Annotated in this window: 47 protein-coding genes (1 of these 47 running past the window's edge); 29 read left to right on the top strand and 18 right to left on the bottom strand. The window is 53.8% G+C overall.

Annotated features, from left to right (window positions below; genetic code table 11):
* The 4 genes in view from IE090_RS15305 to IE090_RS15290 are tightly spaced (at most 14 nt apart) and all read right to left on the bottom strand, a layout consistent with a single transcriptional unit that may run on beyond the window.
* Positions 1-2,248: the 5' portion of a GNAT family N-acetyltransferase gene (locus IE090_RS15305; protein ID WP_229815793.1), read on the bottom strand. The gene continues 125 nt to the left of window position 1, outside the view; 2,248 of the gene's 2,373 nt are visible here — the first part of the coding sequence; its start codon is at positions 2,246-2,248; its stop codon lies beyond the left edge, outside the window.
* A 14-nt stretch (positions 2,249-2,262) separates the two neighbouring features.
* On the bottom strand, positions 2,263-3,435 hold the full coding sequence (locus tag IE090_RS15300; protein ID WP_189389676.1) for an MFS transporter: 1,173 nt from the start codon (positions 3,433-3,435) through the stop codon (positions 2,263-2,265).
* Entirely contained in the window at positions 3,432-4,760 is a 1,329-nt protein-coding gene (locus tag IE090_RS15295; RefSeq protein WP_189389674.1) for a lysine N(6)-hydroxylase/L-ornithine N(5)-oxygenase family protein, read from the bottom strand. Before IE090_RS15295 ends, IE090_RS15300 begins: the two co-directional genes overlap by 4 nt.
* Positions 4,757-6,295, bottom strand: a complete 1,539-nt coding sequence (locus IE090_RS15290; RefSeq protein WP_189389672.1) for a pyridoxal phosphate-dependent decarboxylase family protein — start codon at positions 6,293-6,295, stop codon at positions 4,757-4,759. The genes IE090_RS15295 and IE090_RS15290 overlap by 4 nt, the downstream gene beginning before the upstream one ends.
* On the opposite strand from IE090_RS15290, the gene IE090_RS15285 reads away from it, so the two are divergent.
* From IE090_RS15285 to IE090_RS15260, 6 genes are all read left to right on the top strand, one after another.
* Entirely contained in the window at positions 6,294-6,632 is a 339-nt protein-coding gene (locus IE090_RS15285) for a hypothetical protein (protein ID WP_189389670.1), read from the top strand. The genes IE090_RS15290 and IE090_RS15285 overlap by 2 nt on opposite strands.
* A 7-nt stretch (positions 6,633-6,639) precedes the next feature.
* The gene (locus IE090_RS15280) at positions 6,640-7,221 is read left to right on the top strand and encodes a GNAT family N-acetyltransferase (protein WP_189389668.1); all 582 of its coding nucleotides are present in this window, start codon (positions 6,640-6,642) and stop codon (positions 7,219-7,221) included.
* An 18-nt stretch (positions 7,222-7,239) separates the two neighbouring features.
* The gene (locus tag IE090_RS15275) at positions 7,240-7,974 is read left to right on the top strand and encodes an iron-containing redox enzyme family protein (protein WP_189389666.1); all 735 of its coding nucleotides are present in this window, start codon (positions 7,240-7,242) and stop codon (positions 7,972-7,974) included.
* Position 7,975: 1 nt separating this feature from the next.
* Positions 7,976-9,211, top strand: a complete 1,236-nt coding sequence (locus IE090_RS15270) for an MFS transporter (protein WP_189389664.1) — start codon at positions 7,976-7,978, stop codon at positions 9,209-9,211.
* 343 nt (positions 9,212-9,554) lie between these two features.
* A complete protein-coding gene (locus IE090_RS15265) occupies positions 9,555-10,748 on the top strand; it encodes an aminotransferase class I/II-fold pyridoxal phosphate-dependent enzyme (RefSeq protein ID WP_189389662.1) in 1,194 nt (397 codons plus the stop codon).
* 1 nt (position 10,749) lies between these two features.
* Positions 10,750-11,598, top strand: a complete 849-nt coding sequence (locus tag IE090_RS15260; protein ID WP_189389661.1) for a dienelactone hydrolase family protein — start codon at positions 10,750-10,752, stop codon at positions 11,596-11,598.
* A 16-nt stretch (positions 11,599-11,614) separates the two neighbouring features.
* Here IE090_RS15260 and IE090_RS15255 read toward each other — a convergent pair whose 3' ends face one another.
* Positions 11,615-12,571 carry a GlxA family transcriptional regulator gene (locus IE090_RS15255; RefSeq protein ID WP_189389659.1) on the bottom strand — a complete coding sequence of 319 codons (957 nt, stop codon included), beginning with the start codon at positions 12,569-12,571 and terminating at the stop codon, positions 11,615-11,617.
* A gap of 223 nt (positions 12,572-12,794) precedes the next feature.
* On the opposite strand from IE090_RS15255, the gene IE090_RS15250 reads away from it, so the two are divergent.
* Together IE090_RS15250 and IE090_RS15245 are read left to right on the top strand one after the other, a co-directional pair.
* Complete coding sequence (locus IE090_RS15250; RefSeq protein ID WP_189389657.1) at positions 12,795-14,999, top strand: S8 family serine peptidase; 2,205 nt, start codon at positions 12,795-12,797, stop codon at positions 14,997-14,999.
* Positions 15,000-15,085: 86 nt separating this feature from the next.
* Positions 15,086-15,310 carry a hypothetical protein gene (locus IE090_RS15245; protein WP_189389656.1) on the top strand — a complete coding sequence of 75 codons (225 nt, stop codon included), beginning with the start codon at positions 15,086-15,088 and terminating at the stop codon, positions 15,308-15,310.
* Between the two features lie 30 nt (positions 15,311-15,340).
* Here the strand turns inward: IE090_RS15245 and mrtJ are convergent, their stop codons facing one another.
* The 4 genes from mrtJ to IE090_RS15225 all read right to left on the bottom strand — a co-directional run bounded on the left by mrtJ (position 15,341) and on the right by IE090_RS15225 (position 19,713).
* Positions 15,341-15,814, bottom strand: a complete 474-nt coding sequence (gene mrtJ, locus IE090_RS15240; protein ID WP_189389654.1) for a JDVT-CTERM system glutamic-type intramembrane protease MrtJ — start codon at positions 15,812-15,814, stop codon at positions 15,341-15,343.
* Positions 15,815-15,929: 115 nt separating this feature from the next.
* Positions 15,930-17,363 (bottom strand): ethanolamine permease, encoded by a 1,434-nt coding sequence (gene eat, locus IE090_RS15235; RefSeq protein ID WP_189389652.1) that lies wholly within the window; start codon positions 17,361-17,363, stop codon positions 15,930-15,932.
* A 12-nt stretch (positions 17,364-17,375) separates the two neighbouring features.
* Entirely contained in the window at positions 17,376-18,278 is a 903-nt protein-coding gene (gene eutC / locus IE090_RS15230) for an ethanolamine ammonia-lyase subunit EutC (RefSeq protein WP_229815792.1), read from the bottom strand.
* Positions 18,271-19,713, bottom strand: a complete 1,443-nt coding sequence (locus IE090_RS15225; RefSeq protein ID WP_189389649.1) for an ethanolamine ammonia-lyase subunit EutB — start codon at positions 19,711-19,713, stop codon at positions 18,271-18,273. The genes eutC and IE090_RS15225 overlap by 8 nt, the downstream gene beginning before the upstream one ends.
* A 236-nt stretch (positions 19,714-19,949) precedes the next feature.
* Here IE090_RS15225 and IE090_RS15220 point away from each other — a divergent pair, with 236 nt between their 5' ends.
* The gene (locus IE090_RS15220) at positions 19,950-20,897 is read left to right on the top strand and encodes a helix-turn-helix domain-containing protein (RefSeq protein WP_189389647.1); all 948 of its coding nucleotides are present in this window, start codon (positions 19,950-19,952) and stop codon (positions 20,895-20,897) included.
* Positions 20,898-21,062: 165 nt separating this feature from the next.
* Here the strand turns inward: IE090_RS15220 and IE090_RS15215 are convergent, their stop codons facing one another.
* A complete protein-coding gene (locus tag IE090_RS15215) occupies positions 21,063-21,854 on the bottom strand; it encodes a hypothetical protein (RefSeq protein ID WP_189389645.1) in 792 nt (263 codons plus the stop codon).
* Between the two features lie 32 nt (positions 21,855-21,886).
* Here IE090_RS15215 and IE090_RS15210 point away from each other — a divergent pair, with 32 nt between their 5' ends.
* On the top strand, positions 21,887-23,599 hold the full coding sequence (locus tag IE090_RS15210) for a sulfatase-like hydrolase/transferase (RefSeq protein ID WP_189389643.1): 1,713 nt from the start codon (positions 21,887-21,889) through the stop codon (positions 23,597-23,599).
* On the opposite strand, the gene IE090_RS15205 is transcribed toward IE090_RS15210, so the two are convergent.
* The 5 genes from IE090_RS15205 to IE090_RS15185 form a co-directional block, all read right to left on the bottom strand.
* Complete coding sequence (locus tag IE090_RS15205) at positions 23,579-24,142, bottom strand: TMEM165/GDT1 family protein (protein WP_189389641.1); 564 nt, start codon at positions 24,140-24,142, stop codon at positions 23,579-23,581. The two genes, IE090_RS15210 and IE090_RS15205, sit on opposite strands and share 21 nt — an antisense overlap.
* 251 nt (positions 24,143-24,393) lie before the next feature.
* Positions 24,394-25,371, bottom strand: coding sequence for a cytochrome-c peroxidase (locus IE090_RS15200; RefSeq protein WP_189389640.1), 978 nt, complete (start codon positions 25,369-25,371; stop codon positions 24,394-24,396).
* Positions 25,372-25,765: 394 nt separating this feature from the next.
* A complete protein-coding gene (locus tag IE090_RS15195) occupies positions 25,766-27,454 on the bottom strand; it encodes a methyl-accepting chemotaxis protein (RefSeq protein WP_189389638.1) in 1,689 nt (562 codons plus the stop codon).
* A 151-nt stretch (positions 27,455-27,605) separates the two neighbouring features.
* The gene (locus IE090_RS15190) at positions 27,606-27,863 is read right to left on the bottom strand and encodes a hypothetical protein (RefSeq protein WP_189389637.1); all 258 of its coding nucleotides are present in this window, start codon (positions 27,861-27,863) and stop codon (positions 27,606-27,608) included.
* Position 27,864: 1 nt separating this feature from the next.
* Positions 27,865-29,673 carry a Na/Pi cotransporter family protein gene (locus IE090_RS15185; RefSeq protein WP_189389635.1) on the bottom strand — a complete coding sequence of 603 codons (1,809 nt, stop codon included), beginning with the start codon at positions 29,671-29,673 and terminating at the stop codon, positions 27,865-27,867.
* Positions 29,674-29,805: 132 nt separating this feature from the next.
* On the opposite strand from IE090_RS15185, the gene IE090_RS15180 reads away from it, so the two are divergent.
* The 8 genes from IE090_RS15180 (at position 29,806) to IE090_RS15145 (ending at position 41,079) form a co-directional block, all read left to right on the top strand.
* Complete coding sequence (locus IE090_RS15180) at positions 29,806-30,357, top strand: outer membrane beta-barrel protein (protein WP_189389634.1); 552 nt, start codon at positions 29,806-29,808, stop codon at positions 30,355-30,357.
* A 71-nt stretch (positions 30,358-30,428) separates the two neighbouring features.
* A complete protein-coding gene (locus IE090_RS15175) occupies positions 30,429-31,451 on the top strand; it encodes a cytochrome-c peroxidase (RefSeq protein WP_189389632.1) in 1,023 nt (340 codons plus the stop codon).
* A gap of 5 nt (positions 31,452-31,456) precedes the next feature.
* Positions 31,457-32,797 (top strand): DUF2252 family protein, encoded by a 1,341-nt coding sequence (locus tag IE090_RS15170; protein WP_189389630.1) that lies wholly within the window; start codon positions 31,457-31,459, stop codon positions 32,795-32,797.
* Positions 32,798-32,799: 2 nt separating this feature from the next.
* Positions 32,800-34,704, top strand: a complete 1,905-nt coding sequence (locus IE090_RS15165) for an alkaline phosphatase D family protein (RefSeq protein ID WP_189389628.1) — start codon at positions 32,800-32,802, stop codon at positions 34,702-34,704.
* Positions 34,705-34,839: 135 nt separating this feature from the next.
* Entirely contained in the window at positions 34,840-36,273 is a 1,434-nt protein-coding gene (locus IE090_RS15160; RefSeq protein WP_189389627.1) for a mannose-1-phosphate guanylyltransferase/mannose-6-phosphate isomerase, read from the top strand.
* A 235-nt stretch (positions 36,274-36,508) separates the two neighbouring features.
* Complete coding sequence (locus IE090_RS15155) at positions 36,509-38,257, top strand: type I secretion system permease/ATPase (protein WP_189389625.1); 1,749 nt, start codon at positions 36,509-36,511, stop codon at positions 38,255-38,257.
* The gene (locus tag IE090_RS15150) at positions 38,254-39,699 is read left to right on the top strand and encodes an HlyD family type I secretion periplasmic adaptor subunit (protein WP_189389623.1); all 1,446 of its coding nucleotides are present in this window, start codon (positions 38,254-38,256) and stop codon (positions 39,697-39,699) included. Before IE090_RS15155 ends, IE090_RS15150 begins: the two co-directional genes overlap by 4 nt.
* A 3-nt stretch (positions 39,700-39,702) precedes the next feature.
* Positions 39,703-41,079 carry a TolC family protein gene (locus tag IE090_RS15145; RefSeq protein WP_189389622.1) on the top strand — a complete coding sequence of 459 codons (1,377 nt, stop codon included), beginning with the start codon at positions 39,703-39,705 and terminating at the stop codon, positions 41,077-41,079.
* 62 nt (positions 41,080-41,141) lie between these two features.
* Here IE090_RS15145 and IE090_RS15140 read toward each other — a convergent pair whose 3' ends face one another.
* Together IE090_RS15140 and IE090_RS15135 are read right to left on the bottom strand one after the other, a co-directional pair.
* Positions 41,142-41,414: a DUF6447 family protein gene (locus tag IE090_RS15140; protein ID WP_189389620.1), complete on the bottom strand. Its 273-nt coding sequence runs from the start codon at positions 41,412-41,414 to the stop codon at positions 41,142-41,144.
* 17 nt (positions 41,415-41,431) lie between these two features.
* On the bottom strand, positions 41,432-41,650 hold the full coding sequence (locus IE090_RS15135) for a hypothetical protein (RefSeq protein ID WP_189389618.1): 219 nt from the start codon (positions 41,648-41,650) through the stop codon (positions 41,432-41,434).
* A gap of 268 nt (positions 41,651-41,918) precedes the next feature.
* On the opposite strand from IE090_RS15135, the gene IE090_RS15130 reads away from it, so the two are divergent.
* Together IE090_RS15130 and IE090_RS15125 are read left to right on the top strand one after the other, a co-directional pair.
* Entirely contained in the window at positions 41,919-42,902 is a 984-nt protein-coding gene (locus tag IE090_RS15130; RefSeq protein ID WP_189389616.1) for a GDP-mannose 4,6-dehydratase, read from the top strand.
* 9 nt (positions 42,903-42,911) lie between these two features.
* Entirely contained in the window at positions 42,912-43,895 is a 984-nt protein-coding gene (locus IE090_RS15125; RefSeq protein ID WP_189389614.1) for a GDP-mannose 4,6-dehydratase, read from the top strand.
* 64 nt (positions 43,896-43,959) lie between these two features.
* Here the strand turns inward: IE090_RS15125 and IE090_RS15120 are convergent, their stop codons facing one another.
* On the bottom strand, positions 43,960-45,483 hold the full coding sequence (locus IE090_RS15120) for a glycosyltransferase family 4 protein (protein ID WP_189389612.1): 1,524 nt from the start codon (positions 45,481-45,483) through the stop codon (positions 43,960-43,962).
* 78 nt (positions 45,484-45,561) lie between these two features.
* Between IE090_RS15120 and IE090_RS15115 the strand changes: the two genes are divergently transcribed.
* The 9 genes from IE090_RS15115 (at position 45,562) to IE090_RS17965 (ending at position 57,623) form a co-directional block, all read left to right on the top strand.
* On the top strand, positions 45,562-46,341 hold the full coding sequence (locus IE090_RS15115) for an ABC transporter permease (RefSeq protein ID WP_189389610.1): 780 nt from the start codon (positions 45,562-45,564) through the stop codon (positions 46,339-46,341).
* Positions 46,341-47,552 (top strand): ABC transporter ATP-binding protein, encoded by a 1,212-nt coding sequence (locus tag IE090_RS15110; protein WP_189389608.1) that lies wholly within the window; start codon positions 46,341-46,343, stop codon positions 47,550-47,552. The genes IE090_RS15115 and IE090_RS15110 overlap by 1 nt, the downstream gene beginning before the upstream one ends.
* Positions 47,552-48,895, top strand: a complete 1,344-nt coding sequence (locus IE090_RS15105; protein WP_189389606.1) for a class I SAM-dependent methyltransferase — start codon at positions 47,552-47,554, stop codon at positions 48,893-48,895. The genes IE090_RS15110 and IE090_RS15105 overlap by 1 nt, the downstream gene beginning before the upstream one ends.
* A complete protein-coding gene (locus IE090_RS15100; RefSeq protein WP_189389604.1) occupies positions 48,892-49,923 on the top strand; it encodes a glycosyltransferase family 4 protein in 1,032 nt (343 codons plus the stop codon). Before IE090_RS15105 ends, IE090_RS15100 begins: the two co-directional genes overlap by 4 nt.
* Positions 49,920-52,295, top strand: a complete 2,376-nt coding sequence (locus tag IE090_RS15095; RefSeq protein ID WP_189389602.1) for a glycosyltransferase family 4 protein — start codon at positions 49,920-49,922, stop codon at positions 52,293-52,295. The genes IE090_RS15100 and IE090_RS15095 overlap by 4 nt, the downstream gene beginning before the upstream one ends.
* Positions 52,296-52,643: 348 nt before the next feature.
* Positions 52,644-55,748 (top strand): beta strand repeat-containing protein, encoded by a 3,105-nt coding sequence (locus tag IE090_RS15090; protein WP_189389600.1) that lies wholly within the window; start codon positions 52,644-52,646, stop codon positions 55,746-55,748.
* 133 nt (positions 55,749-55,881) lie between these two features.
* Positions 55,882-56,511, top strand: coding sequence for an Lcl C-terminal domain-containing protein (locus IE090_RS15085; RefSeq protein WP_189389598.1), 630 nt, complete (start codon positions 55,882-55,884; stop codon positions 56,509-56,511).
* A gap of 2 nt (positions 56,512-56,513) precedes the next feature.
* Entirely contained in the window at positions 56,514-57,314 is an 801-nt protein-coding gene (locus IE090_RS15080) for a SapC family protein (RefSeq protein ID WP_189389596.1), read from the top strand.
* A gap of 180 nt (positions 57,315-57,494) precedes the next feature.
* Positions 57,495-57,623 (top strand): hypothetical protein, encoded by a 129-nt coding sequence (locus IE090_RS17965; RefSeq protein ID WP_268247126.1) that lies wholly within the window; start codon positions 57,495-57,497, stop codon positions 57,621-57,623.
* Positions 57,624-57,671: the final 48 nt, after the last annotated feature.

Here is a 57,671-nt window from a genome sequence, read left to right as displayed (position 1 = left end):
TTAAGCAAGAGTGGGCAAAGCTGGGCGCAAATAAATCGTATTCCTTAAAGCGCTGCTGCAGCTCTGGGTGATTGGCCTGATAGGCGTGCGCGACTTGTGCCACGGTGCGCCAAAACTGCTGTTCTTCCATTACACCGGCTTGCCACAGTTGCTGGCTTAAATAGCGAAATACGCCATCAAAAACGTCGGTAAAAATTGATAATAATTCTTTGTCCTTCGGCGTTTGCACACGTATGCGCTCAACCGCTTTTGGCAGTGGCTGGGCGCTGTTTAATAAGCACACTTCTTCGCCGATGTCCTTCATCAGAGTACGCACGGGAACGCCGTTTTCCATAATTAAAATCAGGTTTTCGCCGTGTGGCATAAACACCAGTTTGTGGGCGTAGAAGCAGTGCAGTAGGGGCACAAAATAGGCGTTTAAATACGCCGTTAGCCATTGCTCGGGCGTTTTGCCTGATTGTGCGATCCACTCAGCAGCGAGGGAGTGGCCCTGCGCATCCTGGTGCAACAGTGCCGCCATGGTGGTTAGGGTTTGTCCGGGTTGTAATAATGGCTCTGGGCTTTCGCGCCATAAACCGGCCAGGGTCTTTTTAAATGGGTGATCATTTAAACCTGACTGGTTAAAAAACGGCTGCTGATACCCCACGGCACAGATTTCGCGCAGCAGGGTAAAACCACATTGCTGCAATTGTGAATCCTGGCTGAGGGTTTCATATAACCAGTGATTGATGGCGGGCGTGACTTGCATGTATTGCGCCGATAAACCACGCACAAAGCCCATATTAATCACAGATAAGGCGGTTTTAACGTAACTGCGTTGTGGCTGTGAGCGATTATAAAAAGTACGAATTGATTGCTGCGCTTGATGATAATCATCGCCATAGCCCAGCAATACTAAGCGCTCACTGGCCAGCTCAGCGGCGTAAATCGACGCCAACTTGTGCTGCCACTGCCAAGGGTGAGCAGGAATCAACACATAGTCGGCAAAATTTAATCCACGTTCGGCTAAGCGAGCTTCAAAGCGCGCTATGGTTGCGGCGTCGAATTCCTGTGTCAGCCAAGTTTGATAGTCCAAGTCGGGCATATAGGCGAGGGTGGCGACATCGCGGTGGGCGGCTAACCACACCAAGCGCATAACCTTGCCGCTCTCGGGGGCACGGGTGCGTAAATCCGTTTGGTCAAAGCCTAAGCGACCGTTATTGGCAATAAACGCCGGATGCCCCTCGCTCATGGCGGCTTCCAGGGTTTGAAAGTCCGCCGTCGCCAGCTCGCCTGCGCTCAAACCTGGCCGCGCCAATTTAAACGCCCGACCATACAGGGTGTTGGCCAACTCCTCTAAATAGCCATTTAATTGCGCTGGGCGAATACCCAATGCTTGTTGAAACTCTGCCACCCACTGCAGTGCATCCAGTGGTTGTGGCTGATCATTTACCCAGCGCTGAATGGAGCCAGGTTCAATCACCCAATGTTCTAATGCCAAGCAGTGGGCGCGAAAGCGATAGCAGGAGTGATCGCTGCGCAACTCAAAGCGATTGTCGGCCAGTTTTTGTGGCGTTAGCAGACGTTCATGACAGGTTTCGCTGATGCATTTGGCCACTTGCTCGGCATTGGCTTGTGCCCAAATATTTGGCGTTAATGGAGCGCAGGCTTGCTCGGGGGAGTGGCGCACAGCCAGAGCGTGCTCGGGGGCATCGCCATCTAATTGCTGCAGGGCACAGGCTCGATCAAAGTGCTGGCGCTCACACACACCAATGAATGCGGATTTATGCCCTAAATCCACCGGGCCATGATGGCGAAAACCAAACGCGTTATTGAGCCGATGCACCGCATGATTGCGCGCATCGGGTTCGACGATGATGCGCTGATAACCTTGCGTAAATAACGCCGCCATGATGGTGTGAAAAACTTGGCGGCTAAAACCATGAATGGGCTGTTCGCACGGTGCCAGCAACACATGCATGCCAATATCGCCATCGGCAGGCGAATAATGCTCAGCCAGTACCGTGGTGGGATCATACAGCTCTACTACAAAGGCGGGCTGACCTTGATGCAGCCCTAAAAGCAGTTGATTTCCTTGTTGCAGCAGCTGTTGATATTCGTGGGTTAAAGCCTCCAAGCTGATGCCTTGATAACCCCAAAAATGCGCGTAGGGCTGGCTGACCCACTGATGAAACAGTGGTAGGTGTTCGTCCAGATTAAATGGCACCAGTTGTAGATGGCCAATGGGCGAGAGACGTTCAAATTGCATGCTTAACCCCAATATTAAGAATGAGAAGGCTGGCGAGCTTGGCTCGGACGCCACCAGAGCAGCGCCAACGCGCACATAAATAGACCGATGCTGGCGAGCAGAAAGGTGCTGGCAGCGCCCCAGACGCTGACCCAATGGCCGACGCTTAATGAGGCTGCGATGACACCCACATTTTGCATCAGGTGTAATTTGCTAAAGTCTTGGCCATAAAACTCGGGCTCACTGTGGGCAAAGAGCCACAGCTCCAAGCGCACGGTGATTTGAAACAGTGCCCAGGCGTAAATCAGGCGACCAATCAATACCAACGCTGTGTCGGCGCTGGCTTGCAGCCATAAGCCCACCATGCCGTACAGCATGGCCAGCAACAGCACCTGGCCATGGTCATCACTGCCCGGACGCTTGTGGTTGACCCATAACCCCAGCAGCGCTACCCAGCCTGGCAATGCGAAAATCCAACCGCTGACACTGACGGATGCCAGCCAGGAACCGGCGTTTAATTCTTGCCAAAACGGGGTAAAAAATGGCCGAATAAAAAACGCCGAGGCGTAAAACACCATGGCCAATAATCCCAAGCGCAGAACGTGGGGGGTCCAGCCGCGTGGTTTGCTTGGGCCCGCGTGGGCATCCGTGCGCCAGCCCTGGCGCAGGCGCCACATTAAATAGCCACACACCAGCACTTGCAGGGCATCGCTGGCGGCCATCCACAAGTACAAGCTGCGCGGTGAAAACTGCTCCAATAAAAAGCCACCAATAACGGCACCTAAAATACCGCCGAGCTGCATTAATACGGCAAATAGCCCCACCAATCCCAAGTGACTGTCGCGTTCTTCAAGGCGCAAGACGTAAGGGTAAATCAGCAAATAAGACGCTTTTAAACACAGCATCAATTGCGACAGCAGCCAAAACTGCCACAGCGAGGTGGTGAAATAACAAGCAATGCCAAGCAAGCCTGCGAGGGTTTGGGTAATGACCCACAATGGCAGCTCATGAACATGGCGGGCCACTTTGGCCCACAGCGGAAAGGTCAGCATAACAGTGAGGCAGCAGGCCGCCAGGTAGTAACCCACGTGAGCCAGGCTGTCGATGCCAAATGCCTGAGAAAAAAATTGCGAATAAAACGGCAGAATCATGGTGTCGGCGGTCACCGACACTATGGTAAGCAAAATCAAGGCAGTGCGAAGCTTCACGCCGGGCACTCCTGTGGCGCTGTGGTTATCTGCCAATCCGTAGGAATGGCAAAATCCTGAAAGGCGATGCGTTGCTCAATGGGGTAGTGCTCGACGCCGGTAATTTCCCGCACCAGCCAGCTGTTGCGATAGCAGGCCATGCCCAAATCAGGGGTAACAAAACCGTGGGTGTTTAACTCCATGTTTTGTACAAATAGCTCGTTGCCATGCTTATCGATGCTGTAATTGCGCTGCACATCGGGCCGACCCTGTGCGTCCCAGCGAATGCGATCGGCAATGGGCTGTAAAAACTCGGGCCACTGGCGCTCATAGCCGGTGGCTAAAATCAGTTGCTCGGTGCTGAGCTCAAATGGCTGATTGAGCTCGCTGTGCTGGCAGCGAATGCGCAAGTTCTGCTGGCTTTCAAATACTTGCTCAAGGCGGGCGTGGGTTAATAACCGTGTGTTGACGGGTTTTTCCAACCGCAGGCGATACAGCAAATCAAAAATATCGTTGATCAGGCTTTGGTTGATGCCTTTGTAGAGATGCTTTTGCTGTGCAATCAGTTCATCACGTTGCTCTGCTGGCAGAGCATGAAAATAATCCACGTATTCCGGTGAGGTCATTTCCAGTGTGAGCTTGCTGTACTCAAGCGGGAAAAAACGCGGTGAGCGTGTGAGCCAGTGCAGCTCATAACCGTATTGATGAATGTCTTGCAGTAAGTCGTAATAGATTTCCGCCGCGCTTTGTCCTCCACCCACCAGGGTGATGCACTTAGATTTTTGAATAGCGGCTTTGCGGTTTAAATAATCACTGGCGTGACTGCAGCGCTCAGATGCTCGTGTATTGGCGGGCCAATGGGGCTTAGGGCCAGTGCCGAGAATTAATTTGCGGGCTTTGAGTAATTGTACTTCGGTCACCTGGCCGTGCTGTAAACGCTCGCACGTTACCTGGTAGCAGGCTTCTGCTTCTGAGTACTCCACCTGCACCACGCGGGTATTAAACGCCACGTTGTCGAGCTGCTCGATGGCCCAGCGGCAATACTGGTTGTATTCACGGCGCAGCAGGAAAAAGTCTTCACGAATATAAAACGAGTACAGTTTGCCCTGCTGCTTGGCGTAATTCAGAAAGCTCAACGAATGCGTGGGGTCAGCTAAGGTCACCAAATCGGACATAAACGGCGTTTGCAAATGCGCGTCATCCAGCATTAAGCCTGGGTGCCAGTTAAACTCACTGCTTTGCTCAATAAATAGTCCATCGACGCCATTAAGTGGTTGTAATAGGCAGGCCAGGCTTAGGTTAAATGGCCCAAGGCCAATGCCGATGTAGTCGTAAATAGGGCTCATGCGCAGGCCTCCGCGGGTTGTCGCAATGTTTGCAAATAGTGCTCGCCGGCTTGCTCAACGGCGTCAATGGCTTGTTGCACATGGCTTAATTGCGTGTGGGCATTTAAAAAGGTGAACTTCAAAAAGGCTTGCCCACCTACCTGAGTGCCAGCTAGGGCAAAGCGGCCGCTGTCGAATAGCGAGCGGCGAATGTGTCGGTTGCAATCATCTAGCTGCTGCGCGCTGAGCTCGGCGTTGGGTGCAAAGCGAAACACCAGGGTGCTCAACTGCGGCTTATGCAACAGCTCGATTTGCTCACAGTCTTGCTCAATCCAGAGGTGGGCTTGTGCCGTGAGGGTGATGGCTTGATCAAACAATTCGCCAATGGCATCGGCGCCCATCCAGCGCAGTGTTAGCCAGAGTTTTAAGGCATCGAAACGACGCGTGGTTTGCAGGCTTTTATCCACTAGGTTGGGAATGCCAGCCTGAGCATCTGCCAGTGGATTTAAATAGTCGGCATGATAACTGGCGTACTTCAGCCATTGGCGCTCGCGCAAAACAAACGCACTGCAGCTGACGGGCTGAAAAAACGATTTATGAAAATCAATGCTGACCGAATCTGCTAGCTCGATGGCCGCCAGGCGGTCACGGTAGTTAGGCGATACCAATAAGCCACCGCCATAAGCGGCATCGGCATGCAGCCACATGCCCCACTCGCGGCAAATGGGAGCAATCTCAGGTAAGGGGTCAAAACTGCCAAAGTCGGTGGTGCCTTGGGTGGCGACCAGCGCCATCGGCACCAAGCCCTGTTGCTGGCAGTCGCGCAGGGCCTGGCGCAGGGCTTGCGGGCACATACGGTAGGCACTGTCGCACGCCACCGGCATCACGGCGTCATGCCCCAAGCCCAATAAAGCGGCGGCTTTTTTAACGCTAAAGTGACTGACTTCTGAGGCAAAAATGCGCAAGCGTTCAAAGCCCGGTGGCAGCCCCTGGGTTTTGACACAGTGATCAAGCCGGGTTTCGCAAAAATGATCGCGTGCCAGCAGCAGCGCCATTAAGTTTGATTGCGTGCCGCCGCTGGTGAATATTCCATCTGCCCCTGGCTGCCAGCCGATTTTCTCGCAGCTCCAGTCGATTAAGGCCTGCTCAATCAAGGTGGCACCTGCACTTTGGTCCCAAGTATCCACCGAGGTGTTGATGGCGCTGCTGATGACCTCTGCCACCAAGGCTGGGTACACAATAGGGCAGTTCAAATGCGCCATGTAATGCGGATGATGGAAATACACCGCATCGTTTAAGTAAGTGCATTGCAGCTCATCCAGCACGGCGGTTAAGTCGTGCAGTGGGGTGTTTAAGTCCAGCTCGGCCATGATCGACTGCAGCTCTGCAGGGCTGGTGCCGGAGCAAGGGTCTGGTGCTCGGCTCAGCTGCTGGCATACGCGCTCAACCGCTTGGCCGATGGCGTGTTGGTAATGTTCAGTGGCGTGCTCAGAAAATAGAAAGGTTGGCGATGATGTGGGTGAACTGGGTACTGCACGAGGTGGGGACGTCAACATGGCGATGCTCTCAATCGTCAGTCAGCAAGAAGTGCAGGCGATTCTATTGAGAGTGATTCGCATTTCAATTAACAATTTGGTGCAATCTGAGTGTTGGTGCTTTTTTCGTATATCTAGAAATAAAACCATATTTTTTAAATGGTTTTTCTGTGGCGGAATGTTTCTGCCAACGTCAGCCGCATTGTCGGCAAACTACGCACTATTGCTGGGCCGCGAAGCCAGACAGGGCCTGGCGTTGCGCGGAGCTTGGCGCATTTCAGCGCTGATGGTGGCGCGAAACTGGCTTTTTCCATCTCATGCTTTCGTCGAGCATAGGCCCTCATCGTCTGATATGTGAGTCACAGATGGAGCCGCAAGTACACTTCTACGTCATTGAGCACCCCGATCAATTACAGCCCCTGTTTGCATCGCTGAGTCGTTTGCTGGCGCTGAGCGCCACGGACGACGCCATTTTGGGAATTGCCAAACCGCTATCGGCAGAGCAGTCGCAGCGCTGGCAAGCGGATTTGAGCGCCCAGCTGGCAGAGGGCGTGATGAAGGTATTGCTGGCGGTCGATGACCAAGGTGAAGTGTGCTTGTGCTGCATGTTGAAAGGAAGCAGGCAGGACACAACTCGTCATATTTACGATTTGCAGAAAGGGTTTATCCGCCCGGATCTGCGTGGTAGCGGCTTATTGTCACAAGCAATGCTGCATATTGCCAACATTGCCAGAGCGAACGGCGTGGACGTATTAACACTCGACGTCCGCGGCGGCTCGCCGGCCCACCGTCTATGGAAAGCGATTGGCTTCAGAACCTATGGAATATTAAGTGATTATTCACGTTACGCCGGTAAGAGTTACGCCGGTTATTACATGAGTATTACCACCGAAGCCTTATTAGAGCAGTTTGGCCACAAGCAGCAAACTGCAGAAATCGTCGAATAGTATTTGGAGTCATCCGCCATGTTGATGGAAAAAGATCAGTTCAAAAAGGTCATGCGTTCAACGCTCGACAAACACCTGACCTTAGCCAATCCGCTGTTTAAGCATCTATTGAATGAAGAATCACCTAATACCGATTTATTGCAGTTTACTGCCTTGCAGGGCTACCAGCTGACGAAATACTTTTTAACATATATTGAGCATATTTTTTTCTACTGCCCGCTGCCTCGTCACAAAACGATTTTGCTGCACAATCTGTATGAAGAAGAAACAGGCGCGCTATCTCGCACCAAAAACCACGTGGCATTAATGCAGGATTTTATTCGTGCGATTGGTATCAGTGATGAGCAGCGTGATGCGGTTGCGGCGTTGCCGGCAACACAAGAGTTGATTGACTATCGCCTGCAAGCCGTTAAAGACCGTCAGCGCTACCACATTGGTGCCGCAGCGGTATTGGTCGCCAGCGAAGGACAAAACTTAGAAACAGTGGGTGAAGAAGCTCGCCACAATATTCTAGGGAAAGTTTATAACCTCAAGGACGAGGACCTTTTGTTTTTCTCGGTTCATCAAAAAGAAGACGTTGGTCATGTCAAACAAGGCTTGGCTCTATTAGCCGATTTATGCACCACGCCAAAAATGCAGCGTGAAGCGATTGAAGCCATCGATCATACCTGTCAGCTGTTCTACAACATGTACCAAGGTATTTACGAGTACTTCGGGTTACATGAGCTGGAGGCAGCAGAGGAGCCTGCATAACATGCAACTTTCACGCACTCAGTTAGGCTTGGTGATTGCCGTTGGTGTTTTAGTAACATTTTTGGCGTCTGCCATTAAAGGCAGTTACCAGGTTTACTTTGTTGACTTGGTCGAGCAATTCGGTATTGGACGCGGACATTTTGCTCTAACCGGCGCTGTTTTTGGCCTTTCCATCGGCTTGGTGTCACCTTTGGTTGGCTGGGTGTGTGATCGCTTTGGTGCCATTCAAACCATTTTCTCAGGCGCTGTAGTGACAGCCCTGGTATTTGCCTCATTGGCTTATGTTGATTGGTTTCCATTATTTCTGCTGTTGTATGGCCTGTTAGCAGCCTACGCCCTAGCCGCCATGACCTTTGTACCGCTGGGGCTGTTGGTGGATCGTGTCTTCTCACATGAGCACAAAGGCATGGCCTTTGCTGCCATTACTAATGGTACCGCCATTGGTTTTATGGTGCTGTCGCCATTGTGGGTCTGGCTAAATGAGTTTTTATCCTGGACCCATGTATGCTTGTTAATTGCTGCTGTATTTGCTTTTGGCGTGGTGCCAGCGGTGTTAGCCTTGCAGCGTACCTTGCCTGCCATTTTACCGACTCACTCAGACGAAGACGATATACCAACGGATCGCATACGCGATGAACTACTAAAACCTGCCTTTTTGCTGTTGGCCATTTCTTTTGCTGGCTGCGGTGCCTCAATGGCGTATATCGATGTGCATCTGGTACCTATGATGCAACAAGTGCTGGATGGCTCTGAGGCTAAAACAGAGATCATTGCCTCTTCGTTGAGCGTGTTAGGTGCTGCTGAGCTGATTGGTGCTTTCATCGTTGGTTGGCTGTTGCGTTACTTTAAACCAGGGCTGTTTTTGGCCGGTTTATATGGTTTGCGCGCTGCGTCGATGTTTTTGATTGCACAGGTGGATTCCGCTCCTGTGTTCTGGCTGTTTGCCATCTTATTTGGTTTGACTTACATGGGCACGGTAATTATTACCTCGATGCTGTGTTTGAAGTTTTATGGTGAAAAGATCAAAGGCAAAATGTTTGGCCTGCTGTTTACCATTCACCAAATTTCTGTATTTGCCACCATTTGGTCAGGCGGTGTTGCTTTCGATCTGATGGGTAATTATCACGCGGTTACGATCGGTGTCGCGCTATTCTGCTGCTTCTCTGCAGTAACTGGGTTGTTGTTGCATGGTTGGCAGAAGCGTGAAGAACATCGAGCGGATGAGTTATTGGCTTAAGGCACCTCTGATTAATTCTGCACAGCTCTGCGCGAGTGCAGCAGGCTTTCAGAGCAAGGCGGCGATGGCAGGAAATGGCCAGCCCTTTTCAACATCGCCAACGACGTTATGGAGGCCTGCCGCCCGCGCCCTAAGGGGAGAACCAGAGAACTCCAGCTCTGTGTCGCCGGTTCTTGCTGTAGCCTTGCTAGAGCGGCGAACCGGCTTCGTGATCTGAAGCCCTCTGGTGATCCAGAGCGGGCACCGAATTAATCAGAGTTGCCTTGATTTTATTGCTGGTTTGCTTGGGTTCCGACTGACGGATAGCGACCAGGAAATTATCGAAATTCAAAGGAACAATACCATGGATAATACCACGCGGGCGATTCATGCCGATGCGGTGTATTTAGAAGACAGTCATGCAGAAAGCATTGCAATGACGTCGGCATACGATTTTGATTCTGCTGCCGAAGCCCACGCCCGCTTTAGTGGCGAAAAGCCTGGCAATGTTTACAGTCGCTTCACCAATCCGTCGGTTGAAATGTTTGAGAAAAAACTGGCGGCACTGGAAGGTGGTGAAGCGGCTATTGGTCTGGCGTCCGGCATGGCTGCGTATATGGCCATTGCGATGAGTTTTTTAAAGCAGGGCGACCATGTGCTGCTGGCCAGTGGGATTTTTGGTACCACGACGCATTTATTTCGCCAATATTTTGGTCAGTTTGGCATTACCGCGACGTCAGTGCAGGTGGATGATTACGCCGCTTGGCAGCAAGAAATGCGGCCCAATACGCGCTTGATGGTGGTGGAATCTCCAACCAATCCATTGATGGGGGTGGCGGATCTGGCCCGTTTGTCGACGCTGGCCAAACGCAATGATGCCATCTTGGTTATTGATAACACGCTGCTGACGCCGGTATTTCAGCAACCCTTGCAATGGGGCGCTGATCTGGTATTGCACAGCGCAGGTAAATTTCTAGACGGTCAGGGCCGTTGTGTGGGCGGTGCCATTGTTGGGCGTGAAGATTTAATTAAACCCTTGCGTGCGTATTTGCGCAGCTCTGGTATTTGCATGAGTCCATTTAACGCTTGGATACTCAGTAAAGGCATTGAAACCCTGAAGGCTAGAATGAAGCTGCATGAATATAATGCCCGTCATGTTTATTCTTGGCTAAAGCAACAGCCAGATATTGAAGCAGTGTACTCCACCTTGGCAAGTGATCACCCCAATCGAGAAGTGATTCAACGCCAACAAACTGGCCACTCGCCGATCATCAGTTTTCGCTTGCACGGCGATAAAGCTCGGGCTTGGCGCTTTATCGACGGTTTGGAGTTGGTGTCTCGCTGCACCAATATTGGCGATGCCAAAACCATGATTACTCATCCCGCCACCACAACACACGGACGCTATACCGCTGAAGAAAAAGCGCATTATGGCATTACCGATAACCTGGTGCGTATTTGCGTCGGCTTGGAAGAGCCTACCGATATTATTGACGATTTAGAGCAAGCCATGAATGCGGCCAAAGCAGCTGCAGACGATGGTGTCATGGTGTATTGATATGGCTCGGTTATTGATTTTTTGTCTGGCTCTGTCATTGGCGGCGCCTGCATCGGCATCGGTGCAATTGCGCTCAGTCGATTTAAAAACCAGCTTTGTCGCTTTTCCATCGAAAATGGCGAATGGTAATAATATCAGTGTTGCAGCTAATTTAACGGTGCCTGATAGCGATAAGCCGGTGGCAGCGGTGATCATTGTGCATGGGTCGGGCGGCATCGACGAGCGTGGCAGCTTTTATGGCTCGGCTCTCAACCAAGCCGGATTGGCGACGTTGGAGTTGGACATGTGGGCTGCCCGCGGTCTGCAAGGTGGGTTATCTCGCCCTAAGCACGTGCGCGATACCTTGCCGGATATTTATGCGGCTTTGCAGTATTTGCAACAAGACAAACGCATTGATCGCAATAACATTGGTTTAATTGGTTTTTCTTGGGGCGGCGTGGTGGCCATGCTGATGGCAACCGAGCCGCCGTCGCAAGCACAACCGTTAAAAGCTATGGTGGCTAATTATCCGGTGTGTTGGGCTTACAACCAAGTTCCTGGGTATGAATTTACTCAGGTGGTCGATGGTCGACAGCTAATGATCATTGCAGGAGGGCAGGATCTTTACGATGCGCCGCAGGATTGCCGCAAACTGATTGACGCTTTGCCAGCAACGGACCGCCAACGGGTTCGTTTGTTGAGCTTGCCTTTTGCCACGCATGCGTTTGAGTTGCCACGGGCCGCCAGCGAGTTTTATGATCCTTTCGCCTTTCGTGGCGCGGGTGGATACGTACCGATTCGCTACAACCCGCTGGCCGCTTGGCGCGCAAAAACTGCCGCCACCGACTTTTTTCAGCAGCAGCTGCAGTAATGTCTGGTGGTTGCCTTTATCCCTGCCGGCACTCGCCCGGCAAGCCACCAAAGTATTTTTTCCAGGCGGCACGAAAGGTAGAGGGTTGAGAAAAGCCGCTTAAATAAGCCGCCTGTTCGATGGTTTGGCAATCATCGAGCAGGTTTTTGGCTTCTTCCAAGCGAATGCGCGTGATGTACTCCTTCATCGTTACCCCAGTGTATTCTTTAAACAGTCGCTGTAAGTGGCGCTGTGACACTCGAAAGTGTTGGCTCAAAACGGTAGTGCTTAAATGCTGCCGATAATGGTTGGCAATGTAATCCTGTACGGCATGCACCAACGGACTGACGTGGTTGCGGTAACGCACGTGCAATGACAGTTGTGGGTCGTTGGCCATGCGTCGACGATGGACCACCAGTTCACGAGCCACCTCGGTGGCACATTGGCCATTGCTCAGCTGCTCGATGAGCGCCAAGCACAAATCAATACCGGCGGTAACGCCTGCGCTGGTAAATAGATGACCATCTTGCAGATAAATACGATCAGCGATGACCTTGGCACGTGGATATTGCTCCGCCAGTTCGGCCGTCAGGCTGTGGTGGGTGGTGCATTGGCGATGGTCTAACAGCCCGGCGCGGCCAAGCAAGAACGTGCCTGTGCATATGCCCAAAATCAAGGTGTCGTCCGCCGGTGCGGTACGTAGCCAATGCGCACTTTTGACGGCGGCATCGTCGGTATAAACACCGGGCTGATATTTGGATGCACACACCACTACAATGGCGCGCCCAGGTAATTGTGCCGGTGGCGGTTGCAACTGGCTCAACGTCAGACCTTGATAGCAGCTGGCGTTGCTGTCGAAGCTAACAAAGTGCAAATCAAACTGACCACCGCGCTCATTGGATTCATGGAAAGCCTGGCATGGCCCAGCCATGTCCAATAGGTGGGTTTGTTGGTTGATAAGAAAATACACCGGAAAAGCGTTGGTTCGTGGCACCAGGTGTTCCTGCTTGGTGAATCTGCAGGTTATGTAACACGAAAGTCAGGTGCGGGTCGAATCCCGCCAGTGTCTGAACTGCCTGATGGCTGGCTTATACGCTCGCCTTCACCAGGAACAACTAGGCTATTTAGCCTGTGCGAAGACTGATAATAAAGTTGGTTCAGCTGCGGTTCACTCAAGGTGAATAGGCTGCCGGCAAACTCATTGGAGATGAAAACGGATGGCATCCATTTTTAAGAGAATTTTTACCAGTGCATTGCTGCTGGGCTGTGCAGTAGCAGCACAGGCTTCTATTACCAAGCTGGACCCAGCTTTGCAGCGCGCTTGGCAGCAAAGTGATGTCAAAGCGAGCACGGCCAGGGCTGCTCATAAGCAGCCTTATGTCTCAGCCTTGCTGCAGTTAGTTGAAGCGGCAGATGCTAAGGCTGTAGAGCAGCGCTTACAGTCTATGGGTGGGCAAGTGCGCTCGCGCACGGGCAGCGTGATGTCTTTGCAGCTGCCGCGCTCGGCGCTGGCCAAAGTCGCCGCTTTAGCTGAAGTCAAACGCTTAGAAGGTGCGCGCCCTTTGCCACAACGCTTGTTCAAAAGTGTGGCCGCCACTGGCGCCACCAGCTTGCGCACGCAAACGCCACCGCAGTGGCAAGGGCTGACGGGCAAGGGTGTGATTGTCGGTGTGGTCGATGACGGCTTCGATTTTTTACACCCCTCGCTGCGCCATGCCGATGGCAGCACCCGTATTTTGGCTTTATGGGACCAGCTCGACAGTGCCGCAGGCTCACCGCCTTCAGGGTTTAACTACGGCGGCGTGTGTACGGCGAGCATGATTAACCAAGCCATTGCGCAAGCCAAGGCCAATGAAACGGTCACGGCTTGCACTCAGCCGAGTGACGGTGGCCATGGCACGCATGTCGCTAGCATTGCGGCGGGTAACGGCGCCGACACACAAGAGGCCTATCAGCATGTGGGCATGGCCCCCGAGGCTGACCTGGTGCTGGTTAATGGCATCAATACCAGCTTAAACGTCGAAGCAGGTACCGATACTGTCATTGATGGCATCGCCTTTATTCGTGATCAGGCCAAACTGCACGGCAAAAAAGCGGTGGTAAATCTGAGCTTGGGCTCTTATTACGGCGCCCGTGATGGTACCTCGATTTTCGAGCAAGCACTGGACTCCTTTGTTAAAAATGACGGCTTGCTCATTGTGGCAGCGGCGGGCAACGAGGGGGATGCACGTATTCGCATCGGCGGCACTATCGCACCCGGTGGCAGCGATACCATTGAGTTACAAGTCCCTGATGGTTTGACACAAGGCATTTTAGAAGTTTGGTATTCAGGCAATAGCCGCTACAGTGCGACGTTAACAGGCCCGAATGGTTGCGGCACCACGCCAGCATTAGAAGCGCCTGTGTCTGATTCTTTGAGTGAGTGGTTCGAGGAAACAGCCTGTGGCTATATCGATATGTATGCCACAGCCGTCAACTCAGATAACGGCGATCGCCAAATCCGCATCGTTTTAAGCGAAGTTGATAGCCAGCCGCTGGTAACCGGCACATGGCGTTTAACATTGTCGGCACCAGACTCTGGTCGTGGTTTAGCGAGTAGTCAATATAACTTAGTGGTGGCGGAAAATGCTGGAGAAGTTGCCATTGTCGGGCGCGATCCTGCTGACGATATCACGCGAGAGATTTTAACCGACAGCGCCAGCGCCACCCAGGTGATTGGCGTGGCCAGCTATAACACCAACTACGTTTGGGATGGCCAAGACGGTACGTACGATGCGGATTTAGATGGTTACGGTTTTGGAGCGTTGGGTGATATCTCTAATTTCAGCAGTCGTGGCCCACGCCGTAGCTGCAGCGACAGCAGCAAATGCCCGAATGTGATGAAGCCTGAAATCACGGCACCCGGCGCTTACATTATGGCGGCAAAGGCACATGACTATGAGCATCCTTACACCGAAGAGATCTCCAACAGCGGCAACTATGTCACCTTCTTCGGTACCAGCATGGCCACACCGCACGTCGCCGGCGCCATTGCTTTGCTGTGGCAATCTTTCCCGGAAGAAAGTGCTCAGCAAATTCGGGCGCGCTTATTGGGCAATACCAAAACCACGGCACATACGCCGGCGCAGCTGCCCACGTTTAGCTCGGATAACAATCAGCCTGCACAGCCAGATTACACCTGGGGCTATGGCGTTTTGGCGGTGAATCAGGCGGTGAATGCCAGTGAGCCCGATGTGGGGACAGAAGAGCCAGGAACAGAGGAACCCGGCACTGATACCGAGGAGCCAACTCGCTCGGGTGGCGGCGGTGGCGGCGGTTGCAGCCTGGCCTCAGGCTCAACTGCATTAGACCCAACACTGCCACTTTTGCTGATTCTGGCAGCCTTCGCGCTGTTGCGTCCGCGTCGTGAGGGGGTGTTATGAGGGCAATACTATTGATGATGGCATGCGTGTTGGCCGCTTGTAGCACGGCAGGTGGTCAAACTCAGGCCAGTGCGGAGACAGCGCCGATGGCAAATAAAAACAGCTCGGCAGCGAAAGCGGTGCTGCTGCGTTTGCAGCAACCGCCTACCGAGGCGCAGCTGCAGCAGCTGCGGCAATTGGGCGTGAGTACCGGCGGCATAACCGGCGCTATTGTCAGCGCCTCGGTACCGGCGGAGCAATTGCCCGCGGTACAAGCTTTGCCGTTTGTTGAGCGCGTAGAGCTGTCCCACCCTCGGCCCAAGCGTCAGTAACGGGCGTCAAAAAGTGCGCCCACCCAGCGGCTATAAACCGTCAGGTGGGCGCAGCCAAAACCAGCCAGCGTTATACATCACATGCAGCAGGCAAGGACTGAGCAACGAGCCATGGCGCTCTCGTGTCCAACCAAAAATCAACGATGGCAAGATGACGGCCAGCGCCAGCCAGCCAGGCTGCAGAGCCCAGTGCAAGGCGGTGAACAACAGGCTCGTGATCAGGTTGGCGCGGCTGATGCCGAGCCAAAACAGCGCTTTGTTCGCAGGCCAGTGTTGCAACAACTTTCCCTGCAATACCCCACGAAACAGCAACTCTTCAGCCACTGGCCACAGTATCACTAAGTTGAGCCACACTAATGGCGCTTGCTGAATCCACAGGTAAGAGGGGACATTTGGCCAAGCCGGACTTAGCCAGACCATAGCGCCCCACAGCGGCAGTGGCAGTAAAACAGCCAGCCACCAACGAGGGTCTTGCCACCAGTTAAATGCCGTGGGTGTTGTCATTCGCTGTTGCTCAGAATAAACAGAGAATGATTAAAAGATGAGTCAGGTGGTAAAACAAGCGCCAGCGGTTCGCAGGCGCTTGTTGCACGTCATGCTTGAGCAGCATGCAAATCAGTTACACCGTTTGCGTTGCGGGTGTGGTGTCTTGATCCTCGTCGTCGCCTTGGTTGAGGTCGGCTTCCGCCGCTGCCAGCAAAGCAAATTCTTCATCGGCGGATTTAGCCACCAAATGATGCTGGCTGTAGCCAAAGTAATAGGCTGCTCCGATGGCAAATAATACGGCGGTGTACCAGAAGGCACGTGGGTCAAAGGCATACACACCGGTCAATGCTACCAGAGATAACAGCAGGGCAATGCCAGAGGTGATGACGCCGCCTGGCGTTTTGTATGGGCGTTCTAACTCAGGCTGATTGCGACGCAACAAAATATGGCTCAATGCCATCAAGGCATAAGAGACGGTGGCGCCCACCACTGCCATGGCCAGCATTAAATCGCCCTCACCGCTGAGTGAAGCCAGAAAGCCCAATACGCCCGGTACGATTAATGCGCGTGCCGGCACCTTGCGTGCCGAGGTCACAGACAGCGCTTTGGGTAAATAACCGGCGCGCGACAAAGCAAACACCAAGCGGCTGTAGCCGTAAATGATGGAGAAAAATGAGGCAATTAAACCGGCCAGGCCAAGTACGTTAACAAAAGTCGCCAGCTGGCTTGCGCCGACGGCATTCAGCGCATCAACTAATGGCACCGCACTGTCACCCATGGCAGCAGCGCCAGCCGCACCCGGAATTAATACCACGACTAAGGTGGCGGTAAATAACAGAAACACCATGGCGCCAATGATGCCTTTGGGCACATCTTTGGCTGGGTCTTTGGCTTCTTCTGCGGCCAGTGGCACACCTTCGACGGCCAAAAATAACCACATAGCAAACGGCAAGGCAGCCCATACGCCATACCAACCTAAAGGTAAAAATTCACTGCCGCCACTGGCGGCAACATCAAACAAATTGGCGCTATCAAAATGTGGCAGTAGGGCAGCACCGGTAGCGACAATGGCCAATACGGCCAAACCGGAAATTACCATCATGACTTTTAATGCTTCGCCGACACCGGCTAAATGAATGCCGACAAACACCAAATAAAAGGCGGCATATACCCAGGGGCCGTTAACGCCGATTAACGCCTCTACGGCGGAGCCAATAAAAATCACAATGGCGGCTGGCGCCAAGGCATATTCAATTAATACCGCCAGACCGGTTAAAAAACCACCCGCCGGGCCCATGGCTTGGCGAGCAAAACTGTAGCCACCACCCGCGGCGGGAATGGCGGCCGACATTTCTGCCAGCGACAAAACCAGAGTGAAATACATGGTGGCCATCAGCACGGCAGCGATGGCAAAGCCGCCCCAGCCTGCTTGGGCGATGCCAAAGTTCCAACCGGCAAAATCACCGGAAATTACATACGACACACCCAGGCCGGCTAATAAAATCCAGCCGGCGCTGCCGCGCTTTAGTTGCCGTTTGGCAAGATACTCATGATGCGTGTGTGACATAGCTCCGTCCTCTCACAATAAAAAAGTATTGGGGGTGCCCTCGGTGGGCGTGTTGTTGTCGTTATTGTTATCAATGGTCTGGGGGCCGTCGCTATCGCTGGTGTTTTCTAAAGCACCGCTGCGATCTTTTAACGCCACCCCCGAAATTTTCAGCCTGCGCGATTCACGCAATAAATACGCAGCGCGCTCGGCTGCTTGGGCGTAGTTCAGGCCTTCTGGTCGAATGTTGGAAATGCAATTGCGGCGGGCATCATGCAGGCCGCGCTGCGGGGCAAAGGTTAAATACAAGCCCAGACTGTCGGGCGAGCTTAAGCCTGGGCGTTCACCAATCAGCACCAGAGCAATGCGCGCATTGAGCAGCTCGCCAACGTCATCGCCCACCGCCACTCGGCCTTGCTCCACTAACGTGATGGGCGCCAGCGACCAAGGTTCGGCGTCGTTCGCTAGCTGCTGTGTTAGGGCGTCGATAAAGGGCAGCGCATTGTGTGCAATGGCCGTGGCCGACAAGCCATCGGCCACCACGATGGCTAAATCGAAAGGGCGCTCTGGCTGTTGCTGCTCTTGTTGCAGCAGTACGCGTGAGGCCTCGTCCAGCCGGCGGCCTAAATCCGGACGCTGTAAGTAGGTCATGCGATCCACGGCTTGGCTATGCACATGCAGCGGCGGTTCGTTACTCAGCAATGGCTGTTGCTCGCTGAGTTGTTCCAGCTGCTGGGTGAGCGCAGCAAAATCCAGCGGTGTGTGCACGGCATCGCGCGCCTGGGCATGTGCTAGCTGAAAGGCCAGCATTTCGTTGGTGGGTAGGCTGACGCCGCTGCGGCCTAGGCCGATGCGGGCGGCGGTAAACTGCCGCAGACGGCGCCAGGGGTTATCAACTACCCCCTGCCATGCTGGCTGCTCTGGTTGATCAACCATGTTGTGCCTCCTGCTCATCGTGCTCGCTGCCATCTGAGTTGGCGGGCAGCCCTTGCAGTGACTCGGCAAACGCCGGCGGCAGGGCATCGCTCAAGCACGCTGCCGGGGCATTGCTCATGATGTGCATGCGCTCTAACCAGGCTTCGAACTCGGGTGCCGCGCCCAAGCCCAGCACGCGCCGTGCATACAACGCATCGTGAAAGGAGGTGGTTTGATAATTGAGCATGATGTCGTCGGAGCCGGGAATGCCCATCACAAACGAACAGCCCGCCGCGCCGAGCAAGGTCAGTAGGTTATCCATATCGTTTTGGTCGGCTTCGGCGTGATTGGTGTAGCAAACGTCACAGCCCATGGGCAGGCCTAATAACTTGGCGCAGAAATGATCTTCTAAGCCGGCACGAATGATTTCTTTGCCGTCGAATAAATACTCAGGGCCAATAAAACCGACCACTGTGTTCACCAGCAGCGGATTAAACTTGCGCGCCACGGCATAGGCGCGGGCTTCGCAGGTTTGCTGGTCAAGGCCGTGGTGGGCATTGGCCGACAGCGAGCTGCCTTGGCCGGTCTCAAAATACATGACGTTATTGCCCACCGTGCCGCGGCCCAAGGATTGCGCTGCCGCCTCAGCCTCCGCCAGGGTTGCCAAGTTAAAGCCAAAGCTGCTGTTGGTGTCTTCGGTGCCGCCAATCGACTGAAACACCAGGTCAACCGGAGCGCCATGTTCGATGCACTCCAAGGTGTTGGTAACGTGGGTCAATACGCAGGATTGGGTGGGAATGTCATAGCGCTGGATCACCTCATCCATGAGTTTTAATAAGCGCGTGGCCTGGGGCACATTGTCGGTGGCGGGGTTGATTCCAATCACCGCATCGCCACTGCCGTACAGCAAACCGTCGAGAATACTGGCGGCAATGCCGTTCATGTCGTCCGTGGGGTGATTCGGCTGTAAGCGCGTGGAGAGACGCTTAGGCAGGCCAATGGTGTTGCGAAACGCCGAGGTCACATGGCATTTCTGCGCCACCAGAATCAAATCCTGATTGCGCATGATTTTACTGACCGCCGCTGCCATCTCGGGCGTAATGCCGGCTCGCACCTGTTGTAGCAGAGCGGGGCTGGCATGGTCCGACAACAGCCAGTTGCGAAAATCACCCACGGTTAAGTGAGCAATGGGGGCGAACGCCTGAGCATCGTGGTCATCCATGATTAAGCGGGTGATTTCGTCCTTTTCATAGGGAATCAGCGCTTCGCTTAAAAAGGTTTTTAGTGGGACTTCGGCCAGCGTCATTTGTGCCACGGCACGTTCTTCTGCTGAGCGTGCCATCACTCCCGCTAGGCGATCACCGGAGCGTGCCGGAGTAGCGCGGGCCATCAACTCAGCCAAATTTCTGAATTCGTAGGTCTGGCTGCCGAGGGTGTAGCGATAGGGTTTCGTCATTGTTATTCCTGCCTAGCCTCACCGAGGGAATAAAAGTTGCTACCTTGGTGGCATTGCTGAACTCACATTGAGTGAGCGATGAATAACCAGCAGCGAAGGCTGTTCCTATGCCCTATCGGATTTTGGCAAAGTTTAAAAAAATCAATAAAAACAATGGGTTGTGGGTTTTCCATAAGGCTTTAAAGAGACTGGGCTGAGCCAATCGGGTGAGGCTGATACCGGAGGTAGCACTGTAAGTGAGCAATGACGCACCAGTGTTGTGCAGAAGCGAAGCAACCGATGCGGATCTGCACGCACACAATTTACGCAACTGGCAGCAGCAATATGATCAGCTCAGCGATGGCCATTTTTTTGGTCGTATCGACGAGCTGGATCTGGCGCATTTGCAGGTGTTTTCCGAGCACACCAGTCAGGCGCTGCATCAGCATTGCAACGTGTGGCCGGATTCTGTCTGGTTGGGATTTGCTGCCAAACAGCAAAACTGTCGCATCAATGGTATGGAGGTGGCGCCAGACCAAGTCATGGTGCGGCCCGGTCACTGTGATTTTGAACTGGTCACACCCGAGGGCTTCGATATTTTTGGTGTGGTCATCAGCCAGCCGGCGCTGTTGCGCGTGGCAGACAGTCATGGCATCGAGTTAGATGCTCGTGCCTGGTTGCAACCACGCAAGCAATGGCAAACGCAGCGGTTAAATGCCTTGCGCTACATGCTGCAGCGCTGGCTGACACCGATTCACACGGGGGTGGGTGGGCGCTTGCAAGAGGAGTTGCTACTCACCACCGCACTGGAAGTGCTGCAGCAAGCGCCGGTGCAAGAACGTCGGCAAAGCAGTTATGGCCGGCGCAAAGCCGTGGTCGAGCGGGTGCAGGCCTATTTAGAGGCCAATAGCCATGCGCCTGTTACCATTACGGAGCTGTGCCAGCTAACACACGTCAGTCGGCGCACCTTGCAATACAGCTTTGAAAGCATTTTGGGCATTAGCCCGGCGCGGTATTTGCGCGCCACGCGCCTCAATGGCGTACGGCGTGTGTTATCGCAAGCGCAGCCTAGCGACGATATTGTCATTAGCCGCATCGCTGCCGAGTGGGGCTTCTGGCACCCCGGCCAGTTCGCCCACGATTACAAGCAGCTGTTTGGTGAGAATCCGTCGGTGACACTGGCGCAACGCCAAGGGCACCTCTGAATAATTCGGTGTCTGCTTTGGCGCTCTCTTCTGGGGGCGGGCGGCACGCTTCCATAGCGTTGTTGGCGATGTCGAACAAGACTGGCCATTTCCTGCCATCACCGCCTTGTTCTTCTGAAAGCCTGCTGCACTTGCGCAAAGCTGTGCAGAATGAGTCCGGGTGCTTTAAGTGTCGTTCTTGGTGGTTGCTTGGCGTGGTTGGCATAGCTGCTTAATAACGCTGCCCTTGGCCAGCACAACCGCGACTTGAGGCTGTGCGAGTAGCGCCTTGGCCGTTTCTGCTTGCCGCACGGTGCTGAGGTAAACCGGGGCGTAACGAATCAGTGGCTCTATGACCGGAGCTTGAAAGCGACCATGGCTCAATGACACGCCGCTGAATGGAGCCACACTGGCCAACCACTGAAACAAATCAATATGCCAAGATTGGCGCCAATCACCATCTGGGTAAGGCTTCAAGTCGGTGCGGTACAAGGTAGCGATCCCCTGACGTTGCAGGTGGCGTAAGTACCAAGGATGACGTGATTCAACGATAGCAGTTAGCAGCCGCTGGTGTTGCTGTAATACCGTCTTCAGACGCTGACTGGCGCCGCTGATTTGCCAAGGCCAAAGGGAGCCAAGATTCTTGGCGTCCAGCCACAAGGGAATTTCCTGGGGTACTTGGCTGAGCCAATCAGATAACAACAGCGAGTGTTCACCGGCTGCCTGCCAATCGTGGGCAACGATAAAGCGCTGTTGTTGCGGGTCATAGAGAATATCAACCTCCACCCCGCCGGCTCCTTGCTGCCAGCCTGCCAGTGCGCCGCTGCTGCTGTTAGCGGCATGGTCGGTAATGCTGGCACGATGCAGCCATAAGCGCTGGCATTCACCAGCAGCCGATGCGGTACTGGTACACACAACAGCGACCAGAACCGACAACACCGCAGTCATTAATTGACGTAAATCAAATACTCCTGCCACTATACGTGCCTTTTTGCTTTTGGAGCGAGTGCATGCGGGCTACTTGGTTGTCATTCAAATTTGCGTCGCTGTCACAGTCGTCAACCGCTGCGCGGTTAAAAATGCCGCTCTTAATTGTACTCACGACCACTCTGATGTTGTGTGATGACTTTCTGCAGCAACTATACAGCAGTGCCAATCATGCTCAATTAGAAGGCAGCTACGTTGCCGCTATTCTGCTGGTTAATATTTGTTTGTGGTTTAGCGGCCAGCGCTGGTTGGTTTGGTTGCTGGTCGGCATGTTTGCATTGATGCAGCTGTTGCAGCTGAGTCATATCTCCTTCACTGGCGAGCCGCTCACACCTTATGACATCAGCAAACTATTTGCCGAACGCGAGGAAATTGGCGTTGCCACAGTCCATGCTGCGCCACATCATTGGCCAGTACTCGTGGTGTGGGCTTTGCCTTGGGGGCTGACGTTGTGGTTGTTCCAGCGCTACCTACAACCTAGGCCGTGGCCACTGGCTCTGGGCTGTAGCTTGGTGGTGTTGCTGGCTCTGGCCAGTAAGCCAAATCGCGCTACCTATCGCGATATGATTTTTTTTATGCCAGGCCCAACTCGCAGCTCACTGCATAACTCACTGAATGCTTTCAGTTATTGGGCCGTACGCATGGCCTTTCGCCATCAAACGGTGCAGCTACCCGAGTTTCAGCCCTATCGGTTGCAGCAGTTGCCAGTGGCAGATGTCGATAATTTAGTGCTGCTCATTACTGACTCTGTGCGCTATGACCGCTTGCAACTGGCGGGGGGTGAACGGGAGACGACACCTCAGTTACAACTTCTGTTGCAGCGCGGTGAGCTGCAAGCAAGACAGGGCTTGGCCGCATCCGTGGCCACTGGGGCCAGCTTGCCCTTGCTGCTCAACAGCGTGCGAGAGCCCGGTAATCTGGTGGCGTTAGAATCAGGAGTGGCTAACCTATTTGCCCAAGCTCGGCGTGCTGGGTTTAAAACCTTTTGGCTATCGACTCAGGAGTCGAAAATGCTGAACGGTTTGGGAGTAGAGCATGTAGACGTGGTGGTGACTCGAGAAGATGAGCCATTGGATCTGGCGCAGCAGGGCGATCGTCTGGTTCTGGAATGGTTACAAGAATACTCCTTGGCAGAGAAAAACCTGATTGCAGTGCATGTGCGCTCGGCTCATATTCCCTATCAAGCCGCCTATCGGCATGAACGCCAGCGCTATCATCGCTGGCCCGATGATCAAGGTGACAGTGCTCAGCGCGACAGTAATGCCTACGATAACGCCCTGCTCTACCTCGATCAGCTAGCGGCGGATATCTACCGCTGGAGTCAGCAGTTACCGGGCCGCACGGCCTGGGTGATGACATCCGATCATGGCCAGATGTTAGGCGAGCAGGGCCGTTGGGGCCATAACCGTCTGACACCTATGGTCGCCTCAGTCCCGGTGCTGGCCGCCGGCGCCCAAGCTGACTCGCTGCCGGCAGGCCTAATGAGCCACTATCAATTAAGCAAATGGCTACTGCAACGCTTAGGTGCGCAGTTGCACAACCCCAACGAGGTGGCTGGGGTGCATTACTTTCAGTCAGAAAAGCTCTACCAAGATAACTTGTACCGCATGGTCCTATCACAGCCAGATGGTGTGTACTTCTGTCAGCCCAGCTTGATCAGTCGCTATCCAGATGAAACAGCCTGCGAGCAGACCGAAAGAGTTTGGCCTGAGGAACTAAATGCTAGCCTGCAGTAGCACCCAAAGGCCGACGCCAATAAACAGCGCGCTGGCTGCCAAATGCAGGGAGCGCATGGGCAAGCGCTTAAGCAAGTGATCGCCCATGTACACCACCGGCACATTGGCGATCAACATACCCAAGGTGGTACCGAGGGTAACCCACAGCAGATCGCTAAACTGTGCGCCCAGCAGCACGGTGGCAAGCTGGGTTTTATCGCCAATTTCGGCCAGAAAAAACAGCACAGTCGCGACGAGAAACGCACCTAAATGATCAAAGCGGTGGCTGACGTCTTCGTCTTTATCCGGAATCAGCAACCACAAACCGAGCACAATAAAGCTCGCCGCTAACAGCCAGTCAAACCAATGGGAGTTCAGCCAATGTGCCAGCCAGGTACCGAGCCAGGCAGAGGCCGCATGATTCAGCAGGGTTGCCAGCAAAATACCGGCGATAATCGCAGGCTTGTTGCGAAAACGAGCGGCCAACAGCAAAGATAATAACTGGGTTTTATCACCCATTTCGGCCAGGGCGACCGTGGTGGTAGAGGTTAGAAAAGCATCCATAAGAGAATCCAGGCGGGAATGACAACCAAAGGCAAACGCCCACCTCCCGCCAATTGGAGTGGGTATTTGCCTTAGGTCTCGCCGATATGAAGGTGTTCATACTCACTGGCCACAGGCTGTTGCCTGACTATGTTGACCAGTGAACTGACCGGCTATGTGCCAGTGCAGCCGGCTACTCCCCCAAGACGGCAGCGATCATAGCAGTGCTCGCGAGCGCCAGCAAGCGGCCTCTGGCGCTCTGGTTGTTATGATCAGTTCGGGTTGGGGCGGGGCGTTTCCACGGTAGACGGCGGTAAAATCGGCAGTTTAAAGTCCGGCTGCTTACCTGTCAGACTTTTTAGAAACGCTACCATTTGTTCAGTTTCTTCCGCTTTAAACTCATGGCCTAACTGCAACTCTGCCATCAGGTTCACCGCTTCTGCTAGATCCCAGACGGCGCCATCATGGAAGTAAGGGTAGGTCAGCTCCACATTGCGCAGGGTCGGTACTTTAAATTTAAAACGGTCGATTTCGTTACCGGTAACTGCTGAACGGCCAGCGATTTTACTGTCAGTCTCGTAGGCTTTTACTACCCCCATTTTCTGGAATGAGGTGCCGCCCAACGCTGGGCCGTTATGACAAGCAACACACCCAGTGGACTGAAATAACTCATAGCCAGCTTTGGCTTGGGCCGAAATGGCGTTTTTATCGCCACGCAGATAGCGATCAAAAGGCGAGTCCGGCGTGACTAGGGTGCGCTCAAACTCGGCAATGGCATCGGTTACCTGATCGATGTCGATACTGTCCTTACCGTAAACCTCGGCAAATGCTTGGCGATAGCCGGGAATGCTACGCAGCACATCCAAGGCCAAGGTATGGGTAGAGGCCATTTCACCTGGGTTAGCAATAGGCCCACCGGCCTGCTCCTGTAGCGTTTCAGCACGGCCATCCCAGAACTGGGCGATATTAAAGCCGCTGTTGAGCACCGTCGGAGAATTGATCGGCCCTAGTTGCCAGTCGTGACCAATGGATGTCGGCATGTTGTCACTGCCGCCCATGCTCAAATTGTGGCAAGAGTTACAGGAGATAAAGCCAGATTTCGACAAACGCGGATCAAAAAATAGCATTTTACCCAGCTCAACTTTGGCAGGTGTGGGGCTGGTGTAAGGCTCGATGGGTTGAATCAAGCCGCTGGCCTGACTCATGGCCGCCCCCAAGGTCAGAACGGCTGATAGCGCGAACTTCATCATGGTAAAAACCTCTCTCTATGCATGCGGTTGCGCTTTGATGATAGACAGGCAACCCCCTAGCGCCAGGGCTGATGAATAGCCTTTGAGTTAAATCAAGGATACCTCTGAGTAACTAGGTGCCCGCCCTAGATTGCCGCAGGGCTCGGCATCATGTTGCAAGGCAACAGCAAGAAGCGGCGGCATAGGGCTGGAGTTCGCGGGCGAGGCGTGTCTCGTGTCATGGCGTCTGCACTGACAGCGGCACGCTAAGTCATGCGTCGCCTTTGATCGCTCAGGCGCGCAACAAAGGGCTGCGATGCAATCAACTTGGCGCGTGCTTTAGGCAATCTACGCAAGCAGCACAACAGCGAACCAAGGCGCTGTGGTGCTGTTAGCTTGATCATTAGCCGGCGGGCTACACACGGTACTGCGACACCATCAGCTGCATTTCTTGGGCGACGTTCTCCACCGTCTGGGCGCTGGCGTCGGAGCGACTGGTTTCTTCGGCGGTGTCACGGGCAATGGCCACAATACTGTGTACGTTTTCATTGATGGTGGCGGCGACACTGGTTTGCTCTTCGGCGGCGCTGGCGATTTGGGTGGTCATATCGTTGATCACCTGTACCGCGTTAGAGATGGTGTGCAAGGCCTCGTCTACTTTGCGACTTTCTGTGACGCTGGCACTGCTGCTTTCTTGAATGCTACTAATAACGCGTACGGCATCCCCTGCGCCTTGTTGCAGCCGAGTAATCATGGTTTGAATTTCATCTGTGCTGCTTTGGGTTTTGCTGGCCAGCGAACGTACTTCATCGGCGACCACAGCAAAACCTCGCCCAGCTTCGCCGGCGCGAGCAGCTTCGATGGCGGCATTTAACGCCAGTAAGTTGGTTTGCTCGGCAATGCCGCGAATCACATCCAATACGCTGCCGATGTTTTCGGAATCTTGGCCTAGGCTTTCGATGACTTTAACGCCTTCTTGCACTTGGTTTTCCAGTCCATCAATAACGCCGATGGATTGCCGCAATATTGTCAGCGAGTCTTTGACTTGTTCATCGGCGCTGCTGGCGGCATCGGCGGTAGAGCTGGCATGGCCTGCGACTTCATTTGCGGCGGCTGACATTTCGTTCATGGCGGTGGCCGCTTGGTCACTTTCTTGGTGCTGGCGGTCGGCGCCATTACGAGCATTATCGACGGCTTGGCGCAGTTGCGAGGCGGCTTCAACCAAGGTACGACTGGAGGAAGTAACCCCCTGTACTAGGTGCTGTACTTGGTCAGCAAAGCGGTTAAAAGCACCGCCCAGTTGTGCCAGCTCATCGTTGCCATTAGCGGCCATGCGCCGAGTTAAGTCGCCATCGCCACTGGAAATTTCTTCCATGGCTGAGACGGCACGTTTGAGTGGATTAACAATTAAACGCGCCATCCACAGGGCGGCTGTTGTGATAATGCCGAGAATAATGACGACGGTCAGCAAGGTGTTGATCAGAAACCCGCGATTGCGTTGCTGTATCTCCTGTGCGGCAGCCGCCAGCTCCTGCTCGATATCGTCAATATAAAAGCCCGTTCCCACCATCCACTGCAGCTCAGGGACCACTTCGGCATAAGAGAGCTTCAAGCCATTAGGGTTGCCCGTAGCCGGATTCGGGTAAGCATATTGCACATAGCCATCACCAGTGCGAGCGGCATCAATCAGCTCACGAATAAAAAACACACCGTTTTTGTCTTTGGTATTGATTAAGTTTTTACCGATCAAATCTGGCCGGGTGCCATGAATTTTGGCAACGCCATCAAAGTCGTAGCCAAACATATAGCCGGCGTCGTTATCGAAGCGAAAGCGATGCAGAATCTCGATGGCTTGCTCTCGTGCCTCATCCGCACTGAGGTTGCGATCTTGCAAAATCGGTTTAACTGCCGACAGTGCCATTTGCACGTAGTTTTTCAGCTCCGCGGATTTGCGCGCCATGGCCTGCTCGCGCATGGAGTCGATGCTGGCTCGGGTTTCGTCGGCGCTGGAGACCAGTTTTAGGCCAATCATAATGGTGGCTAGCAATATGACGGGTACGATGCCCAGCAGAATAATGCGAGCTTTAATGGTGAGTGATGGCATAGAGGGTCTCCACAACCTAACAATGAGCCCGAGGCGCTCGGGCTGTGCTTTGAGACTAGCAAAAGTTTAGAGAAAGGCAGTCGTTAGCAGCGGTATCGAAAGGTGATGCAGATCAGTTTTGCGGCAACATCAGGGCTTAGCGCTTGCTGTTTCATCCGTTCGAGCCAGCTTTGAGGTCTTGCAGCGCCGCAACCAACTTGCGCCGCTGCTGCTTTAATAAGGCGATTTTATCTCGCAGCTCTTGCTGATCGTCTTGGCGGTCGGCTTGCTCCAGCTTGTGCTGTAGTTGCTGCTGTTTGTGGCGCAGCTTTTTCAACAGGCGTTGCAGTTTTTTGCGTTGCTGCTGGCGTTGTCGCTCGGGTTCATCAAATAAGGTTTGGATGCGACGCATCAGTTTTTTGTACTTCACCTCAACGCTCCTCTTGGCCGTCGCGCGCCAGCTGGCGGTAGTCTTCATCATTGAGCGACCAGTCGGGATCACCTGTTGTCGCCGGTAACGATAAAAACTCAACCGCCATTAACAGCCGTTTACACACATGCAAGCAATAGCTTTTATCCGTCATGAGTGATGTCGCCATGGCCGCGTTGATTTGGCGCTGTTGAATCAGCAGTTCAAGCTGTTGGTCGAAATCGTCATTAAAGCGCTGTAACTGCAAGTGTTGGCGCTGCAGCAGCAGCTGAAGATCGTCGCTATCATGTTTTTCTAGGGCCTGATCTAGCAGCGTTAACGTCGCGGCTATCTGAGTGCGCAAGCTCTGGTAGCTGGCAGTCATGGCCACTGGCCCTTGGTGCAGGTAGTGGGTCAAATTGTCGAGCAAGTGTTTGACGCCTTTGATGGCTTCTAGCAGGTGAAAGCCAGCGCTGCGCACGCGGCGCAGTTGTTCTTCTTGGGCGATGCCAGCATGGCTGCGCGCCTGAATTAAAAACTCGACAATGGCACTGTAAACCGGTTTGAGTCTGTGTTCGTAGGCTTGCTGCAAATGCTGGTGTTGTTGTTCCGCGTCACTGACCTCGGCGGCGTTGATTAGGCTGTGCTGCAAACGAAAATCGCTACTGCGCCAGCCCAACGCGTGAATCATGGTGTCGCGGCAAAAGCGGTACAGACGCAGGGTCTCGCGTTGGCTCACGTGCAGGGCCGAGGCGGGCGAGGCCAACGCCGCCTCGTTCAAATACCGCGGGCGTTTGATATCGGCTTCCTTGGCCACAATCCAGCGTTGTAACAAGCTGGCCAGGCGATGAATCCAAGGTGTCATTAGCACCACGCCCAGCAGGTTAAACAAGGTATGAAACAGAGCCAGCTTGAGGGTATCGCTGTCTGCGGGTAGCCCTAGCCACTGCGCTAACCACTCGGTTAGCGCCAGCAGCCACGGCAGCAGCAATAACGCCAGCAAGCCTGTTACTAGGTTAAACAATAAATGCCCAGCGGCCAGCTGGCGCCCGGCGTTGTTGGCTCCCATGGCACCAATTAAGGCGGTAATTGTAGTGCCGACGTTGGCACCAATCGCCACCGCCAGTGCGGCCTCATAGTCTATCTGGCCGTTGCTCAGTGCCGTCAAAATCAGCACCAGTGTGGCATGGCTGGATTGCATGATAACCGTGGCCAAAATACCAACGGCGACAAATAACAAGCGTGACAGCCATTGCTGGCTGTCGATGCCATCCAGCATCAGCAGGCTTTCATAAGCGCTAAAGCCTTGCTTCATCAGATGAATGCCAAAAAAGATAAAGCCGATGCCGGTTAAAATATGGCCAATATTTTGCCAACGCCTTCGATGTTGAAATTGCAGCGCAATGCCAAACACCAACAACGGCAGGGCATAAGCCGACAGCTTGATCTTGAGGCCAAACACCGCAATGAGCCAAGCGCCCGTGGTGGTGCCTAGGTTAGCGCCAAACACGATGCCAAGGCCGGCGGCTAAGGGGATCAGCCCCGCCGAAATAAACGAAATACTCAGCACCGACACCAATGAGCTGGATTGCATCAAGGTAGTCGTCACTACGCCAACACTGAGTGACTTCCAAATACGATCGGTGCTGCGCTGTAACCATTGCTGTAACACGCCGCCACTGAGCGCTTTAAAGCCCTTCTCCAGCGATAACATGCCAAATAAAAACAGTGCCACGCCGGCGGCGATTTCTTGAAAGGCGCTGCTCTGCCACAGCGCCACGGCGAGCAAGGTCAAAATAAAGGGAAAAGCCCAGCGGTTCAGTGCATCCATACTTATCCAACGGTGGTCAGGTGCTTCCAGTATAGTGATAGGGCGAGCAATAAGGCTGACGTATTAAAGGTATTTGTTAAACGCCATGCTAATCTAGCGTCCTGATGTAAGGCTCGAAGGGTGGAGTGGTGTATGGCGCTATTGAGTAAAACAGGTGTGACCGGGCTGGCGATGACCTTGCTGCTAGCCGCCAGTGCGCAAGCTCAAGACAATTACTGGCTCATGGCTGCTGGCAGTGGTACGGCTTCGATTCGTGCCGATAGCGACGACGGGGCGGTTCGGGTTAAAGGGGATGGTCACAGTCTTTACGCCGGTCATGCTTGGTCCGTTGCCCCGCGCATAGATCTAACCGCCAGCGCTAACTATGCCCGCTTTCAGGATGTTGAAAAGGTCAACGACAGCGTCGTCGGAGCTGAGCTTGGGCTGCGGCTGCAGTTGCCCGCAGACGGTTTACCTAAACCTGTGTATCTCAGCACCAGTGCTGGCTGGCATTACGCCGATGCCCTAGAGCGCCACGGCGCCTCGCTGATGGCTGGTGTTGGTGTGCCAGTGCTGGTATGGCAACGCGCTTCGATTGATCTGCAATACCAGTATCGCTACTACAACTGGCGCGAGCGTGATGGCTATTACCCGCTGCGCAGCAAGCTCAGCCAGTTTATGCTGGGGGCATCGTTGCAGTTTTAGGGGGCTGCTTTAGGGAACTGCCCTCACGCCACCGGACTCTGACCTGCTCCATAATAAATGAGAGAAAGGTCATGATCCTTCGCCGCTTCATTGTTCCTAAACTGGCAGCCGTTATTCAGTCATGGCTAGCGCGCTGCTGCCTTAGCCTTGCCTTTGGTCTGTTTAGCCTTGCCGCGCAAGCGGATTTACGCGCCCAAGCGCAGGCCATCTTTGGCGATGGTTCGCGCCCAGTGGCTGAGCCGGCGGCGGCAGAGGTTGCTTTGGGGCGCAAGCTGTTTTTTGACGCGCGCATCGGGGTGGACGGCACCTCGTGCGCAAGCTGTCACGCCGCCGAGCATGGCGGTGCCGACGGGCGCGCAACAGCCATTGGCGCTTTTGGCCGTCAGGGCTCACGCAATACGCCCACCATTGTCGATATCGTGCCGCAAATCGCCATGCACTGGACCGGCGACCGCCGCTCTCTGGCTCATCAGGCCATTTCCTCTTTAACGGCGCCGCCCGCCTATGCCCATGAAACACAGCAAGCAGCCGTCAATCGCATGACCGAGCTGGCTGACCTTAAGGCCGATTTCGAACGTGTGTACGGTGAGGTTAGTGCCGAAAATTGGGGCCGAGCGTTGACGGCTTATCAGCAGGCGCTAACAACCGAATCGGATTTTGACCGTTTTTTACAAGGTCGTGCCGATCTTGGTGAAGCGGCCAAGCGCGGTCTGCAAAACTTTATGCAGATCGGTTGTGCCGGGTGTCATAGCGGCCCCTTGCTGGGCGGGCAAAGCTACCAAAAGTTTGGCCTAGTGGCAGATTACACCCGCTATACCGGCTCGGCTGAGGATATCGGGCGTCAGCAGCACACCGGCAAAGCCAGCGATTACCGCGTATTTAAAGTGCCGCCATTGAAACATGCCGTGCAAACCGCCCCCTATTTTCATGACGGCTCGGTATCACAACTGAGCGCTGCCATCGACATCATGGCCAAAGTACAGCTGGGCCAGACATTGTCGCCGGCACAGGTCAGCGATATGGTGGCCTTTTTAACCGCGGCCAGTGCGCCCATGCCGGCACTGCTGAGCCCGCCTGAGTTGAATAGGGAGTGATTTAGATGATCGCAGCAGAGCGCATGTCGGCGGTGATGCAGCGCGTCGATGGCGTGGCGCCAGGCAATGGTCTGGGCAAGCACCAAAAGATGGCGACCAGTCCTTTTTATTTACTGCGCGGCAGTGCTGGGCAGTTCTATCAGGATTTAGCCGACGGCGTAATCAGCTTGCCAGAGGCGCTCATGCATTGGCCGCTGACCCTGGTACAGGGTGACTGTCATGTGTCTAACTTTGGCTTTTTTAGTGAAGAAGGCTCCCACGGTGACTGCATCGTGTTTGCCCCCAATGACTTTGACGATGCCTGTTACGGCCATGCCGGTTGGGATCTGCTGCGCTTTGCCACCAGCTTGGTACTGGCAGTGGATCATTGCCAAGGCACCTTGAATGGTGATTATGCAGCGCCCGCCATCGACGCGTCTTTGTGTGCTGATGACGAAGAACTCACGCAGGCGCTGCAAGCATTTTTGGATGCCTACGAGCGCACCTGTCGGCGGCTGGTGAAAGGCAAAATAGACTACGACCATGCGCTTGATCACTTCGGCAAAGGCCATTTGCTGCGTAAAGCCTTCAAAAAAGCACGGCGTCGTGTGTGCGGCGGCAAAGATTTTAATCGCAAAAGCTCGCTGGCTAAGGCCGTCGATTTAGCCACGCTGCGGTTTCAAACACGACCGGAGCGCTTTGAACGGCTGTCCGATGCTGAGTACGCAGAGGCAGTTGATGCCTTTGCCCCCTATGTCGACGACACCGTTATTGATGTAGTGCGTCGCTTGGATGCCGGCACCGGCTCGCATAACCTGCAGCGTTACTACTTGCTGGTGGGCCCCCAAAAGGCGAAGGAGCGCGACTGGCCGCTGTGCCACATTGTGGAAGTCAAACAACAGCGCGCGGCAGCGCCCTTGCATGCGTTTGCCGCCTTGCATCCAGGCAACCGTTTGAATCCGGCGCATTTAACAGCGGTGTGTCAGCGCCGCATGCAGCGCGCTCCAGATTTGATTGTGGATGAGCTCGAATGGCAAGGCGCACACTGGTTGGTGCGTTCGCGTCATCATGCCCGCGTTGGTCTAGACCCAGAAGACATTGCCTGTGGTGAGCGCGCCGTCGCCGGCGGTTTGAGCGAGTACGCCCGCGCTTGTGGCACCTCATTAGCGCTGGCTCATGGCCGCGGCGACCGACGCAGTCAGCAGTTTGAACAGGCAGTGGTGAACAGTATGGCGCTGATACGCGAGCCGCTGATGAATCTGAGTTTGGAATACGCACGGCAGTTGGTCAGCGACTGGCGGTGGCTGGCAGCAAAGGAAACAGCACCGCAGCCAAATCAGGGTGCCAACCGTCTGCCGGAGCTATAACCATGAACGAACTGCCGCTGATTCTTGCTGGCCCTTGGCTGCGCCATACCCATGCCGACGGCACTACCTTAATGCTAGTGACCTCACGGCCGTTAGCCAAAGAGACAGAGGTCAAACTCTGGTCGCAGCAGGCGACTCAGCTGCAAGCCACGGTATTTGGCTCAGATAAGGTGATAACCGAGCAGCTGCCGCTGGGGGAGTTTTGCTTTTTATACCAGTTGCAGGTGCAGCTTGCGCTTACACCGAGCGAGCGCTGGTACTACGACCTATTAGAGCAGGGCCGATCATTGCTAGCGGCAGACTCGACGCTTTGCTATGAGCAGCAACCGGCTCCGAGCCTGTGCTTTCAGCCCCAGCTCGATACCCTGTGGCATGGCTCCTGCCGCAAGCCCCATTATGACGGTGCCGATGCCTTAGTGCGCGCAGATCACAGTGCCCAGCAGCGCTTGCACCACAACGAGCCCTTGCCTGCATTGCTGCTGATGACGGGCGATCAAATCTATGCCGACGATGTCGCTGGCCCCATGCTGGTGGCGCTTCACCAGCTAATTGCGCGTTTAGGCCTGTACGATGAGCACTGGCAAGGGGCCGACGTTGGTAGCTTAACGGCACTGCTCGAACACCCAGAGTGCTACTACCTGCGGCCACATTTATTGCCCGATGATCGCGCCAGCCAAGATTTGGTAGATGCCTTTTTTCAAGGTGCGCGCAAACCGATTTTTACCTCCGCTGGGGCCGATAATCATGTAATCGCGCTGGCGGAAGTCATCGCCATGTACCTGTTGGTGTGGTCCGACGTGCCGTGGCAGCTGGTGGACATCACGCGCCCACCCCAGCAGCTCAGCGCTGAGCAACAGCAGCGTTATCAGCGTGAGCTGCCGTTAATCGAAGCCTTTGCCAGCGGCTTAGGCCGTGTGCGCCGTTTGCTGGCGCATGTGCCCAGCTACATGATGTTTGACGATCATGACGTGACCGATGATTGGAACCTAACCCGAGGTTGGGAGGAGGCCGCCTACGGCCATGAGTTTTCGCGCCGCATTATTGGCAATGCATTAGTGGGGTACTGGTTGTTTCAGGGCTGGGGCAATCAGCCGCAGCAGTATGCCGAGGTGCTGGCCTGTGCGCGACAATGTCTGGGGCAGCGCGGGCCTTACGACCATCAGGCGCTGATCGATCAGCTGTTAGATTACAGCGATTGGCACTTTGTGTTGGCGACCCAGCCCAAGGTGGTGATGCTGGATACCCGCACCCATCGCTGGCGCTCCGAAAGCAGTCCAGGCAAACCCTCAGGCTTAATGGATTGGGAAAGCCTGAGCGAGCTGCAGCAACAGCTGCTCGATCAGCAGCAGGTAATTATGGTGTCGCCGGCGCCGGTGTTTGGCGTCAAGTTGATTGAGGTGATTCAGCGGGTATTTACCTTCTTTGGCCAACCCCTGATGGTGGATGCCGAAAACTGGATGGCGCATCCGGGCGCGGCCAACGTGCTGCTGAATATTTTTCGCCACCCACGCACGCCGCCGCAGTTCATTATTTTATCTGGCGATGTGCACTACTCCTTTGCTTACGATGTCAGCATTAAGCACCGCCGTCACAGCCCGCGCATTTTGCAGATTACCGCCAGCGGCCTGAAAAATACCTTTCCGGCGGCGCTGCTGCGTTGGTTCGATCGCCTCAATCGCTGGCTGTATGCCAGCCGCTCGCCACTCAACTGGCTCACCAAGCGCCGCGCCATGCGCATTCGCCAACGCTACCCGCATCCACGCCAAGGGCGGCGCACCTTATTAAACGGCAGTGGCATGGGTGAGCTGCAATTAGCGGATGACATTGATGACATGCAAGTAAGGGTGTTGCTGAGCGATGGTAGCGATATCGACTTTCCACCGCGCGGTGAGCACGAGCATCGCTAAGCCATAGAAGAATGCCTTGGCCAGCCCTTTACACTTTGCCTGCACTTTGCAGCGGCTGTGCGTCTGGGTTGACCTCGCGCATCGTGATATATTCCCGCGTCGTTTTATATCCTGCTGAAGAGAGGACCTGCACGCATGATCCCCGTCATTCTCGCCGGCGGTTCAGGGACCCGATTATGGCCGCTGAGTCGCGCTGCGTTTCCGAAACAGTTTCTGCCACTGGCTGGCCAGCTCACCATGTTGCAGCAAACCACGGCACGCTTAAATGGCATGGAGATGGCGCAACCCATCGTCGTGTGCAGTGAACAGCATCGTTTTTTGGTGGCCGAGCAACTGCGCCAGCAAGACATTCATGCTCAAATTCTGCTGGAACCGTGTGGCCGCAATACCGCACCTGCCATTGCTTTGGCAGCCTTGCAAGCACGCCAGCGCAGCGAAGAAGACGCGGTATTGCTGGTGCTGGCTGCTGACCATGTGATTGAAAACACCGAGGCCTTCCAACAAGCGGTGACCTCATTGTTACCGGCGGTGCGCGACGGCCAGTTTGGCACCCTAGGCATTGTGCCCACTGAAGCCGCCACCGGTTATGGCTATTTAAAAGCCGGCGCTCGCCAATCTGGCGGCCTGCAAGCGGTAGAGCGTTTCGTTGAAAAGCCGGATGCCGCCACCGCCGAAGCCTATGTCGAAAGCGGCGACTATTTCTGGAACAGCGGCATGTTTATGTTGCGTGCCGACCGCTATTTAGAGGCGCTACGTCAGCATCAACCAGAGATGTACGACGCCTGCGAAAAAGCCATGGCTCACACCTGTGCCGACATGGACTTTGTGCGCGTTGATAGCGACGCCTTTGCGCAAAGCCCGTCGGATTCCATCGACTACGCCGTGATGGAGCCACTGACCGCCGGCGACCACAGCCCCATCGTGGTAGCGCCGCTGGATGCGGGCTGGAGCGATGTCGGCTCTTGGTCGGCGCTGTGGGAGATCAGCCCGAAAGACGAGCACGGCAATGCCTGCTTGGGTGCCGGCGCAGATTGCCACGCCATCATGCAAGACACCAGCAACTCGTTGGTGTTTAGCGAGCGCCGTTTGGTCGCCACCTTAGGTGTGGATAACCTGGTGGTGATCGACACGCCGGATGCCGTGCTGGTGGCAGATAAAGACAAAGTGCAAGACGTTAAGCACATCGTTGGCCACATTCGCGAGCAGGGTCGCGAAGAGCATATCCAGCATCGTGAGGTCTATCGCCCTTGGGGGCGCTACGACTCCATCGACAGCGGTGAGCGCTACCAAGTAAAACGCATTACCGTGAACCCGGGCGCCAAGTTATCGGTGCAAATGCACCACCATCGCGCTGAGCATTGGATTGTGGTCTCGGGTACTGCCAAGGTCACCAACGGTGACGACACCTACTTGGTGACAGAAAATTGCTCTACCTACATTCCGGTGGGTCAGGTGCACGCGTTGGAAAACCCAGGCGTGATCCCGCTGGAAATGATCGAAGTGCAATCGGGCAGTTATTTAGGTGAAGACGACATTGTGCGGCTGGAAGATCGCTATGGTCGCGTCTAACCAGCCAAGTATGGCTGCCTCGGCGCTGTGCGCACCCTGTGGCAAGCGCGTATTGGGGCGGCGTCACATTCGGGTGCGCTGTTTGACACTGATTCGCGGCGGGCCCTAGAATTTTTCGCCCTTCGTCCCCATTGACAACAACAATGTCGTAACAACGTCGTCGTCATCGGGCAGTGTTTGAGAGTTGTAGTCCACGCTGCCGCGACACCACATTACCCCGCAATTGGAAAACTCAATGCGCAAGCTTCCTCAAAAAGACGAACAGGAGCTAACCGAGCTGCAGAAAGCCCTCAAGGCTTGTAAAAGCGGCTTTATGTCAGCTTGGTTCTTGTCGTTGTTTATTAATTTGTTAATGCTGGTTCCTGCCGTTTATATGCTGCAGGTGTATGACCGTGCTTTGGGTAGCCGCAGTGTTGAAACACTGTCGATGTTGACCCTGGTACTGGTGGGTTTGTTTGTCTCTCTGGCGCTGTTGCAAGTCGCGCGCTCAACCATTTTGGTGCGGGTGGGCAACCAACTCGACCAGAGCATGAACCAAAAGCTGTTTGCTTCCATGTTTAAGCAATCGGTGAATGAGCCTGGCAAGCAAAGCGCCCAGCCCATTTCAGATATGACCTCGCTGCGTCAGTTTTTAACCGGCCAGGGTTTGTTCGCCTTCTTCGATGGCCCGTGGCTGCCGATATACATTGCCGTGCTGTTTATGTTCCACTTCTGGTATGGCGTTTTTTCGATTGTGGCGGTTTTGATACTGGTTGCACTCGCTGTTGCGAACGAAAAAGCCACCAAAGACTTACTCGCCGATGCCGGCCAGAAAAACGTGCAATCGACCCAATATGCCACCTCGGCGGTGCGCAACGCCGAAGTGGTCGCGGCCATGGGCATGGAAACTGGCCTGCGTAAAAAATGGCTGGAGCGCCACCTAAGCTTCTTGTCTTCTCAATCCGACGCCAGTGATCGTGCGGCGGTGTTGAGCAACGTCTCCAAAACCCTACGCATGTTGTTCCAGTCGCTGATTTTAGGTTTGGGTGGCTACTTGGCCATCATTCAAGAAATCACCCCAGGCATGCTGATTGCCGGCTCTATTTTGCTGGGCCGTGCTCTCGCACCGCTGGATTTGCTGATCGGCTCGTGGAAAGGCTTTGCCTCCGCGCGCCAAGCTTATGAGCGTTTGAATAAATTGTTTGTCGCTTACCCAACGCAAGAGCCGGGCATGCCATTGCCGCCGCCAGAAGGCCAGCTCAGTGCCGAAAGCCTGTTTGTAATTCCCCCCGGTGCTGCTGCCCCTGCATTGCGTGGTGTGAATTTCGCCATGGATAAAGGCGATATGCTGGCCGTGGTGGGCCCAAGTGCGGCGGGTAAATCGACGCTGGCACGGGCGCTGTTGGGGGTTTGGCCGTTGTCGAACGGCAAGGTGCGTTTAGACGGTGCCGACGTGCATCAGTGGAATAAAGCGGAGCTGGGGCCCTACATTGGCTACCTGCCGCAGGACATCGAGCTGTTTGACGGCACCATCAGCGAAAACATTTGCCGCTTTGGTGAAGTTGATCCACAGAAGGTAGTAGAAGCGGCCAAGTTGGCCGGCGTGCACGAGCTCATTTTGCGTTTACCGCAAGGCTACGACACGCAAATCACCAGTAGCGGTGGTGCCCTGTCTGGCGGTCAACGTCAGCGCATTGGTTTAGCGCGTGCGGTGTACGGTGAGCCCCGGTTGGTGGTGCTGGATGAGCCCAACTCCAATTTGGACGACCAAGGCGAAGCAGCCTTGCTGGAGGCGTTGGAGCGCTTGCGCGAGCAGCAAGTGACGGTGGTGCTGATTTCTCACCGCAAGCCGATTCTGAAACTGGTCAACAAAATGCTGGTGCTGTCGGAAGGCCAAGTCATGATGTTTGACGAACGTGACAACGTCATGCGCGCACTGCAAGAAGGCAAGTTAAATCTAGGTAATGCTGCCAAGCCTGCCTTAGCTGCCGGAGGTGCCAAATGAGCCAGCGTGATCCGCAACAGGAAAAAGACACAGCCATGAACGATCAGGGCAAAAATAGCGAATCTTCCGTCGTAGTGGGCGAAGATGGCGTCGTCCAAGGCGAATACGTGCGTGAAATGCCAGAAGTAGACGTCGCCGACGAACTCAATATCGAAACCGACCATAAAGGCCGCTCCAAGTTTGGCTGGTGGGTGGTCATCGCCACCTTCGTATTTTTTGGTGGCTGGGCGGCTTTGGCCAAATTAGACGGTGCTGCCATTGGCATCGGCCAGGTCGTGACTGACTCACAAAATCGCGTGGTACAGCACTTAGAAGGCGGCGTGATTGCGGAAGTATTAGTGGAAGACGGCGATATCGTCGAGCAAGGCGATTTGCTGCTGCGCTTATCCGATACCCGCGCCCGCTCTGAGCTGGAAATTGTTGAGTCACAACTGCGTGAAATCTGGGGTTCAGAAGCTCGCTTGCTGGCTGAACGTGCCGGCAGCGAAGCAGTGAGCTTTCCGCAAGAGCTGCAAGAGATCGCCGACCAGCCGGGCGTACAGGCCATTATTGAGGGCCAACGCCAAGTATTTGCAGCGCGGCGCGAATCGTACAAATCCAATATCGAGATTTTTCAAAAGCGTATTTCCGCGCTGCAAAAGCAAATCCGTGGCATGACCTCCATGCGCGACAACCTAGTAGGACGGATTCAATCCTATGAAGCGGAAGTCGAAGAATGGCAGGATTTGTACGAGCGCCAACTGGCCGACCGCATTCGCTTAAACGAAATGCGTCGCGAGCTGCTGCGCTTGCAAGGTGAGCGCGATTCATTGGAATCCGACATCGCCAAGGCCGAAGTTGAAATCAGCTCCACGCGTTCAGAAATGACGCTGAAAAAAGAAGAGTACATGGAGCAAGTCGTCACTCAGCTGCGTGAAGCGCAGCAGAAAAAAGCCGACTTAATGGCGCGTCGTATTTCTTTGGCCGATACCTTAGATCGCCTGGATATTCGCGCACCCGCACGAGGCGAAGTGGTGGGCTTTAAAACCCGCACTATTGGCGCTGTGATCAAACCCGGCGACACCATTATGGAAGTGGTGCCCAATGAGCAAGAGTTTGCTATTAAGGCACGCATTCAAGCCAACGACATCGACCGGGTGCACGCCGGCTTAATGGCAGATTTGCGTCTCTCGGCCTTTAACTTCCAAGCGGCGCATATTATTGAAGCCGAAGTATTACGCGTCTCGGCGGATGCCTTTACCGATGAAAAAACCGGCGAGCAATATTACGAAGCGCGCCTGCACGTGACGGAAAAAGGCCTGGCCACCATGAAAGAGCAAGACATGTACTTTGTGCCCGGCATGCCAGCCGAAGTCATGATTAAAACCGGTGAGCGCACCGTACTGCACTACCTGTTAGGGCCAGTGATTCGCATCTCAGAAAAAGCATTCCGGGAGGCATAAGCCATGCAATTTATTCGTCGCCCTGCGACTTGGCTAACTCTGGCAGCGGCGCTTAGTGCGCCGCTGGCTCAGGCCCAAACTCAGGCACAGCCCCAAGAACCTCAGGCACAGCCCCAAGCTCAGGCACAGCCCCAAGAACGAGCACAGCCACAAGCGCAAATGACGTTGCAGCAGGCCTACCAAGCCACTCTAGATTACAACGCCAAGCTGCAAGGCGAGCGTGCCCAAGTGCGGGCTGAGCGCGCCTCCGTGGATGAAGCTTGGGCAGGTGTAAAGCCACAGCTGGACGCTACGGCCAGTTATGGCCGAGCGCGCACCACCCAAGACTTTGCCCAAGGTGAGCTGTTTCAAATCGACACCTACGACCGCTACGACGTGTCGTTAAATCAGGTGCTGTACTCGCACAAAAATTTTACGGCCATCAGTCGTGCAAAACGCGCGGCGGAGCTGGCCGAGGAGCGGGCGTTGGGCACCGAGCATGAAGTTGCAGTAGAAGTTGTGCAAGCCTATGTGGAAATCATCAAAAATCAGCGTTTAAAGGACATACTGACGGCCGAAAAAGATAGCCACCTCTATCGCCTAGAGCAAATGGAAGAGATGCTCGGTCGAGGCCTTACCACTCTGGCACAAGTGCTAGATGCACGTGCGGAAGTTGACCAAATCCGTGCAAAACTGGTGGAAATTCGGAACAATCATAGTATCGCGCTGCAGCAGCTGTCACAGTTAACTGGTCGAGCCGTTGATGCCGTGGCACCGTTAAATGAAAATCGCTGGAAAGATATTCCACAATGGCTGCAGCGTGACTGGCTGAGTGCGGCATTGAGCCACTCAGCGCGGGTGAAAACAGCCGAAGCTGAGGTGGCTTTGGCCGATGCCAGTCACTCTTATGAGTCTGCTAATCATTACCCTGAGCTTTATATTAGCGGCCGCTATAGCGATAACGATACCGCCACCACCAGTTTGCGGGAAGAAGCCAAAATCGAGTTGCAGCTGCGCATTCCGCTGTATTCGGGCGGTGCTACCAGCGCTCGCAGTCGCGCGGCGGCAGAGCGTGAAGCTAAAGCTCTGGCCATGCTGGATTATTCCCGCCGCCAAGTGCGAACCGAAGTGCAGCGCTTAACCAGTCAGCTCGACGGTTTGCATGAGAGTATTGCTGCTTTGTACCAATCGCTGGCATCCAGTCAGGCGGCAGAAAATGCAGCGGAAGAAGGTTTTCGTGCAGGGGTGAGAAGTTTGGGCGAACTACTTGATGCGCAGCAACGACGTTCTCGAGTAGAGCAGGAGTTAGTAAGTTCTATTTATCAATGCAGTGAGATGTACGTAGAACTGTTGCGCCTCACTGGTGAGTTAAACGACGGAGCGCTAGCGGCACTGCAATAGCAGTGGTGAAGTTGTTCAGGTAAATGCCTGGTGCTCTCCCAGGCATTTGTTTTGAATGGCGATTAATGTCTTGTGCCTTTGACCACCACCAAAGCGTGCTTCAGGTTGTCGGCGTAAACAGCTCGCGCGGTGCGAGCAATCGTCAGCTCAGTTTCTAGCTCGGTAATTCGGGCTTCAGTCACACTGAGGTTGTTCAGCTGAACTTTGGCTGCATCGCTGAGTTCATTCAATGGGTAGCTCGTACCGTCAATTACTACCTGCTCTGCTGATTTGGCTTTGCTTTTCGGGCGTGACGCCGAGGTCTTCTTGGCGACTGGCTTCTTGTTTTCTGCCATGATGAATATTCCTGAAGTTAGGCTTGTTGTTTCTTGATTTCAACCTTGAGGCTGCTCAAGTAACGAGACTGTGCAGTTTTGGCCATGGCCAAGCGAGACTCCAGCTTGGCGATGAAGTCGCTGGTGAGAGCTGCTTGCTTTGCCAGGTTTTGTGCTTCGGTAGAGACTGAATCCAGCGAATATTGCTTGCCATCTAAGGTAAAAGTCTCTATGTCGGCCCCGGTTTTTTGATCCATATTTCAGTCCGATGCTCAGGTTGGTCAGATAAATGAGGGCCTAGATTATACAGATTGTTCGATACCTAGCCAGTTTCCACTTGGCATTTGCATAATCCTGAAGCACAGGCTTTGTGACTTTATGGCGCTTGGCATGCCGTCGTGCCAGGGCTGGGCCGGCCTTTAGTCAGCTGTACGCTGAGTTTACTGTTCACTAGAGCTAAATTTGCTATTCTAGCGCGCTTTGACTATGGCCAATGGCCCTTGATGAATTGGATTACAAAGAACTATGACAACGAAAAGCGCCTTAATTACCGGTGTCACCGGCCAGGACGGAGCCTACTTGGCTCAACTGTTACTTTCTAAAGGATACCGTGTTGTTGGCCTAGCACCGCGTCGCAGCGCTACCGACACTAGCCTAGCGCGCTTAGAGTGGCTGGGAATTGATAAAGACGTTGAGTTGATTGACGGTGATTTAACCGATTTATCCAGCGTGATTCGCGCTGTTCAGCACGCTGCTCCTGATGAAGTCTACAACCTGGGCGCTCAGTCGTTTGTTAAAACCTCTTGGGATCAGCCTTTGCTTACTGGGCAATCCACGGGCATTGGCGCTGCCAATGTATTAGAAGCCATTCGCATCGTTAAGCCAGAAGCGCGTTTCTATCAAGCCTCCACATCAGAGATGTACGGTCTGATTCAAGAGCCAAAGCAAAGCGAAAGCACGCCGTTTTACCCGCGCTCTCCTTATGCCGTGGCCAAGTTGTACGCCCACTGGATGACGGTCAACTATCGCGAAAGCTTTGATATGTATGCCTGTAGCGGCATCCTGTTTAACCACGAGTCGCCACTGCGAGGCCTTGAATTTGTGACGCGCAAGGTCACCGATGGTGTTGCTCGTATCAAACTGGGTCTGGAAAAAGAACTGCGTTTGGGCAATATCGACGCTAAGCGCGACTGGGGCCACGCCCGTGATTACGTTAAAGCCATGTGGTTGATGTTGCAGCAGGATGAAGCCGACGACTACGTTATCGCTACCGGTCGTACCACGACGGTGCGTGATATGTGTCGTATTGCGTTTGAGGCGGCTGAGTTGAATATGGACGAGCACTTGGTCATTGATCCGGCCTTCTTCCGTCCAGCTGAGGTAGAAATCTTGCTGGGTAATGCTGATAAAGCTAAAGCCAAGTTAGGTTGGGAGGCAGAAACCAGCCTCGAGCAAATGATCGAAGAAATGTACCAGGCGGACTACGACCGCTTAGCTGGCCAACGTTAAGGAACCGTCATGTCGTCACCGGTTATTTTAATCACCGGGGCTTCCGGTTTCGTCGGTCAGTATCTGCTACCAGCGCTGCGACAGCGCTGGCCTCAGGCACAACTCGAGGCTGCATGTTTGGCCTCTGAGTTGCCAGAATCCCTTGCCGATTGCCGTTGGCATCAATTGAATATCCTTGATGCGCAGGCTGTCGCGCGATGTGTCAATGAGCTTAAACCAGACCTCACCATTCATCTGGCCGCTCAGGCCAATGTTGGGCTGAGTTTTAGTCAGGCCGATCTTACTTGGCAGGTGAATCTGCAGGGCAGTCTGAATGTTTTTAACGCGTTGGCAACTTTGCCTGCCGCTGCCTTGTTGTATGTCAGCTCCTCCGATGTTTATGGCGGTAGCTTTCGTCTGGGGCGGCCGTTAACTGAGCAGGATGTGCTGCAGCCCTTGAATCCGTATGCCGCCAGTAAAGCGGCGGCAGATTTGGCAGCGGGCACATTGGCAGCCACTTCTGGCGTGCGCGTGGCGCGTGCGCGTCCGTTTAATCACAGCGGGCCAGGTCAGGCGCTGGGCTTTGTTTTGCCCGACTTTGCGGCGCAAATTGCGCAAATAGAAGCCGGGCAGTTAGCGGGGCTGAAAATAGGCAACTTACAGGCGGCGCGTGATTTTATGCATGTGCGTGATGTTGTGGCTGCCTATGTCGCCCTGGCGACAGAGTTGTTGACGCCTGATTCAGCATTGCAAAGTGGTGAGGCAATTAATATTGCCAGTGGCTCGGCGACCCCGGTACAGCAGGTATTAGATACTTTGCTGCAGCAGGCAAAGGTAGAGGTCGTGGTGGAAACCGACCCCACTCGTCTACGGGCCAGCGATATTCCTCTGGCGGCCGGTGATGCGACGCGATTGCGTGAGTTGACCGGTTGGCAACCTACTCTGGATTTGCAGCACATTGTTAACGATGTACTGCAGGATTGGCGTCAGCGAGCGACACTAAATAACGGCTAGCCGCCTTGAGTGCGAGGCCTAGGCTCAGCACTGGGCGAACTTTCGGGATTTCCTACGGCTGGCTTTATTTGGCCAGCTTTTCCACTTTGTCCATCAATTGCTGAGTGGCTTGCTGCCAGTTCAGCCAGTTGAAATCTTCTGGTACGCGCAGCGCATCGGGAATACCGTTATCTTCAAAGTTGGCGACCATCTGTGCCAGTGCTTGCTCGTCTTCTACTGGGAAATACGCTACGCGCTCGCCACCCACTTCGCGGTGAATCGGGATGTCGCTGGCCATCACCGGCAGGCCGTGGCCTAAGCTTTCGATAATCGGTAGTCCAAAGCCTTCCGCGTAAGATGGGAAAATCAACATATGGGCGTTTTCATAGCAGTATTGCAGCTCGGCATCGCTGAGGTTTTGCCAATGGAACAGGCGCTTGCCGTTTTCAGGATGGCGGCGAATGCGGGTTAGCAGTTTTTCGACTTTCCAGCCGGGTTTGCCAACAAACGCCAGGTTCACCTCGCGGCCTTGTTGCCACAATTGCTCAAAGGCGTTGAGTACCGTCTTGTGATTTTTGCGCGGCTCGATGGTGGAGACGATCAAATAGGTTGGGCGCTCCATTAGGTGTTGAGTAATGGCTCCACGAACTTCTTCGTCACTCTCTGTGTATTTGAAGTCAGTGCCAAGCCAGAAGTAGTCGAACTGCTCTGGTGTGAAGGCGTCAGACTTTTGTTGCTGTAGAAACTGCTGTACATCTTGGCGCACGGTGTCTGAGATGGCGACGAAGCCATCCACCATGCCGACGGAATCTTTAAACCAGCTGTTAAAGACTTTCACTAGGTGAGCGTCACAGAACTGCGGGTGAGTGATAGGAATCAGGTCATAGATCACCGCTACCACCTTGGCACCGTTATCGCGAATCGATTCAACGCTGGGCCAGATGTTGTTATGCCAGCTGGAGTCCAGTAGTAGCAAAATATCACCATCATTGACGACGCTGAACGAGTCATTCCCCGTGTGTTCTTTCTCCACACTGCTGTCTTCAGCGGGCTCGACACTCTGGTCGCTTGTATCGGCGCTATGGCTATGTACTTTTGTTGCAATGGCATCGCTTTGCGGGCGTGTGAGCAACGAGCGCACTGCTTTTACCGGAGCAACCACGCTGTTGTACACCAACCAGTTCAGGCCAAAGCGCTGTCTTGGAGCAAAAATAAAGTTGCGTGCGGCATCAGTATTGCCTGCTAACCCTAATAGAAAAGCCTGCGAGCCGCTGTAAACACCATACAAGTACGCCAGTACTTTGCGTTTAAGGCTTTCGGGGGCGGCGGCGTACGCTTGCAAACCATTGTCTTGTTCTTTTTGTGTGTCCGGCTCTTCGTCTTCTTGTTCAGCGGATTCGTATACCGGTGCTTTGGCTTTCGGGTACAGCTGATCTTCGGTGATAGATAAGAAGCGCCCGTGGCTGATGACAACGGGTTGGGCTTTATAGCCATGCTCCGGTGCAATGGTCTGGAGATGACGAACGGCCTGTCTGACTACGCGTTGAATGCCAGTGTTCAGCTCTACGTGCTCAATTAGCGAGCTGCAGTCAATGTACAGGGTTCTCATCGGGTGTCCTTTTCAAGGCAGGGGGGTGTGTTAGAATCCGCTGCCATTTTATAGCCCGTTTGGGAAGACGCAACCGCCATGAACCGCTCTCTGCTGCTGCAGTTTACCCGCCAAGACTTAATCGACCGCCATGCCGGCTCCAGCTTAGGAGCTTTGTGGACGTTGCTGCTGCCGTTGTCGCAGATTTTGATCTTCAGCCTGGTGTTCTCCAAAGTCATGGGGATGAAGCTGCAAGCCATGGGGATGGGGCCGGCCAGCGAGTACAGCTATAGCATTTACTTAATCGCTGGTTTGCTGCCTTGGCTGGCGTTTGCCAACACGGTTAATCGCTGTGTGGGTGTTTACCAAGAAAAAGCCAGCCTGATCAGTAAGGTGCAGTTGTCTCTGCTACGTTTGCCGCTCTATATCCCGCTGACAGAAAGTATTTTGTACCTGATTGGTATGGGATTTTTTGCCGCGTTTTTGCTAGTTATCGACTTTCCTTTTAATTGGACATGGTTGTGGCTACCGCTGCTGATGGCCATGGTCATGTTGCTGGCATTTACTTTAGGGCTGGCTGGTGCCGTGCTTAACGTATTTATTCGCGATACTCGAGAAGTAATCGGGCTGATTGTGCAAATTGCATTTTGGGCCACACCCATTGTGTATGTCGCCGATATGATCGACTCATCTTGGCACTGGCTGTTTGAGGGCAACCCCATGTTTCACTTGATCAGCGCCATTCGCTTGGTGTTGATTGAAGGACAGGCTCCGCCACTTATGCCGCTGTTGATTATTGCGCTCGGTAGCTTGGTGCTGTTGGCGTTGACACGCTATGTGGGCAAACGCCTTGAGCGCGATATTCGGGATTTTATTTGATGATTCGAGTCACAGAGTTACATAAAGGTTTTCGGCTGTATCAGAAACCGTCTGACCGTTTGCGAGAAATCATATTACGACGGCCTTATCACCGCCGCTTTGAGGCGTTAAAAGGTATTTCCTTTACCGTACCTGCTGGTCAAACCTTGGGTGTCATTGGCCAAAACGGTGCTGGCAAGTCGACCTTGCTGAAAATTCTCAGTGGTGTGTTGCTGCCGGATCAGGGCCAAGTTGATATGCAGGGGCGGGTGACGGGCTTGCTCGAATTGGGTACTGGTTTTGATGGCGCTTTGACTGGGCGGGCCAATATTCTTAACAATGGCTTGTTAATTGGCATGAGCGCCGAAGAAATTCGTCAGCATGAAGACAGCATTATTGAGTTTGCCGAGCTGGGGCGTTTTATTGATGAACCTTTGCGCACCTACTCTTCGGGTATGATGATGCGCTTGGGGTTTGCCATTGCCATTCATGCGAATCCGGCGTGCTTTTTGGTAGATGAGGCGTTGTCTGTCGGTGATGGCCATTTTCAGCAAAAGTGCATGAAGCGAATCCGTGAGTTTCGCGACCAGGGAGGCTCAATTATTTTTGTCTCCCACGATCTGAACGCCATCAAGCAAATTTGTGACCGAGCCATCGTGCTGGATGACGGCCATGTGGCATTTGACGGCGATACCGAAGGTGCAGTCAATACTTATAATCGCATTATGGCGCGCCTAGATGGTGACCCGGAGGCTGTGGCGGAGCAAGGTCAGCGCCATGAGTTTGGTAGCCGAGAAGCGGAAATTATAGATGCTCGCATTTTGGGTGAGCACGGTGTGGCCAAAAGCGTGGCGACAGGCGAACCTGTGCGTATCCAGGTCACGCTACAAGGCCACCAGCCAACGCAGTCTTTGTCCCTAGGCTTTATGATACGCGACCGCTTTGGTCAAGACATTTTCGGCACCAATAGTCATTATCTGGAGCATGATTTCGAACTGGCACCCGGCCAGCAACAGGTGTTGGAATTTGCGCTGCCCATGAACTTAGCCGCTGGAAAATACACCGTAACGCTGGCACTGCACAGCGAGCAGCATCATTTAGAGCACTGCTATCACTGGGTGGACAACCATATCCGCTTTGAAGTGGCCGGCTCACGCGTGCCTGCGTTTGCTGGTGTGGCAGCATTAACAACTACAATTAGCACCATCAGTACCGAAGGGAACGCAACATAATGACGACACAAGAGCTGCTGGATAAGCTGCTACTGGAATCACAAAAATTAAACCTCAATATTCTTGAGCGTGACCAGCCAAGTCCGGTGGCATTGGATGCCGAGCTGACCAGCGAGCTCAAACTGCCCATGCGTGATCGCTACGCCTTGGAAGAGCTGTTCAAATACGATGACGAAGAGTTTATCCGCAATGCATTTCGCGCAATTTTGCACCGTGAGCCAGATGTTAGTGGCCTGGAGTCTTGGACGCTAGAACTGCGTGCTTGTCAGGACAAAATCAAAATCATCGAAGCCTTATTGGCTACAGAAGAAGGTGCCCAGCACCAAATAGAAATTGACGGGCTAGAAGACTTTCGGCCAGCTCCTGCGAAGTTTTGGCAGCGCTTGCTGCCAAAGTTAGCAGTTAAGCTGGAGAGCAAACGCTATCGCCAGCAATACGAGCAATATGAACAACGCTCGCGTGCCATTCGTGCCGATGAAATCAATTTGGCCCTAAGCACCATTAGCGGCGTGCGCGATGCACTCATGACCATGCTGGATCAGATCAGCACTCATGGCTGGGGCAGCATCGCTCGCCTTCGCTCGCTGGAGCAGCGTGTGCGGGTGCTGGAGTCGCAGTCAATACCAGCGGCCAAACAAGCTAATGGAGCCCCAGCCGCCAGCGACGCCGAAATGGATGCTTTCTACTTAGCATTTGAAAATAAATACCGCGGCAGCTGGCATGAACTAAGAGCGCACTTGCATCATTATTTGCCCCTGTTGCCGGCCATCACACCGGAGGAGCAGGCCCGTGCGGTGGATTTGGGCTGTGGTCGCGGTGAGTGGCTGGAGTTGTTGCGTGAGCATCATTACTTGGTAGAGGGTGTCGACGCCAATCCCTTGATGCGCAATCACTGTGCCGACCTGGGCCTTCATGTTCATGAAGATGATTTGCTCGACTGGCTGCAGCAGCAAGAGGATAACACTTTTACTGTAGTCAGTGCCTTCCATTTGGTCGAGCACCTGCCCTTCGATGTATTGCTGAGAGTCGTTAGCGAGGCCTATCGTATTTTGCGCCCGCAAGGCGTGCTGATCTTAGAAACGCCGAACCCTGAAAATCTACTGGTGGCTAGCCACACTTTCTATCATGACCCAACACATCGCAACCCGGTCACACCAACCCTGTTGCAGTTTACAGCTGAATACCAAGGCTTTGATGAGGTTGAGCTGCATCGCTTTAATCCTTACCCCCAAGAAGCGCTATTGCCGGGTGATGATGACGCCAGCGCACGTATTAATGGCCACTTTTGTGGGCCGCAAGATTATGCCGTGGTTGCGCGCAAAGGTCAGGCAGTAACAGCGTGAAGGTTCTGATTGCAGCGAACCAGGTACCTTTTATTGCGGGTGGGGCAGACATTCTCACCCAGGGCTTGGTCACTGCCTGCCAGCAAGCTGGGCATCAAGTCGAGCTGCTGCGCCTGCCGTTTCAGTTTGCACCGCCTGCCAGTATTGATCATGCGATGAATTATTGTGCCGGGCTGGATCTTACTCAGCCCAATGGTCAGTCGGTGGATCGGCTGATTTCGCTGCAGTTTCCTTTGTACGGCTGCCAGCACCCGGATCATCGCGTGTGGCTGATGCATCAACATCGGGGGGCCTACGACTTGCTCAGTGAGCAGGCCAGCGCTGAGGAGCATGGTTTGGCAGAGCGCATTCAGCGCTTTGACCAGCAAGCGCTGACTCAGGTGCGAGCACGTTACACCATTGCCGCCAACGTCAGCCGCCGCTTGCAGCACTACAACGGCATCGATTCACAGCCCTTGTATCATCCACCGGCGCTGGAATCTCACTTTTATCGTGCCGATGCCTTGGATTATGTGTTTTTCCCCAGTCGCGTCGAAACACTCAAGCGCCAATGGCTATTAATAGAAGCGGCACAGTATCTACGCTCACCGTTGCGTATTTTAATTGCAGGCGATGGCGGCCAGCTGCCGGCGTGTCGCGAGCAAATTGAGCGCTTAGGGGTGGGGGAGCGCATTGAACTGATGGGGCGTATTAGCGATGAGCTGAAAATCGCCACCTATGCCCACGCCTTAGGCGTTTTTTATGGCCCACAAGATGAAGACTTGGGGTACATCACCTTGGAGGCCATGTTGGCGAGCAAGCCGGTAGTCACCTGCACGGATTCCGGTGGCCCGCTGGAGTTTGTAGAGCACCAGCATACAGGCTTGGTAGTGGAGCCTAAACCACAAGCCGTTGCAGCGGCATTGGACGAGCTGTGGTATGACCGTGCTCGTGCCCAACGAATGGGGAGAGCGGGTTTGGAGCGTTACCGTTCGTTGCAGTTGAGTTGGAATAGCGTCGTCAATACCCTATTGCAGGATCTGGCATGAGTTTAAGCATTGCCCTTGTCGCACCCAGTCCGGTGCCTTACACCCCAGGTGGCGCAGAAAATTTATGGCATGGCCTGCAGCAGGCTATTCAAGAGTACACATCACATCGGGTAGAAATGATTAAGCTGCCCAGTGCAGAAAAAACCTTCAGTCAATTATTGGCCAGCTATCGCGCCTTTAGTGAGCTGGATTTAACGCATTTTGATGTGGTCATCAGTGGCAAATACCCGGCCTGGATGGTCGATCACCCACATCATGTGTGCTACATGCTGCACAAGTTACGCGGTTTATACGACACCTACGGGCGCACCGACCTGCCGACAGAGCTACCGCCATTGCCGGCATTGTTGCAACCCTTGCATGCCCTGCTGGCCGCTCAGCCGCAACGTAGCTTGCTTGAGCCACTGTTTGATTTGTGCGAACAGGGTTTGCAGCGCTACCCACACTTATTTGCATTTCCTGGGCCGCTTACCCGCGCTGTTATTCATAAACTCGATGCCATCGCTCAGCGCCCAGGAGCGATAAAACATTACGCTGCCATCTCAGGTACGGTCGCCAGTCGCGAGGGGTATTTCCCGTCGGGTGCGAATGTGCGTGTGATCCACCCGCCGGTCAGTGGCAAGCAGCCCAAGCCGGGGCGGGGGCGGTACGTGTTTACCGCCAGTCGTATTGATGAACCCAAACGCTTAGATTTATTAGTGCAGGCGTATCAGCAAGTACCGGGTAATGTGCCATTTAAAATTGCTGGCACGGGCCCACAGCTGCAGCGCTTGCAGCAACAAACGAAGAATGACCCACGTATTCAATGGCTGGGGCACATTAATGAGGTTGAGTTACAGCGTTGTTACAGCGAGGCTTTGTTTGTTCCTTTTGTGCCTGATGATGAGGACTACGGCTTAATTACCCTGGAGGCAATGCATGCTGGCAAAGCGGTATTAACCACCCGCGATGCTGGAGGTGTCACCGAGCTGGTAGAGGACGGCGTTAATGGTCGTATCTGCGAGCCAATGCCGCAGGCATTGGCTGAGGTTATGGACAGTTGGTTGCAGCGGCCACAGTTATGTCGTCAGCTGGGGCGTGTGAGTAAGCAACGCGCTCAACACATCAATTGGCCCGGAGCGGTGCAACAGTTACTTCATTGCAGTGAGCTGATGCTTGCGCCTCCCTCGGTTCGGGCGGATAAAACACCGCATATTGTTGTTGCTGCCACTTTGCCGGCTTGGCCTGTGCAGGGCGGTGGGCAATCGCGTTTGTATCATTTATATCGTGAAGTCGCGCGGCATTGCCCGGTCACCTTGGTGGCATTGGGCGAAGACAGTCGTGATGAATGGTTAGCACCTGGCTTTCGGCAAATTGTGCGGCCCTATAGCGACAGTCAGCACCGCATCAGCGGCGGTGTGTATAACGCCACGGGTGCAGAAATCAGCGACGTTTTGGCACACATAACTGCCACCAGTAATTTAAATTACATGCATGCACTGCAACGTTGTTGCGCCGCGGCCTCTTTGGTGGTGGTCAGTCACCCTTATTTGCATCGTGCGGTGCGAGCTGTGTGGCAGGGGCCTTTGGTGTATGAAGCGCAAGACGTCGAATACGATGTAAAAACGCCAGCACTGAACAAAACCCCGCAAAGCCGCCATTTATTGCAGCGCATCTACGAGCTAGAAAAACATTGCCTACAAGACAGCCGCGCCGTGTTGGTCTGTGCCGATACCGATGCCCAGCGTTTGCAACAACTTTACTCAACGCCCGTCGCCACCTTGGTGGTGCCCAATGGCACCGACTGCAGTGCGTTACCGTTTGTTGATTTGCAACAGCGCTATCAGCGTTTGCGGCAACTGGGCATAAAAAACGATGTGGTGTTGTTTATGGGGAGCCGTCACCCACCTAATGTGGAAGCCGCCCAGCAAATCATGTTGATGGCCGAGCAATTGCCAAAATTCGAATTTTGGCTGATGGGCAGTGTCTGCTCTCACCCAAGTTTTTTGTCAGTACCAAGTAATGTTCGCTTGCTCGGTATGGTTGATGAAGGCGTGCGCCGACAAGTATTAGCCACCGCGACCCTAGCATTAAACCCAATGCTCAGCGGCTCCGGCACTAACTTAAAAATGCTCGATTACACCGCCTCTGGTTTAAATGTGATCAGCACTCCGTTTGGCCTGCGCGGGTTAAATTTTGCCGATTCACAAGATTTAATCATTGCTGACATTGATGATTTTTCGCGCAAAATTGCCGATTTTTTGCACTGGCCAATATCGCAGCGCCAGCGTTTGGCCCAGAGCGCAAGGGCCTCTACAGAAAATCTTTACGATTGGTCGGTCTGTGCTCAGCCCTTTGTGCAATGCCTCACAGAGCTTGAGCTGGCGCAGTAAACGGCGCAGTTTTGCAGTTGACGTACACCGCCGCTGGTGGCATTGTCGTTGCCGATTCTGGGTGAGGTGACTTTGTTGTCATCTATGTTCATCCGCAGGGAGTGTCTCCTGATGAGCACAGTCCCCGGTAACCCCTCGCCGGCAGAGCCCGGGGAGTAAGGCTGTTGTGGAGTATGGATTTCTTTACAACCCTTATTGCTTGTGCCTAGAATTCGCTGCGTTGCAGTAGGAACCCTGCACCTACCGTCGGGGTTTTGGGCAGATCATCATGCATGAAGTGGTTTGGTTCGAAACCTCAGCGTGTAATAAATTGATCAATTTATTAGCAAAGCTAATGGAGAAAGACAGATGGCTTTAAGTCAGTTCAGTTTGAACGAACAACACATCATTCGCGCTTTCCTGCTTCAGGAAGGTCGTTTGCCAACTCAAGCAGAATTGAATTCTGCGTTTGAAAAGACCAGCGCATCTGCTGGCTTGGAAAACACTGGTATCACTATTCCAACGACCCAAGAGCAAAGTAACAGCCAGTTCGCTTTGGCTATGTATGCAGCTGTGGGTGTTGATAACCCAGACAGCCAAGGTCTGCAGTTCTGGAGCTCTCAAGTTCAGGAAAACCGTGCAGAAGCGCTGATCAACTTCCAGTTCGCTGCTAAAGACAGCATCGACAGCACCTTTGCTGACGAGCTGGCAGACATCGATGCATCATTGACGCCAACCAATACCGAGTTTGCTGATGACACTGATGGTGGCACTGATCCTGGTACCGGTACTCCAGATGCGGTAACCACCGACTACGTCTTCAATACCACTGCTGCAAACCCATATGATGACGGTGCAGCAGGTGAAGAGTCTGACGATCCTATGAGCGGTCGTGAAGATCTGTGGATTGATACTGACGGTGATGGAGAGCCTGACGCCCTGATTGATCCAGATCAAGTTGCTCAGACTCAAAAAGAGTCTAACTCTCACTACATCTTTAACCTGGGTAAAGATGCCATTGACCTGAACGTGCCTGTGACGACCGCAGACTACACCTTTAAGCTGTACAACCAGCTGGGTGAAGATCAGGTTTACGAAGCGTACTTCTTGTCTCCATTGTTCGAGCCTGCAGGTGCTGTGGCCGATGGTTCGCGCGTTACTATTAATGTATACGACCACTTTGCGACTGCCAACGACGAAGACCTGACGCTGGAAAACTCTCGTACTGACGTTATTGCTTTTCGTTTGAACGGTGAGCGTTACGCAATTGTACGTGATCAGAACACTGCTGACGGTCAAGCAGATGGCACCACTTCAGTGGTTGTTGCTGAGCTGGGCACTGCGACTACTTACGACGCATTGCTGGCTGCGATTCAAACGGGTCTGAGTCAGTTGAACCTGGGTGTGACTGCTGAGCTGTCTAACACTACCGGCAGCACTGACCAGCGCGACTCAAATAACCAATCAACCGGTGAAGACGTTATCTACCGCCCAATCGTGCTGACTGCAGCCACTGGCGAACTGGATAACCCACTGGCTTCTGGTACCACTCCAGGTAACCAGTCTGGTAACGGTTATAACGCGTTCTACGGTTCTGCGGTCATTGAAGGCCAAGGTGGCGTTATCAGCACCAACATCGAATTGATGAATGCTGGCTACGGCTCTCTGGGTGGCTCTTTGAACATTGCTGGTCAGTCTGGTTCTGACCGTGGTGTTGACGTGTTCAACATCGAAGTTAAGAAAGGCAACTGGAACCTGGGTTCTGCGTTGGCTGATATTTCTTCAAGCCCTCTGCGCGATCCAGGCGACGAGCTGAAAGTTATCAACGTGACTGGCGATGCGCCTTACTTCACTGTTGCAAACCTGGACGACGTACGTGAGTTCAATGCTTCAGCGTTCACTGGTAACGTCACCTTGTCTGATGTTGACGTAACTGCTGACGTTGTTGCACGTGACCTGAACCTGACCGACCAAGGTAACAACCACACAGGTGACAACCTAGAAGTGGACTACACCTTCGGTTCAGGTAACGACACTTTGAACATCGAAATTGACAATGCGCTGGTTGAGCGTGAAGACACCTCTACCGACATAAACATGGGCAACGGTACCAACGTTCTGAGCTTCTTGGGCGAAGCTGACGCAGAAGCGGTAGACAACGGCTCTGTGTCTCAGAACCTGTCTGCTGGTACTGGCCGTGACGTGTTCACTATCCGTGAAACCTCTTTGGTAACGGCAGAAACCAACAGCGGCAACGACACCATCTACTTCGAAGTGGCTGGCAGTGGTGATGTCGGTCAATTCGAAATCGGTACTGGCTTGGCTGGTGGCGCTGGTGCAGAAGATGACTTCTATGCGCCATTCGCAGCCTTCGGTGCGACAGTTACGGTTTCTTTCGCAGGCTTCACTGCGACGGTTGCTCTGCCAACTAACGCTGGCTTCCTGTCAAACCAGTTCTACATCAACCAAGCTGTGAAAGAAGCGATCCAAAGCGACCGCGTTCTGGCTGACTTGTTGACTGTGGCTGACGGTGAAAACGGTCGCTTGAACATCACCTCTAAGGTTGATGGCGTCAACAACATGACCATCACTATGTTCCAGCCTGAGCTGATTGATGCAGGTACTCCAACAGCCACTCAAGCGCTGGTAACCAGCTCTCAGTTGGCGATTTTGGAAGACACACTGGGTGACTCTACGCTGGATCTGGCGGGTGTTGATGCAGCTCTGGGTGGCGGTGCAGGCGCACAGACCCTGGACGTGCTGACCACTGCTGACTCCACTGGTGGTGCATCGGTTGCGACCGTAGAGAACAATTCTACTGTGGTAATGGGCGGCAGCGATGACTTGGTTGTGTTGAACTCGGATGTTGATTCTGCGCAAACCATCGTCTTCTCTGGTACCTTCACCAAGCAAAACATCGTTAACTTCAGCGATGATGACTCAGGTCTTGTTGGAACCATCGGTGATCACGTACTCGACTTCACTGCGTACCTGACTGAAACCACCAGCCCAAGCGGTTCAACTGCGTCTAGCACGCGTGTTGCGACCAGCCTGGAAACTGGCAATACCTTCACTGCGTTTGGCGGTGTTGACGGTGATGGCAACGCTACAGACGGTTCTAACGTGGTGAGCATGGTGGACTTTGCTGCTGTGAGCACTGCAGCAGATGCGCTGGCGTTCTGGACTGACGGCACCAACACCTTTGCAGACATGGGCGGCCTGAGCGACTCTCAGCTGAACCAAGTGCTGAACGCATACTTCGACACCACCAACTTGGACGGTGCAACCTCCGACAACGTTATTATGATCGAAGATGCCGCTGGCAACGCCGGTGAGTACTTGGTAATCACTGCGACTACTGGTGCAACTCATACAGTTGCTGCTGACGGTTTCGAGAATGCTGACTTGGTTGGCACCATCGACTTCGGTGTAGACGTAGAAACTGCTGGCTTCGTACTGGCTAACCTGGCATAAGCCTGATTAGCTAGCACTCGTTGCTACAGAAAACCCTTACACCTTCGGGTGTAAGGGTTTTTTCATTTCTGGCCTGAGCTATTGGCAAGATTGTGGCCCTTAGCTATGCTCAGCGCTTTTGATGGAGGCATATATGCGTAACACTCTATGGATGCTTGCCAGCCTGGCTTTGTTGGGTTGTGGTGGCAGCAGCGGCGGCGGTAGTGATGACGACGGCATTCCGCCTTTGCCAGAGCCCTCTGGCGCGTTACAAGAAGGGCGTTATCAACCGTTGGGAGATGATCAGGCGATTTTACTGGACACCTACACCCAGTTGGCCTGGCAACGTTGCCCACAAGGCATGAATTGGAATAAGGCAACGCTTCAGTGTGATGGCGCCGCTAACAGTTACAGCTGGAACGATGCTGTAGCGATTGAGTTGGAAGGCTTTCGTTTGCCGACGGTGGATGAGTTAGCTTCTCTGGTGTATTGCAGCGATAGTCACCAAGCTGCGGCAGATATTGGCACTAATATATTGGGTGCCGGCTGCAGTGAGCAGGCGCAGTCGCCAATGATAAAAAGTGCTCAGTTTCCTGCGATTACTCAGCGTACCTATTGGACGCGCTCAGCCAGCTTAAGCAATAGCGCTAGTAAGCTGGGAATCAACTTTGCCTTTGGTCGTGTCAGTGATTTTAATGCCGTAGACGCCAGTTATCCGGTGTTGTTGGTGCGCGACGCCAGCCAAGAAATCAGTGACGAGGTGAGTCAAGGGCAGGGGTCTTAAGCGTGTCAAACTATCAGATGTTGGATCGTAACCAGCATAAGCAATGTGGTATCGGACCGGCGAACGTATTGTTCGCCGCTCAGCAATCCATGGTGCCGGTCAGCCGCCAAGAATTGCACCAAGTACTACCCGTGATGCCGATGGCATTTTACCCTCTACTGGAGGATGAAACGCCATCACTGGTGGCCTTGCAGTCATTGCAGCCTGGAAATAACTGGTTTGTTTCACCGGATGGCCGCTGGATGGGAGCGTATCGTCCGGCAGCTTACCGAACTCATCCGTTTCGTTTAGCGCGCGATCAACAGAGAGATGGGTTAGTGTTATGCGTTGATGATGAATCACCTGCTTTTCGTCACCACGTGGGGGCAGAAGATAAACCGCTATTTGATGAGTCTGGTGAGCCGTCAGAGTTTACCAAAAACGTGGTGGAGTTCTTGCGGCAAGTGGAATCGGATCGTCAGATGACGCGCGCGTTGGTTTTGCAACTTGAAGAAATGGATCTTCTAGTGCCTTGGAAGTTAATGGCACAAGCGGAATCTGGGCGTAAAGATACGATTTTCCCGGGCCTGTTGCACGTTGATGAATCGGCATTGAGACAGCTGCCCGGTGATAAGTTAGAGTTGCTGTCGAAAAGCGGTGCATTGATGTTGGCTCAGGCCCAGCTGATGTCAGAACATCGACTGGATTCTTTGCAACGTTTGCATCAATTGCATCTGCGTATTCGCGAGCAAGTGAAGAAGACGGACAACCTAGACTTGGATCAACTGTTTGGCGATGATGACGACGGTAACTTATCGTTTTAACGAAAACCGGGCATCGCCCGGTTTTTACTATTACAAAGCCTTTTTCTAGGATAATTTTTAAAATATCTTCTGCGGGTTAATTTCTTTCTATTGTTGAAGTTGTTTGTAAATGGATTTTTTCACGATAATACTCCGATATATTTCCTGAAGATTCTGATGCATAGAAAGGGAATATATTTAATGAGCATTCGGCATTTTACTCAGGAAGAGCAGCACATTATTCGTGCTTTTTTAGTGCTACAACAACGTCTGCCCACGCAGCAGGAGCTGCAAACGGCGAGTGTAGAAAATAGCCTAGGGCACCTCTGAAAAATACCCCAAAATAGGCGATAATCCATCTTCCAGTTAGCAAGGGCA

It is taken from the genome of Bacterioplanes sanyensis (assembly GCF_014652515.1).
GTDB lineage: Bacteria > Pseudomonadota > Gammaproteobacteria > Pseudomonadales > Oceanobacteraceae > Bacterioplanes > Bacterioplanes sanyensis.
The sequence above is the reverse complement of the archived record's forward strand: the minus strand, read 5'-3'. Positions and strand labels throughout refer to the sequence as shown.

Excerpts from the sequence above, each read along its gene's own strand:
- IE090_RS15225 (WP_189389649.1), bottom strand. The coding sequence starts at position 19,713 with ATGACGAAACCCTATCGCTACACCCTCGGCAGCCAGACCTACGAATTC.
- IE090_RS15140 (WP_189389620.1), bottom strand. The coding sequence starts at position 41,414 with ATGGCAGAAAACAAGAAGCCAGTCGCCAAGAAGACCTCGGCGTCACGC.
- IE090_RS15095 (WP_189389602.1), top strand. The coding sequence starts at position 49,920 with ATGAGTTTAAGCATTGCCCTTGTCGCACCCAGTCCGGTGCCTTACACC.
- IE090_RS15290 (WP_189389672.1), bottom strand. The coding sequence starts at position 6,295 with ATGTTGACGTCCCCACCTCGTGCAGTACCCAGTTCACCCACATCATCG.
- IE090_RS15090 (WP_189389600.1), top strand. The coding sequence starts at position 52,644 with ATGGCTTTAAGTCAGTTCAGTTTGAACGAACAACACATCATTCGCGCT.
- IE090_RS15275 (WP_189389666.1), top strand. The coding sequence starts at position 7,240 with ATGTTGATGGAAAAAGATCAGTTCAAAAAGGTCATGCGTTCAACGCTC.
- IE090_RS15270 (WP_189389664.1), top strand. The coding sequence starts at position 7,976 with ATGCAACTTTCACGCACTCAGTTAGGCTTGGTGATTGCCGTTGGTGTT.
- IE090_RS15260 (WP_189389661.1), top strand. The coding sequence starts at position 10,750 with ATGGCTCGGTTATTGATTTTTTGTCTGGCTCTGTCATTGGCGGCGCCT.
- IE090_RS15115 (WP_189389610.1), top strand. The coding sequence starts at position 45,562 with ATGAACCGCTCTCTGCTGCTGCAGTTTACCCGCCAAGACTTAATCGAC.
- IE090_RS15250 (WP_189389657.1), top strand. The coding sequence starts at position 12,795 with ATGGCATCCATTTTTAAGAGAATTTTTACCAGTGCATTGCTGCTGGGC.
- IE090_RS15125 (WP_189389614.1), top strand. The coding sequence starts at position 42,912 with ATGTCGTCACCGGTTATTTTAATCACCGGGGCTTCCGGTTTCGTCGGT.
- IE090_RS15175 (WP_189389632.1), top strand. The coding sequence starts at position 30,429 with ATGATCCTTCGCCGCTTCATTGTTCCTAAACTGGCAGCCGTTATTCAG.
- IE090_RS15160 (WP_189389627.1), top strand. The coding sequence starts at position 34,840 with ATGATCCCCGTCATTCTCGCCGGCGGTTCAGGGACCCGATTATGGCCG.
- IE090_RS15245 (WP_189389656.1), top strand. The coding sequence starts at position 15,086 with ATGGCAAATAAAAACAGCTCGGCAGCGAAAGCGGTGCTGCTGCGTTTG.
- IE090_RS15150 (WP_189389623.1), top strand. The coding sequence starts at position 38,254 with ATGAGCCAGCGTGATCCGCAACAGGAAAAAGACACAGCCATGAACGAT.
- eutC (WP_229815792.1), bottom strand. The coding sequence starts at position 18,278 with ATGGTTGATCAACCAGAGCAGCCAGCATGGCAGGGGGTAGTTGATAAC.
- IE090_RS15135 (WP_189389618.1), bottom strand. The coding sequence starts at position 41,650 with ATGGATCAAAAAACCGGGGCCGACATAGAGACTTTTACCTTAGATGGC.
- IE090_RS15210 (WP_189389643.1), top strand. The coding sequence starts at position 21,887 with ATGCGGGCTACTTGGTTGTCATTCAAATTTGCGTCGCTGTCACAGTCG.
- IE090_RS15265 (WP_189389662.1), top strand. The coding sequence starts at position 9,555 with ATGGATAATACCACGCGGGCGATTCATGCCGATGCGGTGTATTTAGAA.
- IE090_RS17965 (WP_268247126.1), top strand. The coding sequence starts at position 57,495 with ATGAGCATTCGGCATTTTACTCAGGAAGAGCAGCACATTATTCGTGCT.
- IE090_RS15165 (WP_189389628.1), top strand. The coding sequence starts at position 32,800 with ATGAACGAACTGCCGCTGATTCTTGCTGGCCCTTGGCTGCGCCATACC.
- IE090_RS15155 (WP_189389625.1), top strand. The coding sequence starts at position 36,509 with ATGCGCAAGCTTCCTCAAAAAGACGAACAGGAGCTAACCGAGCTGCAG.
- IE090_RS15130 (WP_189389616.1), top strand. The coding sequence starts at position 41,919 with ATGACAACGAAAAGCGCCTTAATTACCGGTGTCACCGGCCAGGACGGA.
- IE090_RS15205 (WP_189389641.1), bottom strand. The coding sequence starts at position 24,142 with ATGGATGCTTTTCTAACCTCTACCACCACGGTCGCCCTGGCCGAAATG.
- IE090_RS15170 (WP_189389630.1), top strand. The coding sequence starts at position 31,457 with ATGATCGCAGCAGAGCGCATGTCGGCGGTGATGCAGCGCGTCGATGGC.
- IE090_RS15105 (WP_189389606.1), top strand. The coding sequence starts at position 47,552 with ATGACGACACAAGAGCTGCTGGATAAGCTGCTACTGGAATCACAAAAA.
- mrtJ (WP_189389654.1), bottom strand. The coding sequence starts at position 15,814 with ATGACAACACCCACGGCATTTAACTGGTGGCAAGACCCTCGTTGGTGG.
- IE090_RS15295 (WP_189389674.1), bottom strand. The coding sequence starts at position 4,760 with ATGAGCCCTATTTACGACTACATCGGCATTGGCCTTGGGCCATTTAAC.
- IE090_RS15120 (WP_189389612.1), bottom strand. The coding sequence starts at position 45,483 with ATGAGAACCCTGTACATTGACTGCAGCTCGCTAATTGAGCACGTAGAG.
- eat (WP_189389652.1), bottom strand. The coding sequence starts at position 17,363 with ATGTCACACACGCATCATGAGTATCTTGCCAAACGGCAACTAAAGCGC.
- IE090_RS15145 (WP_189389622.1), top strand. The coding sequence starts at position 39,703 with ATGCAATTTATTCGTCGCCCTGCGACTTGGCTAACTCTGGCAGCGGCG.
- IE090_RS15285 (WP_189389670.1), top strand. The coding sequence starts at position 6,294 with ATGGCGATGCTCTCAATCGTCAGTCAGCAAGAAGTGCAGGCGATTCTA.
- IE090_RS15085 (WP_189389598.1), top strand. The coding sequence starts at position 55,882 with ATGCGTAACACTCTATGGATGCTTGCCAGCCTGGCTTTGTTGGGTTGT.
- IE090_RS15280 (WP_189389668.1), top strand. The coding sequence starts at position 6,640 with ATGGAGCCGCAAGTACACTTCTACGTCATTGAGCACCCCGATCAATTA.
- IE090_RS15185 (WP_189389635.1), bottom strand. The coding sequence starts at position 29,673 with ATGGATGCACTGAACCGCTGGGCTTTTCCCTTTATTTTGACCTTGCTC.
- IE090_RS15200 (WP_189389640.1), bottom strand. The coding sequence starts at position 25,371 with ATGATGAAGTTCGCGCTATCAGCCGTTCTGACCTTGGGGGCGGCCATG.
- IE090_RS15180 (WP_189389634.1), top strand. The coding sequence starts at position 29,806 with ATGGCGCTATTGAGTAAAACAGGTGTGACCGGGCTGGCGATGACCTTG.
- IE090_RS15195 (WP_189389638.1), bottom strand. The coding sequence starts at position 27,454 with ATGCCATCACTCACCATTAAAGCTCGCATTATTCTGCTGGGCATCGTA.
- IE090_RS15110 (WP_189389608.1), top strand. The coding sequence starts at position 46,341 with ATGATTCGAGTCACAGAGTTACATAAAGGTTTTCGGCTGTATCAGAAA.